At 72.3% G+C, this 57,671-nt stretch carries 46 protein-coding genes, 2 pseudogenes and 2 riboswitches (1 of these 50 cut by a window edge); of the genes and pseudogenes, 34 read left to right on the top strand and 14 right to left on the bottom strand.

Annotation, left to right across the window (positions count from 1 at the left end):
• The 4 genes from OHA30_RS07240 to OHA30_RS07225 all read left to right on the top strand — a co-directional run.
• Positions 1-2,792 carry the 3' portion of an amino acid adenylation domain-containing protein gene (locus tag OHA30_RS07240; protein WP_328912965.1) on the top strand. It extends 880 nt beyond the left edge of the window, so only the last 2,792 of its 3,672 coding nucleotides appear in the window; its start codon lies beyond the left edge, outside the window; the stop codon is at positions 2,790-2,792.
• Positions 2,789-3,772, top strand: a complete 984-nt coding sequence (locus OHA30_RS07235; RefSeq protein WP_328912964.1) for a hypothetical protein — start codon at positions 2,789-2,791, stop codon at positions 3,770-3,772. The genes OHA30_RS07240 and OHA30_RS07235 overlap by 4 nt, the downstream gene beginning before the upstream one ends.
• A 106-nt stretch (positions 3,773-3,878) precedes the next feature.
• Positions 3,879-5,807 carry an ABC transporter ATP-binding protein gene (locus tag OHA30_RS07230; protein ID WP_328912963.1) on the top strand — a complete coding sequence of 643 codons (1,929 nt, stop codon included), beginning with the start codon at positions 3,879-3,881 and terminating at the stop codon, positions 5,805-5,807.
• Positions 5,788-7,608: an ABC transporter ATP-binding protein gene (locus tag OHA30_RS07225; RefSeq protein ID WP_328912962.1), complete on the top strand. Its 1,821-nt coding sequence runs from the start codon at positions 5,788-5,790 to the stop codon at positions 7,606-7,608. Before OHA30_RS07230 ends, OHA30_RS07225 begins: the two co-directional genes overlap by 20 nt.
• A 48-nt stretch (positions 7,609-7,656) precedes the next feature.
• On the opposite strand, the gene OHA30_RS07220 is transcribed toward OHA30_RS07225, so the two are convergent.
• A complete protein-coding gene (locus OHA30_RS07220; RefSeq protein ID WP_328912961.1) occupies positions 7,657-9,039 on the bottom strand; it encodes a cysteine desulfurase/sulfurtransferase TusA family protein in 1,383 nt (460 codons plus the stop codon).
• Between the two features lie 237 nt (positions 9,040-9,276).
• On the opposite strand from OHA30_RS07220, the gene ctaC reads away from it, so the two are divergent.
• The 4 genes from ctaC (at position 9,277) to OHA30_RS07200 (ending at position 13,828) form a co-directional block, all read left to right on the top strand.
• Positions 9,277-10,236 (top strand): aa3-type cytochrome oxidase subunit II, encoded by a 960-nt coding sequence (ctaC, locus tag OHA30_RS07215; RefSeq protein WP_328912960.1) that lies wholly within the window; start codon positions 9,277-9,279, stop codon positions 10,234-10,236.
• Complete coding sequence (gene ctaD / locus OHA30_RS07210; RefSeq protein WP_328912959.1) at positions 10,233-11,972, top strand: aa3-type cytochrome oxidase subunit I; 1,740 nt, start codon at positions 10,233-10,235, stop codon at positions 11,970-11,972. The genes ctaC and ctaD overlap by 4 nt, the downstream gene beginning before the upstream one ends.
• The gene (locus tag OHA30_RS07205) at positions 11,969-12,367 is read left to right on the top strand and encodes a cytochrome c oxidase subunit 4 (protein ID WP_328912958.1); all 399 of its coding nucleotides are present in this window, start codon (positions 11,969-11,971) and stop codon (positions 12,365-12,367) included. Before ctaD ends, OHA30_RS07205 begins: the two co-directional genes overlap by 4 nt.
• Positions 12,368-12,541: 174 nt before the next feature.
• Positions 12,542-13,828: a L,D-transpeptidase gene (locus OHA30_RS07200; RefSeq protein WP_328912957.1), complete on the top strand. Its 1,287-nt coding sequence runs from the start codon at positions 12,542-12,544 to the stop codon at positions 13,826-13,828.
• 25 nt (positions 13,829-13,853) lie between these two features.
• On the opposite strand, the gene OHA30_RS07195 is transcribed toward OHA30_RS07200, so the two are convergent.
• On the bottom strand, positions 13,854-14,273 hold the full coding sequence (locus tag OHA30_RS07195) for a hypothetical protein (protein WP_328912956.1): 420 nt from the start codon (positions 14,271-14,273) through the stop codon (positions 13,854-13,856).
• Between the two features lie 234 nt (positions 14,274-14,507).
• On the opposite strand from OHA30_RS07195, the gene ctaE reads away from it, so the two are divergent.
• From ctaE to OHA30_RS07165, 6 genes are all read left to right on the top strand, one after another.
• A complete protein-coding gene (ctaE, locus tag OHA30_RS07190; RefSeq protein ID WP_328912955.1) occupies positions 14,508-15,128 on the top strand; it encodes an aa3-type cytochrome oxidase subunit III in 621 nt (206 codons plus the stop codon).
• Positions 15,129-15,208: 80 nt separating this feature from the next.
• Positions 15,209-16,015 (top strand): cytochrome bc1 complex diheme cytochrome c subunit, encoded by an 807-nt coding sequence (gene qcrC, locus OHA30_RS07185; RefSeq protein WP_328912954.1) that lies wholly within the window; start codon positions 15,209-15,211, stop codon positions 16,013-16,015.
• Positions 16,012-17,064: a cytochrome bc1 complex Rieske iron-sulfur subunit gene (gene qcrA / locus OHA30_RS07180; protein WP_328912953.1), complete on the top strand. Its 1,053-nt coding sequence runs from the start codon at positions 16,012-16,014 to the stop codon at positions 17,062-17,064. Before qcrC ends, qcrA begins: the two co-directional genes overlap by 4 nt.
• A complete protein-coding gene (gene qcrB / locus OHA30_RS07175; RefSeq protein ID WP_328912952.1) occupies positions 17,064-18,695 on the top strand; it encodes a cytochrome bc1 complex cytochrome b subunit in 1,632 nt (543 codons plus the stop codon). The genes qcrA and qcrB overlap by 1 nt, the downstream gene beginning before the upstream one ends.
• Before the next feature lie 280 nt (positions 18,696-18,975).
• On the top strand, positions 18,976-20,046 hold the full coding sequence (gene trpD, locus OHA30_RS07170; protein WP_328912951.1) for an anthranilate phosphoribosyltransferase: 1,071 nt from the start codon (positions 18,976-18,978) through the stop codon (positions 20,044-20,046).
• 94 nt (positions 20,047-20,140) lie between these two features.
• Positions 20,141-20,257: riboswitch (SAM riboswitch) on the top strand.
• A gap of 176 nt (positions 20,258-20,433) precedes the next feature.
• Positions 20,434-21,801, top strand: coding sequence for an aminotransferase class V-fold PLP-dependent enzyme (locus OHA30_RS07165; protein ID WP_328912950.1), 1,368 nt, complete (start codon positions 20,434-20,436; stop codon positions 21,799-21,801).
• A 107-nt stretch (positions 21,802-21,908) separates the two neighbouring features.
• On the opposite strand, the gene OHA30_RS07160 is transcribed toward OHA30_RS07165, so the two are convergent.
• Both OHA30_RS07160 and OHA30_RS07155 read right to left on the bottom strand, forming a co-directional pair.
• Positions 21,909-22,190, bottom strand: coding sequence for an Lrp/AsnC family transcriptional regulator (locus tag OHA30_RS07160; protein WP_328912949.1), 282 nt, complete (start codon positions 22,188-22,190; stop codon positions 21,909-21,911).
• On the bottom strand, positions 22,187-22,966 hold the full coding sequence (locus OHA30_RS07155; protein ID WP_328912948.1) for a rhomboid family intramembrane serine protease: 780 nt from the start codon (positions 22,964-22,966) through the stop codon (positions 22,187-22,189). Before OHA30_RS07155 ends, OHA30_RS07160 begins: the two co-directional genes overlap by 4 nt.
• 536 nt (positions 22,967-23,502) lie before the next feature.
• Here OHA30_RS07155 and OHA30_RS07150 point away from each other — a divergent pair.
• From OHA30_RS07150 to OHA30_RS07125, 6 genes are all read left to right on the top strand, one after another.
• The gene (locus OHA30_RS07150; RefSeq protein WP_328917771.1) at positions 23,503-24,843 is read left to right on the top strand and encodes an NYN domain-containing protein; all 1,341 of its coding nucleotides are present in this window, start codon (positions 23,503-23,505) and stop codon (positions 24,841-24,843) included.
• Between the two features lie 297 nt (positions 24,844-25,140).
• On the top strand, positions 25,141-26,169 hold the full coding sequence (locus OHA30_RS07145; protein WP_328912947.1) for a C40 family peptidase: 1,029 nt from the start codon (positions 25,141-25,143) through the stop codon (positions 26,167-26,169).
• A gap of 195 nt (positions 26,170-26,364) precedes the next feature.
• Entirely contained in the window at positions 26,365-27,432 is a 1,068-nt protein-coding gene (locus tag OHA30_RS07140) for a C40 family peptidase (protein WP_328912946.1), read from the top strand.
• Between the two features lie 170 nt (positions 27,433-27,602).
• Positions 27,603-28,865 carry a hypothetical protein gene (locus tag OHA30_RS07135; protein WP_328912945.1) on the top strand — a complete coding sequence of 421 codons (1,263 nt, stop codon included), beginning with the start codon at positions 27,603-27,605 and terminating at the stop codon, positions 28,863-28,865.
• On the top strand, positions 28,862-30,028 hold the full coding sequence (locus OHA30_RS07130; RefSeq protein ID WP_328912944.1) for a M48 family metalloprotease: 1,167 nt from the start codon (positions 28,862-28,864) through the stop codon (positions 30,026-30,028). The genes OHA30_RS07135 and OHA30_RS07130 overlap by 4 nt, the downstream gene beginning before the upstream one ends.
• 573 nt (positions 30,029-30,601) lie before the next feature.
• The gene (locus OHA30_RS07125; RefSeq protein WP_328912943.1) at positions 30,602-31,732 is read left to right on the top strand and encodes a glycosyltransferase family 4 protein; all 1,131 of its coding nucleotides are present in this window, start codon (positions 30,602-30,604) and stop codon (positions 31,730-31,732) included.
• 50 nt (positions 31,733-31,782) lie between these two features.
• On the opposite strand, the gene OHA30_RS07120 is transcribed toward OHA30_RS07125, so the two are convergent.
• Entirely contained in the window at positions 31,783-33,579 is a 1,797-nt protein-coding gene (locus OHA30_RS07120) for an AMP-dependent synthetase/ligase (RefSeq protein WP_328912942.1), read from the bottom strand.
• Positions 33,580-33,813: 234 nt separating this feature from the next.
• On the opposite strand from OHA30_RS07120, the gene OHA30_RS07115 reads away from it, so the two are divergent.
• The 6 genes from OHA30_RS07115 (at position 33,814) to OHA30_RS07090 (ending at position 38,701) form a co-directional block, all read left to right on the top strand.
• Positions 33,814-34,575 (top strand): metallophosphoesterase family protein, encoded by a 762-nt coding sequence (locus tag OHA30_RS07115; RefSeq protein ID WP_328912941.1) that lies wholly within the window; start codon positions 33,814-33,816, stop codon positions 34,573-34,575.
• A gap of 101 nt (positions 34,576-34,676) precedes the next feature.
• Positions 34,677-35,210, top strand: a complete 534-nt coding sequence (locus OHA30_RS07110) for an SRPBCC family protein (RefSeq protein ID WP_328912940.1) — start codon at positions 34,677-34,679, stop codon at positions 35,208-35,210.
• Complete coding sequence (locus OHA30_RS07105) at positions 35,211-36,389, top strand: ArsA family ATPase (RefSeq protein WP_328912939.1); 1,179 nt, start codon at positions 35,211-35,213, stop codon at positions 36,387-36,389.
• A gap of 120 nt (positions 36,390-36,509) precedes the next feature.
• A complete protein-coding gene (locus tag OHA30_RS07100; RefSeq protein ID WP_328912938.1) occupies positions 36,510-36,914 on the top strand; it encodes a DUF5304 family protein in 405 nt (134 codons plus the stop codon).
• 54 nt (positions 36,915-36,968) lie between these two features.
• Complete coding sequence (locus OHA30_RS07095; RefSeq protein ID WP_328912937.1) at positions 36,969-37,910, top strand: ROK family glucokinase; 942 nt, start codon at positions 36,969-36,971, stop codon at positions 37,908-37,910.
• A gap of 17 nt (positions 37,911-37,927) precedes the next feature.
• Positions 37,928-38,701: an endonuclease/exonuclease/phosphatase family protein gene (locus tag OHA30_RS07090; protein WP_328912936.1), complete on the top strand. Its 774-nt coding sequence runs from the start codon at positions 37,928-37,930 to the stop codon at positions 38,699-38,701.
• 177 nt (positions 38,702-38,878) lie between these two features.
• Here the strand turns inward: OHA30_RS07090 and OHA30_RS07085 are convergent, their stop codons facing one another.
• Both OHA30_RS07085 and OHA30_RS07080 read right to left on the bottom strand, forming a co-directional pair.
• Positions 38,879-39,430: a hypothetical protein gene (locus OHA30_RS07085; protein ID WP_328912935.1), complete on the bottom strand. Its 552-nt coding sequence runs from the start codon at positions 39,428-39,430 to the stop codon at positions 38,879-38,881.
• The gene (locus OHA30_RS07080) at positions 39,423-40,190 is read right to left on the bottom strand and encodes an alpha/beta hydrolase (protein WP_328912934.1); all 768 of its coding nucleotides are present in this window, start codon (positions 40,188-40,190) and stop codon (positions 39,423-39,425) included. The genes OHA30_RS07085 and OHA30_RS07080 overlap by 8 nt, the downstream gene beginning before the upstream one ends.
• Before the next feature lie 177 nt (positions 40,191-40,367).
• On the opposite strand from OHA30_RS07080, the gene OHA30_RS07075 reads away from it, so the two are divergent.
• From OHA30_RS07075 to OHA30_RS07055, 5 genes and pseudogenes are all read left to right on the top strand, one after another.
• The gene (locus OHA30_RS07075) at positions 40,368-41,150 is read left to right on the top strand and encodes a lysophospholipid acyltransferase family protein (RefSeq protein WP_328912933.1); all 783 of its coding nucleotides are present in this window, start codon (positions 40,368-40,370) and stop codon (positions 41,148-41,150) included.
• Positions 41,151-41,178: 28 nt separating this feature from the next.
• Positions 41,179-42,312 (top strand): annotated as a pseudogene (gene macS, locus OHA30_RS07070) (MacS family sensor histidine kinase); the annotation flags it as partial.
• A gap of 689 nt (positions 42,313-43,001) precedes the next feature.
• Positions 43,002-43,724: a response regulator transcription factor gene (locus OHA30_RS07065; protein WP_328912932.1), complete on the top strand. Its 723-nt coding sequence runs from the start codon at positions 43,002-43,004 to the stop codon at positions 43,722-43,724.
• 69 nt (positions 43,725-43,793) lie between these two features.
• A complete protein-coding gene (locus OHA30_RS07060; RefSeq protein WP_328912931.1) occupies positions 43,794-44,822 on the top strand; it encodes a 6-phosphofructokinase in 1,029 nt (342 codons plus the stop codon).
• Positions 44,823-45,204: 382 nt separating this feature from the next.
• Positions 45,205-45,846, top strand: coding sequence for a uridine kinase family protein (locus OHA30_RS07055; protein ID WP_328912930.1), 642 nt, complete (start codon positions 45,205-45,207; stop codon positions 45,844-45,846).
• Between the two features lie 310 nt (positions 45,847-46,156).
• Here OHA30_RS07055 and OHA30_RS07050 read toward each other — a convergent pair whose 3' ends face one another.
• Positions 46,157-48,076 (bottom strand): anthranilate synthase family protein, encoded by a 1,920-nt coding sequence (locus OHA30_RS07050; RefSeq protein WP_328912929.1) that lies wholly within the window; start codon positions 48,074-48,076, stop codon positions 46,157-46,159.
• A gap of 293 nt (positions 48,077-48,369) precedes the next feature.
• Between OHA30_RS07050 and OHA30_RS07045 the strand changes: the two genes are divergently transcribed.
• Both OHA30_RS07045 and OHA30_RS07040 read left to right on the top strand, forming a co-directional pair.
• Positions 48,370-49,719, top strand: coding sequence for a class II 3-deoxy-7-phosphoheptulonate synthase (locus tag OHA30_RS07045; RefSeq protein ID WP_328912928.1), 1,350 nt, complete (start codon positions 48,370-48,372; stop codon positions 49,717-49,719).
• Positions 49,720-49,912: 193 nt separating this feature from the next.
• Complete coding sequence (locus OHA30_RS07040) at positions 49,913-50,233, top strand: (2Fe-2S)-binding protein (RefSeq protein ID WP_328917770.1); 321 nt, start codon at positions 49,913-49,915, stop codon at positions 50,231-50,233.
• Between the two features lie 94 nt (positions 50,234-50,327).
• On the opposite strand, the gene bfr is transcribed toward OHA30_RS07040, so the two are convergent.
• Positions 50,328-50,807: a bacterioferritin gene (bfr, locus tag OHA30_RS07035; protein ID WP_328912927.1), complete on the bottom strand. Its 480-nt coding sequence runs from the start codon at positions 50,805-50,807 to the stop codon at positions 50,328-50,330.
• A 171-nt stretch (positions 50,808-50,978) separates the two neighbouring features.
• On the opposite strand from bfr, the gene OHA30_RS07030 reads away from it, so the two are divergent.
• Positions 50,979-51,596, top strand: a complete 618-nt coding sequence (locus OHA30_RS07030) for a sulfite oxidase-like oxidoreductase (RefSeq protein ID WP_328912926.1) — start codon at positions 50,979-50,981, stop codon at positions 51,594-51,596.
• Between the two features lie 78 nt (positions 51,597-51,674).
• Here OHA30_RS07030 and OHA30_RS07025 read toward each other — a convergent pair.
• The 5 genes and pseudogenes from OHA30_RS07025 to thiO all read right to left on the bottom strand — a co-directional run bounded on the left by OHA30_RS07025 (position 51,675) and on the right by thiO (position 57,379).
• Positions 51,675-52,585, bottom strand: a pseudogene (locus tag OHA30_RS07025) (deoxyribonuclease IV).
• A 21-nt stretch (positions 52,586-52,606) separates the two neighbouring features.
• Complete coding sequence (gene pknB, locus OHA30_RS07020) at positions 52,607-54,595, bottom strand: Stk1 family PASTA domain-containing Ser/Thr kinase (RefSeq protein WP_328912925.1); 1,989 nt, start codon at positions 54,593-54,595, stop codon at positions 52,607-52,609.
• 595 nt (positions 54,596-55,190) lie between these two features.
• Positions 55,191-56,000 carry a thiazole synthase gene (locus OHA30_RS07015; RefSeq protein WP_328912924.1) on the bottom strand — a complete coding sequence of 270 codons (810 nt, stop codon included), beginning with the start codon at positions 55,998-56,000 and terminating at the stop codon, positions 55,191-55,193.
• Positions 56,001-56,003: 3 nt separating this feature from the next.
• Positions 56,004-56,219 (bottom strand): sulfur carrier protein ThiS, encoded by a 216-nt coding sequence (thiS, locus tag OHA30_RS07010; protein WP_328912923.1) that lies wholly within the window; start codon positions 56,217-56,219, stop codon positions 56,004-56,006.
• The gene (thiO, locus tag OHA30_RS07005; protein WP_328912922.1) at positions 56,216-57,379 is read right to left on the bottom strand and encodes a glycine oxidase ThiO; all 1,164 of its coding nucleotides are present in this window, start codon (positions 57,377-57,379) and stop codon (positions 56,216-56,218) included. Before thiO ends, thiS begins: the two co-directional genes overlap by 4 nt.
• A riboswitch (TPP riboswitch) is annotated at positions 57,377-57,489 on the bottom strand. (Overlaps the previous gene by 3 nt.)
• Between the last annotated feature and the right edge of the window lie 182 nt (positions 57,490-57,671).

Below are 57,671 nucleotides of genomic sequence, written 5' to 3'. Positions count from 1 at the left end.
ACTACGTCCGCTGGTGCGCCGACGAGTTCGCCATCGCCCCCGGCGAACGGGCCCTGCTGCACGCCCCGCTGTACTTCGTCGGCTCGGTGATGACCCTCTTCACGGCGCTCGCCGTCGGCTGGGAGCTGGACGTCGCCCCGGAACCCGTGGCGTTCGACGACCTGGCCGACCTGGCCCGGGCCGGCTCCTGCGGCTTCCTCAAGCTGACCCCGTCGCACGTACGGGCGCTCACCGCGCTGGGCACGGTGAACGGACTCGCGAGCCGGGTCATGATCGGCAGCGAACCGCTCCATCTGACCCCCGCGTTCGCGGCCTGGATCGCCGGCAGCCCCGGCGCCAGGTTCGCCAACCACTACGGCATGAGCGAGACCTGCGGCTGCACCTGGCACTGGGTCGGCGGCGACGAGCCGGAGGGCGAGCGGCTGCCGGTCGGCCGGCCGATCCACAACGCCGAGGTGCACATCGTCGGCCCCGACGGCGAGCGGCTGCCGCACGGCGAGGTCGGCGAACTGTGCATCGCCGGCGCCGTCACCGGCCGCGGCTACCACGGCCGGCCCGTGCTGACCGCCGAGCGCTGGACCCCGCACCCCTGGGGCCGTCCTGGCGAGCGCCTGCTGCACACCGGCGACCTCGCGCGGATGACCGCCGACGGCACCGTCGAGGTGCTGGGACGCGGCGACCGGCAGGTCAAGATCCGCGGTCACCGCATCGAACTGCCCACCGTGGAGGACGCCCTGCTGCACTGCCCCGGCGTACTGGAGGCCGTGGTCTCCGCGACGCCCGACGAGGGAGGCTCCGCCCGGCTGACAGCCTACATCCGCCCGGCCGAGGGCGCCGGGCCCCAGGCCGGGGAGCTGCGCGAGCAGTTGCTCAAGGTGCTGCCTGAGCCTTCGGTGCCGTCGCGCTTCTTGCTGGTCCCCGGTTTCCCGCAGACGCCGAACGGCAAGATCGACTACGCCCGGCTGGCCGAGAGCCCCGTACTGCGGCCCGACTCGGCAGGCCCCTACCGGGCCCCGCGCACCCCGGCCGAGGAGTCCCTGTGCGCGGTGTTCGCCCGCGTGCTCCAACTGGACCGGGCCGGCGCGGACGACGACTTCTTCGAGCTGGGCGGCGACTCGCTCAACGTCGTGCAGATCGTCACCGCCGTCGAGGACCTGGGCATCGACCTGACCATCGGGGAGCTCTTCGACGCCCGCACCCCGGCCGCGCTCGCCGCGCTGATCGGCGGCCCGCGGACCGCGGCGCCTGTCGCGGGGGCGCCCGGGACCTCCGCGAGCGCGGACGTCCGTCTCGCCCGGCAGCCGGTGTCCGCCGCCGACGAGCCGCGGACGGCCCCCGACGGCGACAGCGCCACGCTGCCCGTGCCCTTCTCGGCCGAACCCGGCAACGGGCCCATGACGTGGGGCCAACTGCACATCTGGCGGCCCATGCAGTGGTTCGGCGCCGATTCGGCGGCCTTCAACATCAAGCGCGTGGTGCCGCTGCCCGAGCGGGGAGTGCCGCTGTCCGCGTGCCGTACGGCGCTGAGCCGGCTGATCGAGGCCCACCAGGCGCTGCGCACCCGGTTCACCGAACAGCCCGACGGCACACGGCAGATCGTCGCCGCGTCCAGCGCCCATCTCGTCGAGGTCCATCAACTGCCCGAGGGCGCCGACCCGCAGGAGGCGGCGGCGGAACAGGCGGGCAGGCTCGCCGCCATCCCCTTCCGGCTCAGCAGCGAGTGGCCGGTGCGCTTCAGCCTGGCCTGCCGGGACGGGCAGGTGCACGCCGTCGCCGTCGTGGCCTCGCACGTCGCCGTCGACGGCTGGGGCATCGAGCGGATCACCACCGACCTCGCCGCGATGCTGGTCCCCTCCACCGCCCCCCAGTCCGCGCCCGCCGGGTCCCCGGCCGCCAGCTGGCAGCCGCTGGAACAGGCGGCCTTCGAGCGCTCCGAGCGCGGCCGCCGCAAGGACGCCCGGGCGATGGAGTTCTGGCGCGAGCGGCTCGCCGAGGTGCCGGACACCGCGCCCGCCAGGGCCGCCGGCGCCCCCGCCGACCCGCCGGTGCAGCGCTGGGTCATGCGGTCGACGGCGCTGGCCGCCGCGTCCGCCGAACTGGGCCGGCGCACCCGTACCTCCAGCTCGACCGTCCTGCTCGCGCTGTCCGCCGTCGCCCTGTCGGCGCTGCGGGCCGAACCGGTCGTCGCCCTCCAGCTGATCGCGGGCAACCGCTACACCCCGCGGCAGCAGCAGCTGGTCTCGGCCGCCGCGCAGGACGCCCTGCTGGTCTTCCGGCAGGAGGACGCCTCGCTGGACGACACCGTCCGTACCGTCTACCGGCAGGCCACCGAGGGGTACTTCCACGGGCAGTACGACCCGCTGTCGCTGGCCGCGCTGCTCGACGAGGTCCGGCGCTCGCGCAGGCACCCCCTCGATCTGTCCGGCTACTTCAACGACGCCCGGCTCGGCCGCGAGTGGTACCTCCCGAGCGGCCCGGACGACCCCGATCCGCTCACCCTGCGGTCGGCGCAGGGGCCCGTCCTGGCGCAGGGCTTCCAGCGGCACGACATGACCTTCTGCCTGTCGCTCGCCCAGCGCGGCGCCGAGTGCGAGGTCTCGCTGCTCGCCGACACCGCCCACCTCCCGCAGGAGCGCGTCCCGGCCGTCCTCACCGGCCTGGAGTCCCTGCTGTGCGACGCGGTCGACCGCGAGGTGCCGCTGTCCGAGATCCCCGCCGCTCTGGGCCTGGCCGGCCTCGCCCGACCGGCGGCGCACCACGGCTCGCCCACGGAAGACAGGACCCACTCATGACCACCGCCCACACCGACCCGGCGGGCCTCGCCGGACTCCTCAGCACGCAGGCGCCGGAGCTGCCGGACACCGAGCTGCCCCCCGACGGCCGCTACCAGCTGACGACCACCACCGTCCGGGCCATGGACGAGGCCGTCAACGCCACGCTGCGGGCCGGCTTCCGGGGCCGCCCGGCGGAGGACTTCCCGACCCTGGTCGTCGGCTGGGGCCGCTGCCGGGTCGGCTCGACCGCCATCACCAACCTCTTCGGCATCGCGGGCGTCCCCGCCTACTACCAGCCGGTCAAGACGATCGCCCGGTACGAGCTGACCGGCGGCACCGGCTCGCCGTTCGTGCTGCCGGACGGCGAGACGGCGCTGTTCGCCAAGGAGATGGCCGGCCCGTATCTGGCCTACGAGTGCCTGTTCAACCCGATACGGAACCTGATCGAGTCCGGCTGGCCGGCCGACCGGCTGCGGCTGCTCGTACTGGACCGGGAACCGGTGGCGAGCATGGACTCCTGGATGGCCAAGTGGGAGGAGAGGATCGGCCGCTCCCGCGTCGTCGACAACTTCCTGCTGGCCACCGCCAACTACCCGGTGGTGCGCCGCTACGCCGAGAGCGCCGGCGTCCAGGTCACCCACTTCCCGTACGAGGCGAGCAGGCAGCCGGAGACGACCGTCGCCCGGCTCTTCGGCCGGCTGGGGCTCTCCGACCGCTACCGCCCGGACATCCTCACCGGCTGGGGCGCCGCGGGCGATCTGAACTCCGAGAACGCGCTGGTGCGTTACCCGGCGGAGCCGGAGGCGTATGTCGTGCCCGGCATCCACGGCAACGAGAAGGACTACCGGTTCCGGCAGCGGACGATCAGCCGGCTCACCGAGGAGGAGCAGGACATGGCGCGGGCCCCGGAGGTCCGCGACCGCTATCTGGAGTCGGTCGCGCGCTGTTGCGACGACCTCGGCATCGGTGAGCCGCTGCGCGCGGAACTCTTCGGCTGATCCACGGACCCGGGCCGCGGGCGTGCCGTTCGGCGCGCCCGCGGCCCGGGTCCGGCCGGAGTCCTCCCCTCACCCACTGCCGTCCGCCCACCTACAACGGAGAGACATGCCGGACACCGTGGCCGCTGCCGCCGCACGCAGCGGACTGCTGCAGGAGGCCGTGCAGCAACGTTGGAAGATCGCCGGGCTGATGCCCTCGGCCGGGAAGGGCCTGTCGTCCGCCGCGCTGGTGGTGAGCGTGCTGCGCGGCGCGCTGCCCGTCGCCTTCGCGGTCGCCATCAGCACCGCCGTCGGCCGTATCCCCGGCGCGGTCGCCCAGGGCTTCGGCTCGGCGGCCGGACACCGTCTGCTGTGGGGGCTGTCCGCCGCCGCCGTGGCGCTGCTGCTCCAGCAGGTGCTGGAGCCGGTGCAGACCGCGATCGGCGAAGTGCTGGCCCAGCGCGTCGACGGGGTGATGCACGACCGGCTGATCGCCGCGGCCCTGGGCAGCGTGGACCTGGCGCCACTGGAGGACCAGAAGGTACTCGACCTGCTGGAGGAGGCCACCCGCGAACTGGAGTCCGCCTTCCGCACCCCGGGCAGCGCCTTCGCCGGACTGGTCGCGCTGGTCGCCCGCTATGTGCAGCTGGCCGGCTTCTGCGTCGTGGCCGGGGCGCTCTTCTCCTGGCTCGCCGCCGTCGGTCTGGCCGCCGTCGCCGTCCTGTTCCGGATCGGGCAGCGCGGCGGACTGCGGCGCTACGCCCGGGTCATCCGCGCGGTCACCCCGACCCGCCGGGAGGCCGCGTATCTGCGCGACCTGGCCATGGGGGCGCCCGCCGCCAAGGAGATCCGGGTGTTCGGCCTGGTGGAGTGGCTGACCGCGCGCCACCGGCGGGTGCACCGCTCGGCGATGGAGCCGGTGTGGCGCGAGCGCCGCCGGATCTATCTGCTCCCCTTCCTCGGCTACCTCGCCGCGGGGCTGCTGATCGTCGGCGCGACCTTCGCGGGCCTGGGCAGATCCGCCGCCCACGGCCATCTCTCGCTCGCCGAGCTGGCGCTCACCGCGCAGGCGGCGCTGGCCGTCGTACGGCTCGGCGACTTCTACCCGGAGGCCGACACCCAGACCCAGTACGGGATGAACGCCGCCGACGCCATCGCCCGGTTCGAGCGGGCCATGCCGGCGGCCGACGCCGTGCGCGTACCCGCGCGCCCGGAGGCCCCCGTGGTCGCGGCCGACTCCGACCGGCCGCCCGGCCTGGAGTTCCGCAAGGTCGTCTTCCGCTACCCCGAACGCGAACAGCCCGTCCTCGACGGCCTGGACCTGCGGATCGAACCGGGCGTGTGCACCGCACTGGTCGGCGTCAACGGAGCCGGCAAGACCACCATCGTCAAGCTGCTCGCTCGGCTGTACCGGCCGACCGCGGGAAGCGTCCTGGTGGACGGCACGGACATCGGCGCCCTGCCCGTCGACCAGTGGCGCCGCCGGCTGGCCGTCATCTTCCAGGACTTCACCCGGTACGAGGTCTCCGCGGCCGACAACATCGGCTTCGGCGCCGTCGAGGCCCTCGACGACCGGGCCGCGATCCGCGCCGCCGCCGAACGCGCGGGCATGCTGCCGGTGCTCGACGCGCTGCCGCACGGGCTGGACACCGTGCTCTCCCGCCAGTACCCGGGCGGCACCGATCTGTCCGGCGGCCAGTGGCAGCGGGTCGCGCTGGCCCGCGCGCTGCTCGCGCTGAGCCGGGGCGCGTCCGTACTCGTCCTCGACGAACCCACCGCCGCGCTCGACATCCGGGCCGAGGCGGAGTTCTTCGCCCGGTTCAGGGAGCTGACCCGCGGCAGGACCTCACTGCTCATCTCGCACCGGTTCTCCAGCGTCCGGCACGCCGACCGCATCCTCGTCCTCGAACACGGCCAGGTCGTCGAATCCGGCAGCCACGACGAACTGGTCGCGGCCAAGGGCCTGTACGCCAGGCTCTTCGCACTCCAGGCGGACCGTTTCACCGACGTCGTCCGTACCGACGAAGGGAGCGCGGATGTTCCGCGGAACCGCTGAACTGCTGCGCATGTCCTGGCGGCAGGACGCGCGCAAACTGTCCGTCGCGCTCGCGCTCATGGCCGTCAACGCCGTGGCCGCGCCCCTGGCCGCGCTCTGGCTCAAGAAGCTCACCGACGACGTGGTGGCAGGACACGCGGCCGGGGCCGGCGCGGACGGCGTCGTCGTCGCCCTGTGGATACTCGGGGCGCTCACCTCCGCCCACTTCGCGCACATCGCCTACTTCGAGATCTCCGAACTCAATGTGCTGACCATGGACGGCCGGCTGATCGCCCTGACCAACGGCGCCGGCGGCCTGGAGCACATCGAGAACCCCGAGTTCGCCGACGAACTGGTCCAGCTGCGGCAGGAGATGCAGCGCATCGGCGAAGGACTCCAGGCGATACTCGCCGGGTCCTCGCTGGCCGTGTCCATGATCGTGACCGGTGTCCTGCTGGCCTCGGTCGAACCCCTGCTGCTGGTCCTGCCGGTGCTCGCCCTGCCCTCCCTCTACGCGGCCCGGCGGGTCGCGGCGATCCTGGACGAGGCCCGCGAACGCAACGCCTCGGACACGCGCTCGACCCTGCACATGCTGCGGCTGGCCACCACCGCCGCCACCGCGAAGGAACTGCGCACCCTGCGGCTCGCCGAGCAGATCCGCGGCCGCCGCCGTACCGCCTGGGAACGGTCCAGCCGCCGGCTGGCCCGCGCCCAGCTGCGGGCGGCCCTGTGGCAGATCGGCGGCCAGACGGTCTTCGCCTGCGGCTACGCGGGCGGCCTGCTGCTCGTCGTGCGGACCGTGATCAACGGGCACGGCACCGTCGGCGACGTCGTCCTCTCCATCGTCCTCGCCGCCCAGGTCAACCAGCAGGTCGGCGCGGCCGTGCCGCTGCTCCAGCAGCTCCAGCGCTCCGGCCGGGCGCTGCGGCGGCTCGCCCGGGTGACCGCGACGGTCACCGGAACGCCGGTCACCGCGGGCCCGACGCTCCCCGCCCCCCGCGCCGGAGAGGCGCTTCCCCAGGTGCTCCGCGCCGGCATCGAGCTGCGCGGCCTCGGTCTGCGCTACCCCGGCGCGGACCGCGCGGTCGTCTCGGGGGTCGACCTGACGCTCCCGGCGGGCACCACCGTGGCGATCGTCGGCGAGAACGGGGCCGGCAAGACCACCCTGGTCAAACTGCTGTGCGGACTGCTGGCCCCGACCGAGGGCCGCATCCTGGTGGACGGTGTCGACCTGGCCGCCGCCGAGCCCGCCGCCTGGCGGGAGCGGACGGCCGTGGGCTTCCAGGACTTCGTACGCTTCGAGTTCGACGCCCGCGAGACGGTCGGCGTCGGCGACCTGCCGAGGGCGGCCGACGACGAGGCCGTCACCGGCGCGCTGCGCCGGGCCAGCACCGAGGGCATCCTGCGCCGGCTGCCCGACGGCCTGTCCACCGCCCTGGGCAAGAGCCGCCCCGGCGGGCTCGAACTGTCCGGCGGCCAGTGGCAGCAGCTGGCGCTCGGCCGGGCCATGATGCGCGAGCGGCCGCTGCTGCTGGTCCTGGACGAGCCGACCGCCGCGCTCGACCCGGAGGCCGAGCACCGTCTGTTCGAGCAGTACGCCCGCAACGCCTCCAGGGTGAGCGGAACGACCGGCGCGATCACCGTCCTGGTCTCGCACCGCTTCTCGACGGTACGGATGGCCGACCTGATCGTCGTGGTGGCCGACGGCGGCATCCAGGACGCCGGCACCCACGACGAACTGACCGCCCGCGGCGGGCTGTACGCCGAGCTGTACGCCGTCCAGTCCGCCGCCTACCGGGACGCCGGCGCCCTCGGCGGCTGACCGCCCCGCCAACTGGCCGGGAAGGGGCCGGGAAGGGGCCGACCGGGCTCAGCCGCGGCGCCGCACCACGTACGCGGCGCCGCGCTCGGCCGGCCGCTCCCCGACGTACTCGTGCTCCCGCATCGCACACCACGCGGGAATGTCCAGCCGCGCGGCCTCGTCGTCGGACAGTACGGTCACCAGGCCGCCGACCGGCACCTCGTCGATCACCTTGGCCAGCTCGATGACCGGGATCGGGCAGCGCTTGCCCAGCGAGTCCACGATCAGGACCGTCGGGTCGCCGCCCTCGGGCACGGACGCCCGCGCGGGCTCGGCCCGGGGCGCCCCCAGCCGGGACCTGACCTCGGCCACCACGCCCGGCAGCACCGTGAGGAAGCGCTCGACGTCGTCCTCGCCCGTCCCGGCCGGCAGCGAGACCCGCACATTGCCCTCGGACAGCACGCCCATCGCCTTGAGCACATGACTCGGCGTCAGCGTGCTCGACGTGCACGACGACCCGGACGACACCGAGAACCCGGCCCGGTCCAGACCGGTCAGCAGCACCTCGCCGTCCACGTACAGACACGAGAAGGTCACCAGGTGCGGCAGCCGCAGCGTGGCGTGCCCGACCACCTCCGTGTCCGGGACCAGCTCGGGCACCCGCGCCCTGATCCGGTCCACCAGCGCCGACAGCCGCGCCGACTCGCGCGCGGCCTCGTCCCGTACCGCGCGCAGCGACGCGGCGGCCGCGACGATCGCCGGCAGGTTCTCGAAACCGGGCGCCCGTCCCGACTCCCGCTCGTCCGCCGGCCCCTGGTACGCGAACCGGGTGCCCTTGCGCACCGCCAGCAGGCCCACCCCGGGCGGCCCGCCCCACTTGTGGGCGCTGCCCGCCAGCAGCGACCACGGGCCCTCCACCGGGCCCCACGCCAGCGACTGCGCCGCGTCCACCAGCAGCGGCACCCCCGCCGCGCGGCACGCGGCCGCCACCTCGGCGACCGGCTGGACCGTACCCACCTCGTGGTTCGCTGACTGCAGAGCGGCCAGCGCGGTGTCCGGGCGCAGCGCCGCCGCGAAGTCCTCCACCGCGACCCGCCCGGCGCGGTCCACCCCGACCGCCGTGGTGTCGTACGCCTCGGCCGCGTGCAGCACCGCCGAGTGCTCGACCGCGGAGAGCACCAGATGGCGGCCGGTCCTGCGCCGACCGGCGGCGGCGCCCGCCACCGCGGTGTGCAGCGCCCGTGTCCCCGAAGGAGTGAAGACGAGTTCGTCGGGGCGGCAGCCGACCGCCTCCGCCGCCGCCTCCCGCGCCGCGTCGAGCAGCAGCCGGGCCCGCCGCCCCTCGCGGTGCAGCCGGGCCGGATCCGCCCAGCCCTCGTCGAGCGCGGCGATCAGGGCCTGACGGGCCACCGGGTGCAGCGGAGCGGCCGAAGCCATATCGAAATAGGACACGTCAGCACGCTACAACCACCGTCGACCGCAAGGTCAGATGGCCGCGGAGTGCCGATCCGCGCACTTCGGAGTGAGGCCCCGGCGCGTTGGACCCCCTCCCCGCGCGACCCCAAATAGCGTCCAGTAGGGTTTGGTCCGCATAAACATCCACACCTATTGCCCCGCGCCATGGGACGACCGATCAGCAGACGGCCGGAACACTCGGACGCGCGGGCGAGACTCTCGGGAAGGCGCTACGTGAGTCCCAACGGCTCCGACCGCTCGTCGCGGCGCCCGATGCGGCGGATCCTGCCGCAGGCGCTGGCCGCGGGCCTGGTCCTTGCGACCGCCACAGGCTGCTCGTACAAGGACTATCCCCGCCTCGGTATGCCCAGCCCGGCCACGGAGCAGGCACCGCGGATCCTCGCCTTGTGGCAGGGTTCCTGGGCCGCCGCACTGGCGACCGGTGCGCTCGTCTGGGGCCTGATCCTGTGGAGTGTGATCTTCCACCGGCGCAGCCGGACCAAGGTCGAGGTCCCTCCGCAGACGCGTTACAACATGCCCATCGAGGCGCTCTACACGATCGTCCCGATCATCGTCATCGCGGTGCTGTTCTACTTCACGGCCCGGGACGAATCGAAGCTCCTGGAGACCTCCAAGAAGCCGCAGCACGTGATCAACGTGGTCGGCTTCCAGTGGAGCTGGGGCTTCAACTACGTCGAGAACGTGGACGGAAACCCGGCCACCCCGGCAAAGGTGCCGTCGGAGCTGTCCGAGATCCCGGCGAACAAGCTGCTGCTGCCGGCGGGTGCCGAGGGCGTCTACGACACGGGCACCCCGGCCAGCCGGAACCCGGAGAACGGTCTGCCCGGCCCGACGCTCTGGCTTCCCAAGGGTGAGACGGTGCGCTTCGTGCTCACCTCGCGTGATGTCATCCACTCCTTCTGGATCGTGCCGTTCCTGATGAAGATGGACGTCATCCCCGGGCACACCAACGTCTTCGAAGTGACGCCCAGCAAGATCGGCCTCTTCAAGGGCAAGTGCGCGGAGCTGTGCGGTGTGGACCACTCGCGGATGCTCTTCAACGTGAAGGTCGTCACTCCCGCCGAGTACCGGCAGCACCTCAAGGACCTGGCGGCCGAGGGCCAGACCGGTTACATCCCGGCCGGCATCGCCACCACGGGCAACGCGAAGAACTCGGAGCCCAAGACCACATGAGCATTCTCAACGAACCGCAGGGCGCGGCCCCGGCCGATGACTCCTACGAGGACGAAATCCCGCTCCGCACCAAGAGCCCCGGCTCCGTGGTGATCAAGTGGCTGACCACGACCGACCACAAGACCATCGGTACGCTCTACCTGGTCACGTCGTTCGCGTTCTTCCTCATCGGCGGCGTGATGGCGCTGCTGATGCGCGCCGAGCTGGCCCGCCCGGGCAACCAGTTCCTGTCGAACGAGCAGTTCAACCAGGCGTTCACGATGCACGGCACCGTGATGCTGCTGATGTTCGCGACACCGCTGTTCGCGGGCTTCACCAACTGGATCATGCCGCTGCAGATCGGCGCGCCCGACGTGGCGTTCCCGCGGCTGAACATGTTCGCCTACTGGCTCTACCTGTTCGGCTCGCTGATCGCGGTCGGCGGCTTCCTCACCCCGCAGGGCGCGGCCGACTTCGGCTGGTTCGCGTACTCGCCGCTGTCCAGCGCGGTCAACTCGCCCGGTGTGGGCGCCGACATGTGGATCATGGGTCTGGCGCTGTCCGGCTTCGGCACGATCCTCGGCGCGGTCAACTTCATCACCACGATCATCTGCATGCGCGCTCCCGGCATGACGATGTTCCGCATGCCGATCTTCGTGTGGAACGTGCTGCTCACCGCGGTGCTCGTGCTGCTCGCCTTCCCGGTCCTGGCCGCCGCTCTGCTCTGCCTGGAGGCCGACCGGAAATTCGGGGCGCATGTCTTCGACGCGGCCAACGGCGGAGCGCTGCTCTGGCAACACCTCTTCTGGTTCTTCGGCCATCCAGAGGTGTACATCATCGCGCTGCCGTTCTTCGGGATCATCTCCGAGGTCATCCCGGTGTTCAGCCGCAAGCCGATGTTCGGCTACATCGGTCTGGTCGCCGCGACGATCTCCATCGCCGGCCTGTCCGTGACGGTGTGGGCGCACCACATGTACGTCACCGGCGGAGTCCTGCTGCCGTTCTTCTCGTTCATGACGTTCCTCATCGCGGTCCCGACCGGTGTGAAGTTCTTCAACTGGATCGGCACGATGTGGAAGGGGTCACTGAGCTTCGAGACCCCGATGCTCTGGGCGATCGGCTTCCTGATCACCTTCGCCTTCGGCGGTCTGACCGGTGTGATCCTCGCGGCCCCGCCGCTGGACTTCCACGTCTCGGACTCGTACTTCGTCGTCGCGCACTTCCACTACGTGGTCTTCGGCACCGTGGTGTTCGCGATGTTCGCGGGCTTCCACTTCTGGTGGCCGAAGATGACCGGCAAGATGCTGGACGAGCGGCTGGGCAAGATCACCTTCTGGACGCTGTTCTTCGGCTTCCACGGCACCTTCCTGGTCCAGCACTGGCTGGGCGCCGAGGGCATGCCCCGCCGGTACGCGGACTACCTGGCCGCCGACAACTTCACCACCCTGAACACGATCTCGACCATCGCCTCCTTCCTGCTCGGGCTGTCGATCCTGCCGTTCCTCTACAACGTCTGGAAGACCGCCAAGTACGGCAAGAAGGTCGAGGTCGACGACCCCTGGGGTTACGGCCGTTCGCTGGAGTGGGCGACTTCCTGCCCGCCGCCGCGGCACAACTTCCTCACCCTGCCGCGTATTCGCTCCGAGTCCCCGGCGTTCGACCTGCACCACCCCGAGATCGCGGCGGCCGACGCGCTCGCCCACCGCGAAGGTGACAAGGCGCTCTCCGGCAGCGCGGGCAAGGAGGCCGGGCAGTGAAGATCCAAGGCAAGATGTTCCTCGGGCTGGCCACCTTCATGCTGGCGTCGGCCATCGTCTACGGCTTCTGGTCCAAGGAGGCCGTCGGCACCACCGCGCTCTTCCTGTCCTTCTCGCTCTGCACGATGATCGGCTTCTACCTGGCGTTCACCGCCCGGCGGGCCGACACCGGCGCGATGGACCGGGACGACGCGGACGTCGCCGACGAGGCGGGCGAGCTGGGCTTCTTCAGCCCGCACAGCTGGCAGCCGCTCGCCCTGGCGACCGGCGGCTCGCTGGCCTTCCTGGGCATCGTCTTCGGCTGGTGGCTGCTGTTCTTCTCCCTGCCGGTGATCGCGATCGGCATCTTCGGCTGGGTCTTCGAGTACTACCGCGGCGAGGCTCGCACGCAGTAGTACCGGCTGACCCGTACAGCCGGTACGACACAGCACGACGGGCGGGCCCGGCACCTCACAGGTGCCGGGCCCGTTCCCGTTCCCCCGTGCTCCTCGGGCGGCACGCCCGGCCGCACTCACCGCTTTGCACGCTCTCACCGCGCGGAATCCGGTGGCCGTTCCTACGTTGGGCGCATGAGCCACCTACGCAGCAGTCACCGCCCCCGACGCCGGATACCCCTGCGCCACGCGCTCCTCGTGGCGCCGCTCGCGCTCGGGGTCGCCGCCTGTGCGGGCCACGGCAACCCGCTGGCCGACGCCCCCTACAAGTCCGCCGCCAAGGTCTCCTACGGCGAGGCGGCGGGCGGTAAGGCCAACCCCGCCAAGCCGCTCGAGGTCTCCGTCCCCAATGACGGCAGCCGGATCACCGATGTCACCGCCACGGACGCCGCAGGACGGTACGTACGCGGCGAACTCAGCGCCGACGGACGTCAGTGGCACTCCACCACCGCACTGGCCTCAGGAGCCCACTACACCGTCCGGGTGAGCACCGAGGACTCCGGCGGTCACCCCGGCCGCAAGACCCTCACCTTCGACACCACCCCCGCCGACGCCGGCCTGCACGTCACCTTCGGCCCGGACGCCGGGACGTACGGGGTCGGGCAGCCCCTCACCGCGGCGCTCAGCGTCCCGGTCAAGGACCAGGCGGGCCGCGCGGCGGTCGAGTCCCACCTCCAGGTCACCTCGATACCCCAGGCCGCGCCCGGCTCCTGGTACTGGGTCGACGACCGCACCCTGCACTACCGGCCGCAGACGTACTGGCCCGCCCACGACGAGATCACGGTCCGCAGCACCCTGCGGGGCGTCCAGGTCGGGAAGGGCCTCTACGGCGGCGACGACAAGCCGCTCACCCTGCACACCGGCGACCGGATCGAGGCGCTGACCGACGCCTCCACGCACGAGATGACCTTCAAGGACGACGGCAAGGTCGTCCGCACCATCCCGGTCACCACCGGAAAGCCCGGCTTCGCCACCCGCAACGGCATCAAGGTCGTGCTGGAGAAGACGCAGTTCGTGCGGATGCAGAGCCAGAGCATCGGCATCGCGGCCGGCAGCTCCGACTCGTACGACCTGCCCGTCTACTGGGCCACCCGCGTCACCTGGAGCGGGGAGTACGTGCACGCGGCGCCCTGGTCGGAGGGGTCGCAGGGCTCCGCCAACACCAGCCACGGCTGCACCGGTATGAGCACCGCCAACGCCGAGTGGTTCTTCGACCACGTGCGGATCGGCGACGTCGTCCAGGTCCTCCACAGCGAGGGCGCCGAGATGACCGCCTTCGACAACGGCTACGGCGACTGGAACCTCAGCTGGGCCCAGTGGCAGAAGGGCAGCGCGCTGAGCAGCAGCGGCGACCAGGGACGGACCAGCGAGGTCAACGCCCCCGCCTCCGTCCCCGCCCGCCTCCGCCCCGAACCGGCCTGACGGCCGGTGTCCACTGCCGGTGTGACTATCGGGTCGCGACGGCCGTGCCGGACGCCGCGACCCGGCGGCGCAGCAGCGTCGCCAGCGTCTCGCTGAGCGCCACCGGGTCCACCGGGTGGGTGACCGCGGCGTCCGCGCGGCTCCAGGTGGCCAGCCACGAGTCCTGCGGGCGTCCGATGAGCACCAGCACCGGCGGGCACTGGAAGATCTCGTCCTTCACCTGCCGGCACACCCCCAGGCCGCCGGCCGGCGCGGCCTCGCCGTCCAGCACACAGACGTCGATCCCGCCCTTCTCCAGCTCGCTGAGGACAGTGGGCATCGTCGCGCACTCCACGTACTGCACCGGCGGCAGGTCTGCGGCGGGCCTGCGGCCGACGGCGAGCCGGACCTGCTCCCGGGTGTTCGCGTCGTCGCTGTAGACCAGCACCGTGGCGGTCGCCTGCATCGTGGCTCCTCCTCGTGAAGGATTTCTCAAGTGGGTCGGATCGTACTCCCGCCGAGCCCTCCGCGAGGAGGGCCCCGGCCCTTCGAAGATCCGGCGGACTGACCGTCATCCCTTGTCGGACGCCTCCCGTCGCTCGTTCGAGGGAGGGGCGAACTAGGCCGGGCGGGTCGCTGGGAGCCCTTGACACACCGAAGGGGGACCCCCGGAGTGAGCGCCGGATAAGCGACCGACATAATGTCGGACGTGGCGACAGCAACAGCAGTAGAAACCGGGCACGCGCACCCGTCGGTCAACCGGCCGAACCTCACCAGCGTCGGAACCATCATCTGGCTGAGTTCCGAGCTGATGTTCTTCGCGGCCCTCTTCGCGATGTACTTCACCATCCGGTCGGTCACGGGTGCCGACTTCTGGGCGGAACACGCCGAGGCGCTGAACGTCCCGTTCGCGGCGACGAACACGACGATCCTCGTGCTCTCCTCCCTCACCTGCCAGATGGGCGTCTTCGCCGCCGAGCGCGGCGATGTGAAGAAGCTGCGCTCCTGGTTCATCGTGACCTTCGTGATGGGCGCGGTGTTCATCGGCGGCCAGATCTTCGAGTACACGAATCTGGTCAAGCAGGACGGGATCTCGCTGAGTTCCGACCCGTACGGCTCGGTGTTCTATCTGACGACCGGGTTCCACGGACTCCACGTGACGGGTGGTCTGATCGCGTTCCTGCTGGTCCTCGGCCGGACGTACGCGGCCAAGCGGTTCACCCACCAGCAGGCCACCGCAGCCATCGTCGTGTCCTACTACTGGCACTTCGTCGATGTCGTCTGGATCGGCCTCTTCGCCACGATCTACCTGATCAAGTAGTCGGTCACGCACCGCACCACGGTTCCAGACAGACCCAGCCAGAAGCATCGACACAAGAGATCCTGACACCGGGGTAATCCGTGAAAAAGCTCTCCGCACGACGACGCCACCCGTTGGCGGCGATCGTCGTTCTACTCTTCGCGCTCGCGGCCACCGGGGGGCTGTACGCCGCGTTCGCGCCGGCGACCGATGCGCAGGCCGACGCGTCGCAGTCCCTCAAGATCGAGCAGGGCAAGAAGCTGTACTCGGTCGGCTGCGCCAGCTGCCACGGCATGTCCGGCCAGGGCAGCTCCGACGGCCCGAGCCTGATCGGGGTCGGCGCGGCCGCCGTCGACTTCCAGGTCGGCACCGGCCGGATGCCGGCGCAGCAGCCCGGCGCGCAGATCCCGAAGAAGAAGGTCATCTACACGCAGGACGAGATCAACCAGCTGGCCGCGTACGTCGCCTCCCTGGGTCCCGGCCCGGCTGTGCCCGGCAAGGACCAGTACAGCCCGACCGGCGCGGACGCGGCCAAGGGCGGCGAACTCTTCCGCACCAACTGCGCCCAGTGCCACAACTTCGTGGGCAAGGGCGGTGCGCTGACGGACGGCAAGTTCGCGCCGAGCCTCAAGGGCGTCGACCCCAAGCACGCCTACGAGGCGATGCTGACCGGCCCGCAGAACATGCCGTCCTTCCCGGACAGCACTTTGCCCTCGGACACGAAGGCGGACATCATCGCCTACCTGAAGGCAGTGAACAGCGCCGACAGCCCCAACCCGGGCGGCTTCACGCTCGGGAGCATCGGGCCGGTGTCGGAAGGTCTGTTCGCGTGGGTCTTCGGACTCGGTGCGCTGATCGGGATCTCCACCTGGGTCGCCGCCCGCACGACTAAGGCCAAGAAGTCATGAGCGAGACTGGACCTGACAACGACGTGCCAGAGAACCTGCCGGAACACGGCGCCAACGAAGGCGAAGTGGCCAAGCCCGATCCGTTCGCGAATCCCGGGCTGCCCCCCCACGAGCACCGCCGCCAGGACATCGACGAGAAGGCCGCGAAGCACTCCGAGCGAGTGGTGGCGGGGCTGTTCACCCTGTCGATGCTCGGCACCCTCGGGTTCATCGCGTCCTTTGTGATCTTCCCGGTCGACAAGATCGTCTACATCTTCCCGTTCGGTCACGTCAGCGCGCTGAACTTCTCGCTCGGTCTGACGCTGGCCGTGGCGCTGTTCGGCATCGGCGCGGGCGCGGTCCACTGGGCCCGCACGCTGATGTCCGACGAGGAGATCGCGGACGAGCGCCACCGGATCGACGCGGACGACGCGCTGCGCGAGAACGTACGGCAGCAGTGGATCACCGGTGCCAAGGAGAGCGGCTTCGGCCGCCGCAAGCTGATCCGCAACACCATGTTCGGCGCCCTGACGCTGGTGCCGCTGGCCGGTGTGGTGATCCTGCGCGACCTCGGTCCGCTGCCCGAGGACAAGCTCCGGCACACCGCGTGGGCCAAGGGCAAGGCGCTGATCAACACCAACACCAACAAGCCGCTGCGTCCCGAGGACGTCGTCGTCGGCTCGCTGACCTTCGCCCAGCCCGAGGGGCTGGAGGAGTCCGACGAGGACTTCCAGGAGCAGATCGCCAAGGCGGCCCTGATGATCGTCCGGCTCAAGCCGGAGGACATCAAGGACAAGCAGGAACTCGACTGGTCCCACGAGGGCATCGTGGCGTTCTCCAAGATGTGCACCCACGTCGGCTGCCCGATCAGCCTGTACGAGCAGCAGACCCACCATGTGCTGTGCCCGTGCCACCAGTCGACCTTCGACCTGACGGACGGCGCCCGGGTGATCTTCGGTCCCGCGGGCCACCCGCTGCCGCAGCTGCGGATCAGCGTCAATGGTGAGGGCAACCTCGTCGCCCTCGGCGACTTCGAGGTGCCCGTCGGTCCGGCCTTCTGGGAGCGCTGATGAGTACGACCACCGAAAACCCGACCCGGCGCGGGCCCACCAACCCCGGTGAGCGCGTCGCGGAGTGGACCGACAAACGGCTCGGCATCTACACGATGGCCAAGGCCAACCTCCGCAAGATCTTCCCCGACCACTGGTCGTTCATGCTGGGCGAGGTCTGCCTCTACAGCTTTGTGATCCTCATCCTCACGGGTGTGTATCTGACGCTGTTCTTCCACCCCAGCATGAACGAGGTCATCTACCACGGCTCCTACGCGCCCCTCCAGGGCGTGCCGATGTCCGAGGCGTACTCCTCGACGCTGAACATCAGCTTCAACGTCCGCGGCGGTCTGCTGGTCCGGCAGATCCACCACTGGGCGGCGCTGATCTTCATCGCGGCGATGGTCGTGCACATGATGCGCGTCTTCTTCACCGGCGCGTTCCGCCGGCCGCGCGAGATCAACTGGGTGTTCGGCTGGCTGCTGCTCTTCCTGGGCATGTTCACCGGCTTCACCGGCTACTCGCTCCCCGACGACCTGCTCTCCGGCACCGGTGTGCGGTTCATGGAAGGCGCGGTCCTCTCCACGCCGATCGTCGGCACCTACCTGTCGATGTTCCTGTTCGGCGGCGAGTTCCCGGGGCACGACTTCGTGGCGCGCTTCTACTCGGTGCACATCCTGCTGCTGCCGGGTCTGATGGCCGGTCTGCTGGTCGCGCACCTGATCCTGGTCTTCGTCCACAAGCACACCCAGTTCCCGGGCGCGGGCAAGACCGAGAAGAACGTCGTCGGCACCCCGCTGCTGCCGATCTACACGGCCAAGGCGGGCGGCTTCTTCTTCCTGGTCTTCGGTGTCATCGCGGCGGTCGCGGCGGTCGCCACGATCAACCCGATCTGGTCCATCGGCCCCTACCGGCCGGACCAGGTCTCCACGGGAGCCCAGCCCGACTGGTACATGGGCTTCTCCGAGGGCCTGATCCGGATCATGCCCGGCTGGGAGATCAGGGGCTGGGGTCACACCCTGGTCCTCGGCGTCTTCATTCCGCTGATGATCTTCCCGCTGGTGATGATGGCCATCGCGGTCTACCCGTTCATCGAGTCCTGGGTGACCGGCGACAAGCGGGAGCACCACCTGCTGGACCGGCCGCGCAACCGTCCGGTGCGCACCGGCTTCGGTGTGGCCTGGCTGACGCTGTACTTCGTGCTGCTGATCGGTGGCGGCAACGACATCTTCGCCACGCACTTCCACTTGTCGATCAACGCGATCACCTGGTTCGTACGCGTCAGCTTCTTCGTGGCGCCGGTGCTGGCCTTCATCGTGACCAAGCGGATCTGCCTGGGGTTGCAGCGGCGGGACCGGGACACGGTGCTGCACGGCCGGGAGTCCGGCATCATCAAGCGGCTGCCGCACGGTGAGTTCATCGAGGTGCACGAGCCGCTCTCGCAGCAGCAGCTGCACGTGCTCACCGCGCACGCCCAGCCCAGGCCGATCCACCTCGGGCCCGAGGTCGACGAGAACGGTGTCGAGCGCAAGGCCGGCCGGATCGCCAAGGCGCAGGCGAAGCTCTCGCAGGGCTTCTACGGCGAGCACAGCCAGATTCCGAAGCCGACGGTGGAGGAGTACGAGGAGATCACGAGCGGACACGGTCACTAGGCCGCTCGCGCTGAGCGTCGCCACGACGCGGCTCCGCCGTAGGGCGTTCGGTTGTCGCCCGACCCTCCGCCGGTGACCGGTCACCCGCGCAGTTCCTCGCCCGGGGGTGCCCCCAGCGCCCCTGGGGTGGCGGGGTTCGTGAGCACAGTCGCGGTCCGTCGTGGTCGCCCGCGCAGTTCCCCGCGCCCCTTCAGAGGCGCGGGGAACTGCGCGTTTGGGTCAAGGTCGGAGCCGGTAGGCTGCACCCGCTGAGATCGTGGACCTTTTCAGGAGCGTGACCATGAGCGTTGTGAACCCCGCCGGAGGCACCCGCACGGCTTCGCGCTCCTGGCCCGACGTCCTCAGCGCCCTGATCGCGGGCCAGGACCTGAGCGGGGACGACACCGCCTGGGCGATGGACTCGATCATGAGCGGCCAGGCCACCGACGTGCAGATCGCCGGGTTCGCCATCGCGCTGCGGGTCAAGGGCGAGACCGTCGCGGAGGTCTCCGGCATGGTCCGGGCGATGTACGAGCACGCCACCACCATCCAGGTCCCCGGCCGTACCGTGGACATCGTCGGCACCGGCGGCGACCGGGCCAAGACGGTCAACATCTCCACGATGTCCTCGATAGTGGTGGCCGGCACCGGCGCGAAGGTCGTCAAGCACGGCAACCGGGCCGCCTCCTCCGCCAGCGGCGCCTCCGACGTCCTGGAGAAGCTCGGCGTCAACCTCGAACTGTCCCCGCAGCGGGTCGCCGAGGTCGCCGAGGAGGCCGGGATCACCTTCTGCTTCGCCGTGCGGTTCCACCCGTCGCTGCGCCATGTGGCCACCGCCCGCGCCGAGTTGGGGGTGGCCACCACCTTCAACTTCCTCGGGCCGCTGGCCAACCCGGCCCGCGTGCGCAGCCAGGCCACCGGTGTCGCCGACCCCCGGATGGCACCGATCCTCGCCGGGGTGCTGGCCGAACGCGGCTCCTCCGCCCTGGTGTTCCGCGGCGACGACGGCCTGGACGAGCTGACCACCACCGCCACCTCCCAGGTGTGGGAGGTGCGGGACGGCAAGGTGACACAGTCCGCCTTCGACCCCCGGGACGTCGGCCTCGACCTGGTCCCGGTCGAGGCGCTGCGCGGCGCCGACGCGTCCTACAACGCCGATGTCGCCCGGCGGCTGCTGGCCGGCGAGCGCGGGGCCGTACGGGACGCGGTGCTGCTCAATTCGGCGGCCGCGCTGACCGCGCTCGCGCCCGAGGCCGGCTCCGGGACGCTGGAGGAGCGGATCGCCGAGGGCCTGGTAACGGCCGCCGAGTCCATCGACTCCGGGGCCGCGGCCGCGGTGCTGGAGCGCTGGGTCGCGGCGAGCAACGCGTAGGCCGTACCGCCGAGTTGGCGGATCGGAACAGGGCGCCGTCCATTTCGCGGACGGCGCCTTGCGCGTACGGCCGACTGTGGCACAATCCTTTCCAGGTCACGAGTGACAGCGTCAAGGCCCCGGCTCGCTGTCCGGCAACCCTCCGTCCGAGGCGGGGTGCCCCGGGTGATGACCAGGCGGTGAGCAGCAAGGCTCACGGCAAGCCGGACTTGGGGAGTTCTTTCATGAGCAAGCGAATGCGATAGGGCCTGTCGGCCCCGGTACTGCTTTTTCGCCGTTTCCGTCGTTTCTGCAATTCCGCCCGATGCTGTTTCCGCGCCGCCCGCGCACGCTTCGCGCTGTGCCGGGCGGGTGGTGATTTCGCCTGCCTTCCTCCGGGAGTTCGCCATGACTGTGTCCATCGCTGCCACCGACCGTGAGATTTGTACCCCGCTGGGCGTTCTGGGACACGACGTCCTGGTCCCGCTCGTGACCGGCGGCGAGGTGACGTACGCGGCCCTCGACTACGCCGCCAGCGCCCCCGCCCTCCAGCGGGTGTGGGACGACGTGGCCGCGTACGCGCCCTACTACGGCAGCGTGCACCGCGGTGCCGGATACCTCTCGCAGCTGTCGACCGACCTGTTCGAGCAGAGCAGGGCCACGGTCGCGGAGTTCCTCGGGTGCCGCGAGGAGGACCAGGTCATCTTCACCCGGTCCACCACGGACTCCCTCAACCTGCTGGCCGCCGCCATCCCGGCCGGCACCCACGTCTTCGTCTTCGAGACCGAGCACCACGCGGCGCTGCTGCCCTGGCAGCGGGCGGAGGGCGCCCAGGTGACCTACCTGGACGCCCCGCGCACCCCCGAGCAGGCCGTCGCCGCCCTGGACGTGGCGCTGCACGGCGCCCCCAAGGGCCCCAAGCTGGTCTGCGTCACCGGCGCCTCCAATGTGACCGGCGAGCTGTGGCCGGTCCGCGAACTGGCCGCCGCCGCGCACCGGCACGGCGCCCGGATCGTCCTCGACGCCGCCCAGCTCGCCCCGCACCACCCGGTGGACATCGCGGCGCTCGACGTGGACTGGGTGGCCTTCTCCGGCCACAAGCTCTACGCGCCCTTCGGCTCCGGAGTGCTGGCCGGACGCGCGGACTGGCTGCGTGACGCCGATCCGTATCTCGCGGGCGGCGGCGCCACCCGCAAGGTGCAGCGCAGCGGTGACGGGGTGGACGTCGAGTGGCACACGGGCGTCGCGCGGCACGAGGCCGGATCGCCGAACGTCATCGGCGCGTACGCCATCGCGTCCGCCTGCAAGGCGCTGACCGAGGCCGGTTTCGAGCAGCTGGTCGCCCGTGAGCAGTCGCTGCTGGCCCTGCTGCGGGCCGGGCTCGCCGAGATCCCCGAGGTGCGGGTGCTCTCCCTGTTCGGGGACGAGTCCGCGCGCGTCGGTGTGCTCTCCTTCGTCGTCCAGGGCTGGAACAGCTCGCACTTCGCCGCGGCGCTCTCGGCGGAGTACGGGATCGGCGTGCGCGACGGTCTGTTCTGCGCGCACCCGCTGGTGCGGACGCTGCTGGACAGCGAGCCCGACGAGCCGGGGGAGTGCGGGGCGCCCGACGCGGCGCCGGGCGAGCGCTCGCTCAACGCGATCCGGGTCAGCTTCGGGGCGGGGACGCCCGAGGAGCACGTCACGCGCTTCGTCGCGGCGGTTCGTACGCTCGTCCGTGACGGCGCCGCTTGGCGCTACCGCACCGAGGGCGGCCGCTGCGTCCCGGCCCGCGACTGACACGTAAGACTGCCCTCGAACGCCAGGCAACCCCAGCCCGCCCGGCGTTTGAGGGCAGAATTCAGCCCGGCCGGCGTTTGAGGCCAAGCCTGCCCGGCGATTGAGGGCTACGCGTCCAGGCCGATCGCGAACGCTGCCTCAAGGTCGTGCTGCGAGTACGTGCGGAACGCGACGTGCGTATCGGTCACCTGCACTCCGGGAATCTTGCTGATCCGCCCCGGAATGATGTCCGCCAGATCGTCGTGCCGCGCCACCCGCACGAGCGCGACCAGATCGTAGTTCCCCGTCACCGAGTACACCTCACTGACGTTGTCCAGCGCCGCGATCGACTCCGCGATCTCGGGAATCCGGTCGACGGACGTCTTGATGAGCACGATCGCGGTGATCACGGCTGGATGTCTCCCTGAGTCGGCCTGATGACGAGGCTCACCTTACGCCGTGGCCGGTAGCAGACCCAGGCGCACAGGAACCCGAAGGCGAAGCCGACGACGTGCGCCAGATAGGCCACCCCGGGGCCGCCCTTCGCGGTCTGCGCGGCCAGCCACTGGAGCACGAACCAGAACCCCAGCACCATCCACGCGGGAAACCGCAGCGGGATGAAGAACAGGAACGGGAAGAGGCTGGTCACCCGGGCCTTGGGGAAGAGATACAGATACGCGCCGAGCGCCCCCGAGATCGCCCCGGACGCCCCCACCAGACTCTGTGTGTCGTCGGTGTTCGCGAAGGCGAAGCCGTAGGTGGCCAGACACCCCGCGGCCAGGTAGAACAGCGCGAATCCGACCCGGCCCATCCGGTTCTCGACGTTGTCGCCGAAGACGTAGAGGAACAGCATGTTCCCGACCAGGTGCAGCCAGCCGCCGTGCAGGAACATCGCGGTGAACACGGACAGGAACGGCACCTTGGTGTAGTCGTGCGGCGTCCCGCAGCCGGCCGGCAGATCGAGCCGCGCGACCGGCAGTCTGCCGTGGAAGAGTTCGCTGGGGATCACCCCCCAGTGCCCGAAGTACACCGCCTGCTCGCACAGCAGCGCGTGCCCGGTGCCGTACACCGTGGTGAAGCCCGACAGCGGCCCGAGCAGGAAGACCGCGGTGCACAGGCCGATCAGCGTGTAGGTCACGACCGGAGTGCGGCGGACCGGGTTCTTGTCGTACACCGGGATGACCATGGACCGATGATGACGGAACGGGTGTAACGGACATGGGTCGCCTCGCCGCAGCGCGTCGTACCTCCGAGGCCGTAGGGTGACCGGGACACACGCCCGCACGTTCCGCAACCGCGCGTGGAGGAGACGGCTGTGCCGAGTGGGACCGAAGAGCCCGTACGGGGGCGCCGACCCGGCGCGCGGGGCCGGATCGTACCGGTGGGCCGCGCGGGCGCGGGCGTGGAGTGCGGCTCCGTACGGAATTGACCCCGCTTGCGGGGACAATGGAAACAGCAGGCGGCGGCCGGAGGGATCGAAGGGGGCCGGGAGGGCGCCGAGGAACCGGACGGGAGTGACTGGTGGACGGTATCGGCGGCGTTCCGCGGCCCGAGGAGAGCGGACCGGGTGCCGGTGTGCCGGAAGGCGACGCGCCACCCGCCGGGGAGACGGCGGGCGTCGAAAACATTTCGCATTCTCCGGGGGCACCGCTGCCCGGGGACGGGCCGGACGCTCTCGCACGGCCCGACGGCCCCGAGGACCCCGACGCGCTCGACGACCCCCTGGCGACGGCGGACCCCGCCGAGCCCGCGCTCGACCGGCCGCTGCCCGAGGGCGTACGCCACCGTGTCGTGGCCATCGCGGCCGACGCCTTCGGCGGCTTCACCTACCAGGAACTCCCGGTCTCGCTGCGCCCCTACGCCCGCTTCACCCCCTCCCGCCGGGTGAAGTACGCGGCGACCGCGCTCGCGGCCGCCCTGGAGTCGGACGCGGCCTTCCGGCAGAAGGTCGCCTCCCGGCTGCGCGAGGCCCAGCCCGAGCTGACCGGGGCCCTGGACGCGGGCACCCCGCCGCCCGCCGCCGACCCGCTGGACGTCGCCGCGGCCGCGTATCTGCTGCGGCCGGCCGGCTGGGCGAAGCTCGTCGCCACCGCAGGCGAGGAGGCCCAGCGCGCCGACGCCGAGCGCGCCGACGAGGAGACCCTGCGCGAGGTCGCCCGGCTGCGCGCCGAGGTGGAGGCCCTGCACGCCCAGGCGCGTACCGAGGCCGCCCGCGCACGCGCCGAACTCGACACCGTCCGCAAGGAGAGCGACGCGCTGCACCGCAAGCTGCGCGCCGCCCACAGCGACGTCAAGCGCGCCGAGGCCGCGCAGCGCAAGATCCAGGCCGAGCTGGACGAGGCCCGCGCCGCCGCCGCCCATGAACGCGCCGCCGCCGAGAGCGAGGCCCGCCGGCTGCGGACCCGGCTCGGCGAGGCCGAGGCGGTGGTCGAGGCGGGCCGCCGCGCGGTCCGCGAGGGCCGCAGCGTGGAGGACGTACGGCTGCGGCTGCTGCTGGACACCGTGCTGGACGCGGCCTCCGGGCTGCGCCGCGAACTGGCCCTGCCGCCGCGCGACACGATGAGCCTGCGGCCGGCCGACACCGTGGACGCGGTGGCGCCCGCGCACTTCAGCGCCCACGACATCGCCACCCGCGCGCTGTCCGCGACCGACCCCGCGCTGCTCGACCAGCTGCTCGCGCTGCCGCAGGCCCATCTGGTCGTGGACGGCTACAACGTCACCAAGACCGGCTATCCCGCGCTGCCGCTGGAGAAACAGCGGCTGCGGCTGCTGGGCGGTCTGGCCGCGCTGGCCGCGCAGAGCGGCGCCGAGGTGACCTGTGTCTTCGACGGCGCCGATCTGGACATGCCGGTGCTGCTCGCGCCGCCGCGCGGGGTGCGGGTGCTGTTCAGCAAGGCCGGGCAGACCGCCGACGAGCTGATCCGGCAGCTGGTGCGGGCCGAACCGCCCGGTCGGCAGATCGTGGTGGTCTCGGCGGACCGTGAGGTCGCCGACGGTGTCGCCAAGGCGGGCGCGCGACCGGTGGCTTCGGTGCTGCTGCTGAAACGGCTGGCCCGGGTGTGACCCTACGGGGCTTGAACGCCTCTGCGGGGCAAGGGTGTTGAGCGCGGGACCGGCGGACGTTCACGAACGCATTAGCGTCAACTCAGCGTTGAACATTCCTCACTATCTGTATGAAGGTCGTAAAGAATGTGCGAAGCGGTCGAGATTTTGCCTACAAGGATTTGAACCGATCACAGATGGGTCACTAAGGTCGGGCGTCGAACCTCCGCGCAGTCGATCATCCAACCCGGGTGGCGCGTCGGAGGCCGCCCGCCAGATCGACCGGCAGGCGGCTGAAGGAAGAAGGAGATCGCCTTCGTGGCGTCCCACCGTCGTCCCAAGCCGACAAGCCGCACGCGTGTGACCGTGCTGACCGCGACCGCTGCGGCGGCCGTCGCCCTCTCCGCGCAGGCCGCGCACGCCGCCCCGGCGAAGCCGACCATCAAGGACGCGAAGGCCCGGGTCGACGCGCTGTACGAGCAGGCGGAGCAGGCCACCGAGAAGTACGACGCGGCGAACGAGAAGCTGCATACCCTCCAGAAGGACGCCTCAAGCCTCCAGGACCAGGTGGCCAGGCAGCAGCAGCACCTCAACCAGCTCAGGGACGGGCTCGGCGCCATCGCCGCCTCCCAGTACCGCAGCGGCGGCATCGACCCGGCGCTCCAGCTCTTCCTCTCCTCCAACCCGGACGAGTACCTGGACCAGGCCACGTCCCTGGACCAGATCAGCTCGCTCCAGGCCAGCGCCCTGGAGCAACTCCAGGACGCCAAGCAGACCCTGGACCAGGAGCGCGCCGAGGCATCCGCCAAGCTCGCCGAACTCGAGTCCACCCGGACCGAGTTGTCCAAGCGCAAGGGCGAGACCCGGCAGAAGCTCGCCGCGGCGCAGCAGATACTCAGCGGCCTCACGGCCCAGCAGCGGGCCCAGATGGCACTGGACGACGCCATCGCCGCCAGCCGCGCCAGCAGCCGGGTCGACCTCGGCAGTTCCACCGCCGCCACCCAGCGCGCCGCCGCCGCCTTCGCCGCCGCGCAGCAGCAGATAGGCAAGCCGTACGTCTACGGCGCCACCGGCCCCGGCTCGTTCGACTGCTCCGGCCTCACCTCGTACGCCTACAAGCAGGCCGGGGTCACCATTCCGCGCACCTCGCAGGAGCAGGCCAACGCCGGCACCCGCCTCAGCGCCTCCCAGCTCGCCGTCGGCGACCTGGTGATCTTCTACGGCGACTACCACCACGTCGGCCTCTACGCGGGCAACGGCATGGTGCTGCACGCCCCGAAGCCGGGCGCGTCCGTGCGCTACGAGTCCATGGGCAACATGCCGTTCCAGTTCGGCGTCCGGATCTGAGTTCGGGCCGGGCCGCCTCTCCCGGCAGGCCCGGCGCGCCCGGCGGACCGGAACCCCGGTACGGCGTACGGGTGATGAACACCCAGCCGAACCCTCCCGGGCCGGGCGCGTGACCTGCGGTTGCGACGCGACGCCCGATAGTCGGACGGCCACGTCTTTGAACTCTCCGCCATCACATGGCTACTGTCGGTTGCCGTGGCAACACATCGACGTTCTTCCCAGCCGGGCCTGACCGCCCGCACCACCCGGGTCACCGTGCTCTCCGCGGTCGCCGCGGCCGCGGCCGTGCTGTCCGCGGGCACCGCGCAGGTCGCCGCCGCGGACCCGGCGGGCGGCGCACCGGACGCCGCCACCCGCCTGGACGGGCTCTACCGGCAGGCCGAACAGGCCACGCAGAAGTACGACGCCGCCCAGGAGCGGACCGAGCGGCTGCGCGCCGACCTCAGCACCCTCCAGGACCGGGCCGCCCGGGCCCAGCAGCGGGTCAACTCCGTTCGCGACGAACTCGGCACGCTCGCCGCCTCCCAGTACCGAGGCGGCGGCATCGACCCGTCCTTCGCGCTGCTGTTCTCCGACAACCCCGACGCGTACCTGGAACAGGCCACCGCGCTGGACCGGATCGGCGACCAGCAGGCCGGGCGGCTGCGCCGACTCCAGGGCGACGAACGGGTCCTGCTCCAGCAGCGGGCCCAGGCCGCCGACAAGCTCGACGAGCTGCGGCAGGCCGGGACCGTGCTCCGGCAACGCGAGCAGGACGTACGGGAATCGCTGGCACGGGCCCAGCGGCTCCTCAACGCCATGCCGGCGGCCCAACGGGCCGGATACACCCCCGGCGGCCCGGAGCGGGCCTCCCGTGACCGTCCAGGGCCCGCCCTGGACCTCGGGGACCTGCCGCTCGGCGACCTGCCCGCCGCCTCCCCGCGCGCCGCGCTGGCCCTCGCCGCGGCCCGGCAGATGCTCGGCGCGCCCTACGTCTGGGGCGCCACCGGCCCCAACGCCTTCGACTGCTCCGGGCTGATGCAGTACGCCTACCGGCGCGCGGGGGTGGCGCTGCCCCGGACCTCGCAGGAGCAGATGAACGCGGGCCGCCATGTCCCGCTGTCCGAGGCCCGCCCCGGCGACCTGGTCATCTACCGCGGCGACGCGAGCCACGTGGCGATGTACGTCGGCGGGGGCCGCGTCATCCACGCCCCCTACCCCGGCGCCCGGGTCCGCTACGACCCGGTCGCCATGATGCCCGTCAACACCGTCACCCGCCCCTGACCCGCCCACGGGGCCGCGCGTCCGGTCGCGGAGCGCGCCCGCGTCCGCCCGCGCGCCCCGGTATGCCCGTCAACACCGTCACCCGTCCCTGACCCGCCCGCGGGGCCGGCCGTCCGGCCGTAGCGCGCGCCCGCGTCCGCCCGCGCGTCCCGGGGCCGTACGATCGGGGCGTGTTCGCGGCGGCGGGTCGGTACTCCGGGGTCGCCGTCCGCGTACGGGTGGCGGGGCTCGCGCTGCTGCTCGCGCTCGTGGGCGGGTGCTCGTCCGCCGCGCGGCCGCGGCCGACCGCGACGGAGGACCTGGCCGGGGCCCGCGCGCTGCTCGCCCGGCAGGCGTCGGCCGTGCTCCACCACGACCGTACGGCCTTCCTCGCCGGGGTCGATCCCCGGTCCACCCGCTTCCTCGCCCGGCAGCGGCAGGTCTTCGCCGACCTGGCCGACGTACCGCTGGCCGCCTGGTCGTACACGCTGGTGCGCGTCGGCGCCTTCCCGCTGCCGCCGGCGGCCGACGCCGGCGGCAGGCGCACCGCCGCGCAGGTCGAACTCCGTTACCGGCTGCGCGGATACGACACCGAGCCGGTCGTCTCGACCGCGTACCTCACGCTCGCCGAGCGCGACGGCCGCTGGTACGTGGCCGGGGACGACGACGGCGCGCCGAGCGGCCGGCGCACGGCCGTACAGCTGTGGGACCAGGGCCCGGTCCGGGTGGTGCGCGGGGCGCACAGCCTCGTGCTCGGGACCGCCTCGGCGGCCGACCTGCGCGGGTACGCCGACGACGCGGACCGGGCCGTTCCGGCGGTCACCCGCGCGTGGGGGAGCGGCTGGCCGGGCAAGGTCGTCGTCGAAGTGCCGTCCTCGCTCGACCGGATGGCCGCGCTGCTCGACGCGAAGGCCGACGACTACCGGGGCATCGCGGCTGTCACCACCGGCGAGCTGGGGCGCAACGCGCAGGCGCCTGCGGACCGGGTGATCGTCAACCCGGAGGCGTTCGGGGAGCTTTCCGCCTTCGGCCGGCAGGTCGTCCTCACCCACGAGACCACCCACGTGGCGACGCGGCTGGCCACCGACGCGCACACCCCGCTGTGGCTCTCCGAGGGTATCGCCGACTGGGTCGCCTACCGCGGCTCGGGGCGTACCGCCCGGCAGATCGCCCCCGAACTCGCCGCCGACGTGGCCGCGGGCCGCGTGCCCGAGTCGCTGCCGACCGACGCGGACTTCCGGTCCACCTCGGGCGGTCTCGCGCAGGCGTACGAGGGCGGGTGGCTGGCCTGCCGGATGATCGCCGACGAGTGGTCGCCGCAGGCGCTGACCGGCTTCTACCGCGCGGTCGCCAAGGGCGGCACGCTCGACGCGCGGCTGCGGGCGTCGCTCGGGGTCGGGACGGCCGCGTTCACCGCGCGCTGGCGCGCCTATGTGCAGGGGGAGTTGGGATGAGCGGCCCGGATCTTGGTACGGAGCCCGGTGACGAGCCCGACTTCACACCCGAGCAGGTCGCCCGGGGGCGGGCGCTGCGGCGGGCCGTCGTACCGCTCGCGCTCGGCTCCTCGGCGGCGTCGCTCGCGCTGCTGCTCGCCCTCGGGCTGACCTCCGGGGGAGCCAGGCTGGTCGGCGCCTTCGGCGACGCCTGGGCGCCGCGGGTGGTGGGCGCGGCGGTCACGCTGGTCGTCCTGCCGCAGCTGCTCGGGCTGCCCTTCGCGGCGCGGGGGCGGGTCGTACGGTCCCGGTTCGGCCTGGTCACCCAGGGGTGGGGCGGCTGGGCGGTGGATCAGCTGCGCGGCCTGCTGATCTCCCTGCCGCTGACGCTCGGCGCGCTCTTCGCGGTGTACGGGCTCGCCGGGGTCACCCGCTGGTGGTGGGCCTGGGCTGCCGGGGGAGCGGCGGTGGTGACGGTGCTGCTCTCCTTCGTCGCGCCCCTGGTCTTCGAGCCGCTCTTCAACCGCTTCACGCCGATGGAGGCGGGGCCGCTGCGGGACGCGCTGCTCGCGCTGGCCGCGCGGGACGGGGTGACCGTGCGGGACGTGCTGGTCGCCGACGCGTCCCGGCGGACGACGGCGCTCAACGCGTATGTGTCCGGGTTCGGGCGCACGCGCAGGATCGTCGCCTACGACACGCTCGTCGCGACGGCCGAGCCGCGGGAGGTGGAGCTGGTGGTCGCGCACGAACTCGGGCACGTGGTGCACGGGGACGTGCCGCGCGGGACCGCGCTCGGCGCGCTGGGCGCGGCGGTGGGGGTGTGCGGGCTCGCGGCCGTCGTCACGTGGGGGCCGCTGCTGGATCTGGCGGGGGTGGGAGGCTTCGCCGATCCGAGGTCGGCGTGGCTGCTGGCCGCGGCGGCGGCCGTCTTCGGGGCGGTCGCGGGACCGTTCGGGCGGGCGCTCAGCCGGCGGGTGGAGCGGCGGGCGGACCGGCACGCGCTGGAACTGACGGGGGACGCGGAGGCGTTCATCGCGATGCAGCGGCGGCTCACGGTGGCGAACGTGGCGGATCCGGCTCCGCCGCGGCTCCTCCACGTCCTGCTCTCCACCCATCCCACGCCGGCCTCCCGCATCGCCACGGCCCGCGCGTCCCGCCGGCGGGACGCGGGGCCCACCCCCTGACACGTCCCGCCGACACGGACGCCCGCCCCCTTCCCCCCGCGACGGCGGGAAGCGGATCGCCGCTACCCGGCGGTGCCGTTCCGGGCTCGGCTCGTCGGCCACCGCCGCGGCGGTCTCAAGGCGGTCCGCCTTGGGCTTCTGGGGCGTTGTGTGGCGTTGACGTCCACCCCTTTTCCGCCGCGACGGCGGGAAGCGGATCGCCGCTGCCCGGCGGTACGGTTCCGGGCTCGGCCCGTCGGCCACCGCCGGTGCGGTTCGTTTCGCGTCCCGCCGTTGCGGCGGGTTCAAGGCGGCCGCCTTGGGCTTCTGGGGCGTTGTGTGGCGTTGACGTCCACCCCTTTTCCGCCGCGACGGCGGGAAGCGGATCGCCGCTGTCCGGCGGTGCCGTTGCGGGCTCGGCCCGTTGGGCACCGCCGGTGCGGTTCGTCCCCGCGTCTCGCCGTTGCGGCGGAGTAGGGGGTGCGCTCGGTCCGCCGGTGCGGCGGGAAAGGGGGCTGGGGCTCGGCGCGAGGGGGAGCGGTGGGTGCCGCGTCGTGCGCTCGGGGCGGGATGCGGCCGGTAGGGTCGGGGGCGATGGAGAAGACACTGATCGTCACCAATGACTTCCCGCCGCGCCCCGGCGGGATCCAGTCGTTCGTGCACAGCATGGCGCTCCGGCTCGACCCGGGCCGGGTCGTCGTCTACGCCTCCACCTGGAAGGACGGCACCGAAGTCGCCCACTTCGACGCCGACCAGCCCTTCCCCGTCATCCGCGACCGCACCAAGATGCTCGTGCCCACCCGCAGGGCCACCCGCAGGGCCGTCTCGCTGCTGCGCGAACACGGCTGCTCCTCCGTGTGGTTCGGCGCGGCCGCGCCGCTCGGCCTGATGGCCCCCGCCCTCCGCAAAGCCGGCGCGACCCGCCTCGTCGCGACCACGCACGGTCACGAAGCCGGGTGGGCCCAGCTCCCGGCGAGCCGTCAACTCCTGCGCCGCATCGGCGAAGGCACCGACACCCTCACCTATCTGGGCGAGTACACCCGCTCCCGTATCGCCCCCGCGCTGACCCCCCAGGCCGCCGCCCGGATGGTGCAACTCCCGCCCGGCGTCGACGAGAAGACCTTCCACCCGGACTCGGGCGGCCCCGTCGTACGGGCCCGGCTCGGCCTCGCCGACCGGCCCGTCGTCGTGTGCGTGTCCCGGCTCGTACCGCGCAAGGGCCAGGACACGCTGATCCTCGCGATGCCCCGCGTCCTGCGCGAGTTCCCGGACGCCGTGCTGCTGATCGTCGGCGACGGCCCCTACCGCCCCGACCTGGAACGCCTCGTCGAGCGTACGGGCGTGGCCTCGGCCGTCCGCTTCACCGGGCCGGTCCCGTGGAAGGACCTGCCCGCGCACTACGGCGCCGGCGATGTCTTCGCGATGCCGTGCAGGACCCGCCGCGGCGGCCTGGACGTCGAAGGGCTGGGCATCGTCTACCTGGAGGCGTCCGCGACGGGGCTCCCGGTGATCGCTGGCGACTCCGGCGGCGCCCCGGACGCCGTACTCGACGGGGAGACCGGCTGGGTGGTGGCCGGCGGCTCCCCCGAGCAGTCCGCCGAACGCGTGCTCACCCTGCTGCGCGACCCGGAACTGCGCGCCAGGATGGGCGACCGGGGCCGCCAGTGGGTCGAGCAGTCCTGGCGCTGGGACCTGCTGGCCGAGCGGTTGAAGTCCCTGCTCTGAGCGGTACGGGCGCCCGCCCACGTGGCCCCCGTACGCCCGCCCGCCACCGCCTACCGCTCGTACAACCCCTCGATCTCCGCCGCGAAATCCCTCGCCACCACACTCCGCTTGAGCTTGAGCGACGGCGTCACATGCCCCGACTCCTCGGTGAACTGCCCCGGCAGGACGACGAACTTGCGCACCGACTCCGCCGTGGAGACCGCCGCGTTCCCCACGTCCACCGCCCGCCGCACGGCGGCCAGCAGATCCGGGTCGTCGGCCAGTTCCGCCGCCGTACGCGCCGACTTGCCGTGCTGCTCGGCCCACCGCGGCAGGAACTCCTCGTCCAGCGTGATCAGCGCGGCCACGAACGGCCGCCCCTCGCCGACGACCATGCACTCGGCGATCAGCGCGTCCGCCCGGATCCGGTCCTCGATCACCGCGGGCGCGACGTTCTTGCCCCCGGCCGTCACGATGATCTCCTTCTTGCGGCCGGTGATCGCCAGATACCCGTCCTTGTCGAGCGTGCCCAGGTCCCCGGTGTGGAACCACCCGTCGGAGACGGCCTCCGCGGTCGCCGCGTCGTTGTTCCAGTACCCGGTGAACAGGTGCTCGCCGTAGAGCAGCACCTCGCCGTCGTCGGCGATCCGGACCGTGGAGCCGGGCAGCGGCTGGCCGACCGTACCGATCTTCGTACGGTCCCACGGGTTGAACGCGGTCGCCGCGCACGACTCGGTCAGGCCGTAGCCCTCAAGGACCGTGAAGCCGATGCCCCGGTAGAAGTGGCCCAGCCGCTCGCCCAGCGGGGCCCCGCCGGAGATCGCGTGGGTGGCCCGGCCGCCCAGCGCGGCGCGCAGCTTGGCGTAGACCAGCCGGTCGAACAGCTTGTGCGTGAACCGCAGCCGCAGCGAGGGGCCCGCGGGTGTGTCCAGCGCCTTGCTGTAGGCGATCGCGGTGGCCGCCGCCCGGTCGAAGATCCGGCCCTTGCCGCCCGCCTGGGCGGTCGCCCGCGCCGAGTTGTAGACCTTCTCGAAGACCCGCGGCACGCCCAGCACCATCGTCGGCCGGAAGGACCGCAGATCGTCGGTGAGGTTCTTGACGTCGGGCACGTGCCCGAGCCGGATCGGCGCCATCACGGCCGCCACCTCCACCAGTCGGCCGAAGACATGGGCCAGCGGCAGGAAGAGCAGCACCGAGGAGTGCCCGGTGCGGAAGAGCGGCCCCAGCCGCTCCACCACGTTGCCGCACTCGGCGAAGAAGCTGCGGTGGCTGAGCACGCACCCCTTGGGACGGCCCGTCGTGCCCGAGGTGTAGACGATCGTGGCGGGGGAGTCCGCGCCCGCGGCCGCCGACCGCTCGTCGACCACCGCCGCGGAGACATCCGTACCCGCCCCGACCAGCGCGTCCACCGCGCCCGCGTCGATCCGCCAGATGTGCTTGAGCCGCGGCAGCCGCTCCCGTACGGACTCCACCGTGTCCTCGTGCGCCCCGGACTCCACCACGACCGCGACCGCGCCGGAGTCGCCGAGGATCCACTCGACCTGCGAGGCCGAGGACGTCTCGTAGACGGGTACGGTCACCGCGCCCGCGCTCCAGACCGCGAAGTCCAGCAGCGTCCACTCGTAACGCGTCCTGGACATCAGCGCGACCCGGTCGCCGGGCTGGACGCCCGAGGCGATCAGGCCCCTGGCCGCCGCCCGTACCTCCGCCAGGAAGCGCGCCGCGGTGACGTCCTCCCAGTGACCCGCCGCGTCCTTGCGGGCGATGACCGCGGTGTCCGGATGCTGTGCGGCGTTGCGCCGGATCAGATCCGTCAGATTGCCGTCCGCGGGGACCTCGTACAGAGCCGGAAGGCTGAACTCACGCAAGGCAGTTGCTCCTCATCGGTGCCACGGCGCACCCGGAGGGAAGGTGACGGACGGGCTGGACGTTACCCATCGGTAAAGCTCCGGCGATAGAGGCGCACTACAGATGTTTTAAGCATCACACACCGGCCTGGGGGCCGGGCCCGCTGCCGGAACAGTAGACCAGCGTCCGGCCCGTGTGCGGGCGCTCCGCGCTCGGACACCCGTTCGCCGTACGCCCGCTTATAAGGTGACCCCATGCGGGTGCACGTGGTGAGCGACGTCCATGGCGCGACCGAGGCCCTGGCCCGTGCCGGGGACGGCGCCGACGCCCTGATCTGCCTGGGCGACCTCATCCTCTTCCTGGACTACGCCGACCACGCGCGCGGCATCTTCCCCGACCTGTTCGGCGTCGAGAACGCCGACCGCATGGTCGAACTGCGCACCGCCCGCCGCTTCGACGAGGCCCGCACCCTGGACCGGCGGCTGTGGGCGGGTCTCGACCGCCGGGCCGTCATCGAGGCCGCCGTCCGCAGGCAGTACGCGGAGCTCTTCGCCGCCTTCCCGACCCCCACCTACGCCACCTACGGCAATGTCGACGTCCCCACCCTGTGGCCGGAGTACGCCCGGCCGGGCACCACCGTGCTCGACGGCGCCTCCGCGGAGATCGGCGGCCGGGTCTTCGGCTTCGTCGGCGGCGGTCTGCGCACCCCGATGAGCACCCCGTACGAGATCGAGGACGAGCAGTACGCCGCCAAGGTCGCAGCGCTCGGCCCGGTCGACGTGCTCTGCTCCCACATCCCGCCCGCGATCCCCGAACTCTGCTACGACACGACCGCCCGGCGGTTCGAGCGCGGCAGCGAGGCGCTGCTGGCCGCGATCCGCGAGACGCAGCCGAAATACGCCCTGTTCGGCCATGTCCACCAGCCACTGGTCCGCCGCACCCGGATCGGCCGTACCGAATGTGTGAACGTCGGCCACTTCAACCACACCCGCACCCCGTGGGCACTGGAGTGGTGACGGCCGTCCCACCTGGGCGCGGTAGCCTTCGCACAAAGCCGGCAGCACGGCAGCAGCAGCAACCTTCACCAGCTTCAGCAGTAGTCCGGAGGGCCACGGCGATGGCGGAACACACGACGTCGAGCATCACGATCGAGGCGGCGCCCGCGGCCGTCATGGGCGTCATCGCCGACTTCGGCAGCTACCCGGACTGGACCGGCGAGGTCAAGGAGGCCGAAGTGCTCGCCTCCGACGAGGCGGGCCGCGCGCAGAAGGTACGGCTGCTGCTCGACGCGGGCGCGATCAAGGACGACCACACGCTCGCCTACGACTGGATCGGCGACAACGAGGTCCGCTGGTCGCTGGTGAAGTCCCAGATGCTGCGCACGCTGGACGGCTCCTACGCCCTCGCGCCGCTGGACGGCGGCGCCCGCACGGAGGTCACCTACCAGCTCACGGTCGACGTGAAGATCCCGATGCTCGGCATGATCAAGCGCAAGGCCGAGAAGGTCATCATCGACCGGGCGCTCGCGGGCCTGAAGAAGCGGGTCGAGACGGTCCCGGCCGCCTCCGCCGAGACCCCGGCCGAGCCCGATGCCGAGGCCGGCACCGAGGCCGCCGCAGACCCCTCCGCAGAGCCCAAGAAGCCGGTCTGAGTGGCCGCCCCGGCACGCACCCCGGTCCGTACCCTGCTGGTCACCGGCACGGGCGGGGCCGGTGTCACCACGGTCGCCGCGTCCACCGCCGCCACGGCCGCCCGCGCCGGGGCCCGTACGGTGCTGCTGACCGCCGACCGGACCGCCGCGGCCGACCCCGTACCGGGTCTGCGGGTCGTCCGGGTCGACGCGGCCGAGTCCTTCCGGGCCGGGGCGCAGGAGCTCCAGGGCCGGATCGGCAGCCTGCTCTCGCTGCTCGGCGCGCCCCCGCTGGACCCCGAGGAACTGACCGAACTGCCCGGCGCGGGCGCCTTCGCGCTGCTGCGGGCCCTGCGGCAGGCGAACGTCACGAGCGAAGGCACCGCCTACCCGGCGCCCTGGGACCTCGTGGTGGTCGATCTGCCGCCCGTACGCGAGGCCGTCGCCCTGCTCGCGCTGCCCGAGCAACTGCGGCGCTACCTGGGCCGGTTGCTGCCCGCCGACCGCCAGGCCGCGCGCGCCCTGCGGCCGGTGCTGGCCCAGCTCGCCGGGGTGCCGATGCCCACCGAGTGGGCCTACGAGGCCGCCGCCCGCGCCGACCGTGAACTCGCCTCCGTCCAGGCGGTGATCGAGGACCCCGGGACGGCAGTGACTGTCGTCCTGGAGCCGGGGCTCTCCGCCGGGCAGGCGCTGCGCACCGCGCGGACCGGGCTCGCCCTGTACGGCAACCGGCTCGCCGAGGTCGTCGCCAACCGGCTGCTGCCGACCGGCTCGGCCGATCCGTTTCTGTCCGCGCTCTCCGGCCATCAGCAGGCCCACCTCAAGGCGCTCGCCGACCAGTGCGCCGCCGACTCCGTACCCCTGCGCGAACTGCCGCACCTGGGCGGGGCCCCGCTCGCCGCCGACGAGCCGCCGGTGGCCGTGCCCGCCGCCGCCCGCCGCGCGCCGGAGCCGTGGAGCGTCGAGGACCGGCTCGCCGACGACGGCTGGTTCCTCTGGTCGCTGCCGCTGCCCGGCGCCACCCGCGACGGGCTCGACCTGGTCCGCAGGGGCGATGAACTCGTGGTCGACGCGGGCGGCTTCCGGCGGATCGTGCCGCTGCCCTCCGCGCTGCGCCGCTGCACGGTCGCGGGCGCGGCGCTGCGCGAGGAGACGCTGCGGGTGCGGTTCGCGCCCGACCCGGACCTCTGGCCGCGCTGACGCCTGCCCGCGCTGCCTGGACCCGGGTCCCGGCCGTCCGCCCGTCCCTTCGGGTAACGTCGAAAGGGAGCCGAGGCACAATCCGGCGCCACGACCGCAGCGTCCCGTTTGGAGCCGATCATGAGCGAAGCCACGGACCGTCCCGACGCCGACGCGTGGGCCAAGGCCAGCGCCGAGGACATCGCCGCCGAGCACGCCCGCCGGCGGCAGCAGTCCGGCCAGGGCCCGGGCAGCGCGGCCGAGGAGTTGCGCCGCTTCGCGGAGGCGGTCGGCGAAGCTGTCACGGACCGACTGGCCACGCTGCGCAACCCCGCGGTGCAGATGGCCGCCCAGGGCGTCATCTCCCAGGTTCGTTCTGTTGTCGAACCCATCAAGGAACGCCACCCGGACGTCGTGGACCACCTGACGGCCGCAGGGGCCGAACTCCTGGCGGCATACCGCTCCGCGGTGGCCGAAGCGGAAGCCCGCTGGACCTCCGGCGGAGGCTCCTCGCGTTCAACCGCTGAACACATAGACCTCGACTGACCCCCTCTCCGGTACGGTTCTCATAGCGGGGATCGACCGAATACTGAGGGACACATGGGACTCACCATCGGCGTCGACATCGGCGGCACCAAAATCGCGGCCGGAGTGGTCGACGAGGAAGGCTCGATTCTCGAAACGGTCAAGGTGCCGACGCCGTCGACTCCCGAAGGCGTCGTCGACGCGATCGTGGACGCGATTCGCCAGGTCAGCACCGGTCACCAGATCGAGGCCGTCGGCATCGGTGCCGCCGGATACGTCGACGACAAGCGCGCCACCGTTCTCTTCGCCCCCAACATCAACTGGCGGCACGAGGCGCTCAAGGACAAGGTCGAACAGCGGGTCGGCCTGCCCGTCGTGGTGGAGAACGACGCCAACGCGGCAGCCTGGGGCGAGTACAGATTCGGTGCCGGACAGGGCCATTCCGATGTGATCTGCATCACTCTCGGTACGGGCCTGGGCGGCGGAATCATCATCGGCAACAAGCTCCGCCGCGGCCGGTTCGGGGTCGCGGCCGAGTTCGGCCACATCCGGGTGGTGCCCGACGGTCTGCTGTGCGGGTGCGGCAGCCAGGGCTGCTGGGAGCAGTACGCTTCCGGCCGCGCACTGGTCCGCTACGCCAAGCAGCGGGCCAACGCCACTCCGGAGAACGCGGCCGCGCTGCTCGCCCTGGGCGACGGCACCGCGGAGGGCATCGAGGGACGGCACATCAGCGCCGCCGCCCGGCAGGGCGACAAGGTCGCCATCGACTCCTTCCGGGAGCTGGCCCGCTGGGCCGGTGCGGGTCTGGCCGATCTGGCCTCGCTCTTCGACCCGTCCGCCTTCATCGTCGGCGGCGGCGTGTCGGACGAGGGCGAACTGGTCCTCGACCCGATCCGCAAGTCGTTCCGGCGCTGGCTGATCGGCGGGGAGTGGCGGCCGCACGCCCAGGTGCTCGCCGCGCAACTCGGCGGCAAGGCCGGACTCGTCGGGGCGGCCGACCTGGCACGACAGGGCTGATGGGCGGGTAACTGGGAATGAGCGCGGGGGATCTGCCGAGCTCCGCCACCGAGCCCGGAGGCTCGGCGGTCGTCCGCGTACTCAGTTACAACGTCCGTTCCCTGCGGGACGACACGGCGGCGCTGGCCCGGGTGATCCGTGCCTGCGCCCCCGATCTCGTCCTGATCCAAGAGGCACCGCGGTTCTTCCGATGGCGTAAGGCCGCGGCCGGCCTCGCTCGCGCGAGCGGTCTGGTGTACGTGACGGGCGGTGCGCCCGCCGCCGGACCGATGATCCTCTCGTCCCTGCGCGCTCATGTCGAGCGCGCGGAGGACGTGCTTCTGCCGCGCACGCCGGGGCTGCACCAACGGGGGTTCGCCACCGCCGTGGTACGGATCGGCGGGGCGCGGTTCTCCGTGCTCAGCGCGCATCTCAGTCTGTCCGCGGCCGAACGCCACGTGCAGGCCGGGCTGTTGCTCGACCGGGTCGAGGCGCTCGGGGAGCCGTACGCCGTGGTCGGCGCGGACCTCAACGACCGGCCCGGCGGGCGGGCGTTCTCCCGCGTGGCCGCGGTTCTCCAGGACGGGTGGGCCACGGAGCCCTGGGGCGGGGAGTTCACGTCCGTGCCGGGGGACGCGAGGGAGCGGATCGACGCGGTGTTCGCTTCCGCGGGGGTCGAGGTGTTGGGGTGCGGGGTGCCGGGCGGGGTGCCCGGCGTCACCGAGGCGGATCTCCGGGCCGCGACGGATCACTTGCCCGTGCTGGCCGCGTTGCGCGTCCCCGCGAGCGGCCTCAATCGCCGGCCGGGCTGATCCTGCCCTCAATCGCCGGCCGGGCTTCCTCTGCCCTCAAACGCCGGGCGGGCTTGGATTTGGTCGACCTTCTCGGCCTTGTCACGCCACTGCTTTCAATCGCCGGGCGGGCTGAGTTTTGCTCGCGTTGCCCCAGACCAGCCCGCCCGGCGATTGAGGGCAGAGGGGGAGCGGGGGTCAGACCACCGCGCCGCCGCCGGGGAGGTCGTCGTCGTCCTCCCCGGTCCGCATCCGGGCAACCAGCGTCGTGAACCCGCCGAGGAACCCGCCGATGCCGAGCGTAATCGTCCACCACTGCAATTCGAACTGCAGCATCATGAAGGCGATCAGCAGCAACGGCCCCCCGAGCACCGCGACCCACGCGAACTTCGTCGTGACGTCGGCCTCCGGCAGCGGCGGCGGCTCCGGCGGCACGAAGTGCTCGTCCTCGTCGTTGTCGGCGAGTTCGTAGTCCCGCGGCCCCTGGATGACCGGGTGGATGACGATGCTGCGGTTCGCCGTCAGCGCCGTGGCGACCGCGCCCGGCCCGTCACCCTCCTCCCCGTCCTCCTCCGCGTCGCGCTTGTCGGCCGGCCGTACGTTCTCCGCGTCCGGCCAGGACGGCTCCGCGCCCGGCTCCGGGTCCTTGTCGAACCCGGCGACCAGCGCGGCCCACGCCGCGTCCTCGTCCAGCGGCGGACGGGCAGGCTCCTCCTGCGGGGTGGCGTCCTCGTCCTCGCGGTCAGCCACCGGCCGTACCCTCCTTGGCGGAAAGGCGCTCGATAAAGTCGTACGACTCGCTGAAAATACGGTCGGCGTCATGGTCGAGCGTGGCCACGTGGTAGCTGCGTTCCAGCACCCGCTCGGTGACATCCGTGGACGACACCTTGCCCAGCACCACCGCGGAGTTGGAGGGGTGCACGACATGGTCGACCCGGCTGTGCAGAAGCAGCAGCGGCTGGGTGACCTGCGGCAGACCGGCCCGGACGATCCGCCAGAACCGGCTCAGCGAGTGCACCGCGTGCAGCGGCGTGCGCGCGTACCCGACCTCACTGCCGCCCTCGCGCGCGATGTCACTGGCGATGCCCGCCACCGACGGCACCAGGTGCCGGATCACCGGAACCGCCTTGAGCTGCAGACTGTCCGCCTTCACCGAGGGGTTGACCAGCACGATCCCGCTGATCGCCGTCCCGTGCTTCTCGGCCAGCCGCAGCGCCAGCGCCCCGCCCATCGACATCCCGCAGACGAACACCCGCGCACAGCGCCCGGTCAGCGACCGCAACTCGCGGTCCACCTCCGCGTACCAGTCCTGCCACCCGGTCATCTGCATCTCCTGCCAGCGGGTGCCGTGCCCGGGCAGCAGCGGTACGGAGACGGTCAGTCCGCGTTCCGCCAGGTAGGCGCCCCAGGGACGCATGGACTGCGGGGTGCCGGTGAAACCGTGGCAGAGCAGGACGCCGGTCTCGCCGCCGTCATGGCGGTACGGTTCGGCTCCGGGCATGAGCGGCACCGTGGGTCTCCTGTTCAAGGACGCTTACGCGGGTACACGGAGGTCGGAGGTATCAGCGTACGCGGCCGCGATACCAAGCGGTAAGCCCTCCCCGGAGCCGGACGGGCACGGGCGCCGCCTGGGCGGGAGCGGTGTGCGGGGGCGTTAAGGTCTTGGCGTCGGAAACAGGAGGCTGGGTTGTTCTACGGCGCGATGAAGATCGTGATTGGCTCGCCGCTCAAGGCGGCGTTCCGCCCATGGGTGGAGGGGATGGAGAACATCCCCCGGGAGGGCCCGGCGATCCTCGCCAGCAACCATCTGTCGTTCTCCGACTCCTTCTTCCTGCCCGCGATGCTCGACCGCAAGGTCACCTTCATCGCGAAGGCGGAGTACTTCACCTCGCCCGGGGTCAAGGGCAAGTTGACGGCCGCTTTCTTCAAGGGCGTCGGGCAGCTGCCGGTCGACCGCTCGGGGGCGCGCGGCGCCGGTGAGGCCGCGGTCAAGAGCGGTCTCGCGGTGCTGGAGCGCGGCGAACTGTTCGGCATCTACCCCGAGGGCACCCGCTCGCCCGACGGCCGGCTCTACCGCGGCAAGCCCGGCGGTCTGGCCCGGGTCGCGCTGGCCAGCGGCGCCCCGGTGATCCCGGTCGCGATGATCGACACCGAGAAGGTCCAGCCGGTCGGCCAGGTGATGCCCAAGCTCTCCATCCGGCCGGGCATCCGGATCGGCCGGCCGCTCGACTTCAGCCGCTATCGCGGCATGGAGGGCGACCGCTTCATCCTGCGCTCGGTCACCGACGAGGTGATGTACGAGATCATGAAGCTCTCCGGCCAGGAGTACGTGGACATCTACGCCACCGCCGCCAAGCGCCGGATCGCCGAGGCCGCCAAGAGCGCCGCCGGGGACGGCCCGGCCGCCGACGGGTCGGCCGCCGACGGGCCGGAGCAGCCCGGGCCGCCGGAGCGGCCGTCCGGCTCCTGACCACGCCGAAGGGGAGGACCGCGTGGCCATGCGGATGTCCGTCGAACAGCCGCTGTGGCGGGCCCTGCTCGCCTACCGCGTCCTCACCTGCGGCTACGCGATCGCGCTGTACGTCCTGGCGTACGGCGAGCTGCGCCATCCGCTGCCGGCCGGCGCGTTCATGGCGCTGCTCGCCGTATGGACCGTGGCCACCCTCGGCCGGGTCAGGAACGCCGAGCGCTGCACCAAGCGCTTTCTGGCCGCCGACCTGACGATCGCGCTGACCGGGGTACTGCTCACGGCCTTCGTGGACACCCCGGAACGGATCGCGCAGGGCGCCTTCACGCTGCCGTCGATATGGACCGCGGGCTCGGTGCTGGCCTTCGCGATCAAGGGCGGCTGGCGGTGGGCCGCGCTCGCCTCCACCCTTGTCGCGGTCGCCGACATCGCCGAACGCGGCGGCACCCCCAGCCGCGACACCCTGCACAACCTGGTGCTGGTCTGGGTCGCGAGCATCGCCATCGGCTATGTGGTCGAGGTCGCCAGGGCCAGTGAACGCACCCTCGCCCAGGCCCTCCAGATCGAGGCCGCCACCCGCGAGCGCGAACGGCTCGCCCGCGACATCCACGACGGGGTGCTCCAGGTGCTCGCCATGGTCCAGCGCCGCGGCGACCGGGCCGGGGGAGAGGCCGCCGAACTCGGCAGGCTGGCCGGGGAACAGGAGGTCGCCCTGCGCTATCTGATCTCCGGCACGCCACCGCCGCGCCGGGCCGCCGGGGACGGCGACGTCCGTCCGCCGGGTCCGGAAGATCTGCGTACGCTGCTCGCGCCCTACGCCTCCGCCCTGGTCACCCTGTCCGCGCCCGGCACGCCCGTCCTGCTTCCGCCCGAGGCCGCCGCCGAACTGGCCGCCGCGGTCGGCGCCGCGCTGGACAACGTGCGCAGGCACGCCGGGGAGCGGGCCCAGGCGTGGATCCTGGTCGAGGACGAACCGGACACGGTCCTGGTCACCGTGCGGGACGACGGCCCCGGCATCGCCGCGGGCCGGCTCGCCGCCGCCGAGGACGAGGGGCGGCTCGGCGTCGCCCAGTCCATCCGCGGCCGGCTGCGCGACCTGGGCGGCTCGGCCGAGCTGCTGTCGGTCCCCGGCCAGGGCACGGAGGTCGAACTGCGCCTACCGAGACCATCGGGGGACGCGGCGCCCGTACCGCCGCAGAGCCCGAAGCGCGAATCCGTACCCGCGCCGATGGCCGCGCCGCCGGCAGATGCCGTCCCGCCGGATGGAACCGGGTCCGGACCGGGGCCCGTGTCTCCACCTGGGGCCGTGCCCCCGTCCGGGCCGAGGCCGGTGTCTTCACCGGGCGAGATGCCCCTGTCCGGGCCGGTGGCAGATGCCGTCCCGCCGGGTGGAACCGGGTCCGGGCCGGGGCCCGTGTCTCCACCTGGGGCCGTGCCCCTGTCCGGGCCGGGGCCCGTGTCTTCATCGGGGGCCGTGCCCCCGCCCGGGCCGGAGGCCGCGCCGCCGGCAGATGCCGTCCCGCCGGATGGAACCGGGTCCGGGCCGGGGCCGGTGTCTTCACCGGGCGAGATGCCCCTGTCCGGGCCGGTGGCAGATGCCGTCCCGCCGGGTGGAACCGGGTCCGGGCCGGGGCCCGTGTCCCCACCTGGGCCCGTGCCCCCGTCCGGGCCGGGGCCCGTGTCTCCACCTGGGCCCGTGCCCCCGCCCGGGCCGGAGGCCGCGCCGGCGGCAGGTGCCGTCCCGCCGGGTGGAACCGGGTCCGGGCCTGGGCCCGTGCCCCCGTCCGGGCCGGGGCTCGTACTTCCGCTCGGGCCGGAGGCCGAACTTACTGATGCGAACAGGGGACAGACACCATGACGGTCGGCAGCGCCGGACACACCGGGCCCGAGGTGCCCGTGACCGTGATGGTCGTCGACGACCATCCGATGTGGCGGGACGCGGTCGCCCGCGATCTGACCGAGGCCGGGTTCCATGTGGTGGCCACCGCGGGCGACGGGCCCGAGGCCGTCCGCCGGGCCCGCGCCGCCCGCCCGCAGGTGCTCGTCCTCGACCTCAACCTGCCCGGCGCGTCCGGTGTGCAGGTCTGCAAGGACGTCGTGGCGCACGATCCCGCCGTCCGGGTCCTGGTGCTCTCCGCGAGCGGCGAGCACACCGACGTACTGGAAGCGGTCAAATCCGGCGCGACCGGCTATCTGCTCAAGTCGGCGGGCCGCGACGAGCTGGTCGAGGCCGTGCGCAGCACCGCCGTGGGCGACCCGGTCTTCACTCCGGGCCTGGCCGGGCTGGTGCTCGGCGAGTACCGCCGGCTCGCGACCGTACCCCCGCGGGCCTCCGCCGACGCGCCGGCGGCGCCCCGGCTGACCGACCGCGAGACCGAGGTGCTGCGACTGGTCGCGAAGGGTCTGAGTTACAAACAGATCGCCCAACGCCTGGTCATTTCGCACCGAACCGTGCAGAACCATGTGCAGAACACCCTCGGCAAGCTCCAGTTGCACAACCGGGTCGAGCTTGTCCGATACGCGATCGAGCGCGGTCTTGACAACGACGAGGACGACGGCAGGAGCGGCGCCATGTGACGAAAGTCACGCTAGCGTGGCGGAGGTTGCACATCCGGCACAGCTGGCTTGCGACGAAGGGAAGAGTCCATGCGGGTCGGAGTCCTGACCGGCGGCGGAGACTGCCCCGGCCTCAACGCGGTCATCCGCGGCATCGTCCGTAAAGGCGTCCAGGAGTACGGGTTCGACTTCACCGGCTTCCACGACGGCTGGCGTGGTCCCCTCGAAGGGGACACCGTACGTCTCGACATCCCGGCCGTCCGCGGCATACTCCCGCGCGGCGGCACCATACTCGGCTCCTCACGCACCAACCCGCTCAAGATCGAGGGCGGCGCCCGCCGGGTCAAGGAGCACCTGGCGGAGGAGGGCGTCGACGCGCTGATCGTCATCGGCGGCGAGGACACCCTCGGAGTGGCCGCCGAACTGTGGGAAGAGCACGGTGTGCCCTGCGTCGGGGTCCCCAAGACCATCGACAACGACCTGTCCGCCACCGACTACACCTTCGGCTTCGACACGGCGGTCAATATCGCCACCGAGGCCATCGACCGGCTGCACACCACCGCCGAGTCCCATATGCGGGTGCTGGTGGTGGAGGTGATGGGACGTCACGCGGGCTGGATAGCCCTGCACTCCGGCCTGGCCGGCGGCGCCAATGTCATCCTCATCCCCGAACAGCGCTTCGACCTCGACCAGGTGTGCGCCTGGGTGGAGAGCCGCTTCAAGATCCGTTACGCGCCGATCGTGGTGGTCGCCGAGGGGGCGATGCCGCGCGACGGCGACATGGTGCTCAAGGACGGCACGCTGGACTCCTTCGGCCATGTCCGGCTCTCCGGGATCGGCGAGTGGCTGGCCGGCCAGATCGAGAAACGTACCGGCAAGGAGGCCAGGACCACCGTCCTCGGCCATGTCCAGCGCGGTGGCACCCCGAGTGCCTTCGACCGCTGGCTGGCCACCCGCTTCGGGCTGCACGCCGTCGAGGCCGTCCGCGACGGCGACTTCGGGAAGATGGTCGCGCTGCGCGGCACGGAGATCGTCCGGGTGCCGATCGGTGACGCCACCGCCCGGATCAAGACCGTCGATCCGGCGCTCTACGAGGAGGCCGGCATCTTCTTCGGCTAGCCCCCCGGCCGCCGCTTCGGCCGCTGCCTTCTGTGTGTTCGGCCGCTCGTTCCGCTTGTCCGGCCGGTCCTCCGGCCCCTTTCCGCCCACCGCCGCCGCGGCCCGCGCCCGGGCCTGGTCGACGCCGCTTGCCCGAGACGATCGCGGGGACCTATCCTCCCTGCACCCGGTAGCGCCGTGGCCGGAAAGGTTTGCCTGGTTCGCGGCGTCCGGTGCGGTGCATCGCAAGGCGGAGAATCGCCCTTGTACTGGGCGTACTCGGGCGACTTCGACAACGCCGCGAGGTGCCGTGCCGGGCGTCGCGAACCGGTGAACCTTTCCGGCCACGGCGCTGGTCCGGCCGCTTCGTTTTCCCCTTTGAGCACGATGAGGAGCGCCCGGTATGACGGGTGTGGCGAGCGGGCTTTTCACGCCCGTACTGGCGGTCGCAGGCGGCACCGCATCCGGCAAGTCCACGCTTGCCGAGGCGATGGCGCGGCACCACCCCGAGACCATCGGTCTCATCCATCTCGACGACTTCTACGTCCCCGCGCACGATCCGGTGCGCGGGGTGCGGACGCTGAGCGCCACCGGCGCGGAGACCCTGGACTGGAACCATCCCGGGTCGATAGACGAGGACGCGGTGGCCGCGGCGATCGACACGGTGGCCTTCGGCGGACGGCACCGGCTGGTCGTGGTCGAGGGGCTGTTCGCGCTGACCCTCGCGGTGGTGGCCGCGCGGGCCACCTGGCGCGTGTACGTCGACACCCCGGACGACATCCGGCTGGCCCGGAAGATCCTCCGCAAGATCGAGGTGCAGTGCCAGGACCCGGTCGTCTCGCTGCGGAACTATCTCCAGACCGGGAGGGAGCGCCATGCCTCGCATGTCGCCCCCTCGCGGTCGCTGGCCGATCTCGTGGTCGACGGCACGGCCGAGGAGTACGAGATGATCACCGAGGTGATGCGGCTGATCGGCCCGGTGCTGGCCGCGCCGGTCGGCGCGGAGGCGGCCATGAACGCGACGGACTTCGGCGAAACCGCGTAACGCCTCCGGCGCGGCTCCCCCCCGCGTCCGCCCGCCCCCCACGTGCCCGGAACCCGGTCGATCCCTGCCCTGCCGGCGGGCCCGCATGTGCCCTGGGCGGGCCCGCCGACACCCCGGCCGACGCGCGGCTGGAGCCGCCGACCGTGTTCGGCCCTGTCCGGCCGACGTCCGGTACTCCCCGGGCGCGGGCCGGGGCCCGCATGTGCCCTGGGCGGGCCCGCCGACACCGCGGCCGACGCGCGGCTGGAGCCGCCGACCGTGTTCGGCCACCGTCCGGCATTGGCGCGCGCCCCCGGGGACGTGCCGGGCCTCAGGGGACGGTGATCGTGGCGAGGGTTTCGGCGACGATCGACGTGCCGTTCAGGGTCAGGACCGACTCCGGGTGGAACTGGACGCCGGAGAAGCCCGGGCCGCGCAGCGCGTGGACATCGCCGGTCACCGGGTCGCGGCTCAGCGCGACCTGGTGCATGGCCAGTTCCTCCGCCGTCGCCGCGTCGCAGCGGGCCGTGAACGAGTTGTAGAAGCCGACCGTCTCCGGCCGCCCGAAGAAGTCGATCCGCTCCTGCGCCCCCTGCGCCGGATCGTCCTTGCGCACGAGGTCGAGACCGAGTTCGGCGGCCAGCAGCTCATGGCCGAGGCACACCCCGAGCAGCCCGTGCCGGTGCCCGGCGACCAGTTCGGCCGCCAGCCCCCGCAGCAACCGCATCTTGGGGTCGGCCTTGTCCACCGGGTCGCCGGGCCCGGGCCCGAGCACCACGGGCCCGGTGTGCCCGAGCGCGGCCTCCCGCAGCCCCGGCTCGTCGTAGCGCCGGACCGTCACCGTCAGCCCGCACGAGCGCAGCACGTGCGCGAGCATCGCGGTGAAGGTGTCCTCCGCGTCCACCACCAGCGCGTGCCCGGACAGCGGCCCCTCCGCGTGCCCGGTCTGCATCCGCAGCCAGAAGGGCGCGAGGTTCGCCCGCCGGGCGTCCAGCGCGGCCCGTACCCGGAAGTCGTCCGCGAGCCTCGGCCTGGGCGCCCCCGGCGCACGTACCGGCGCCGGGCGCACACCCAGCGCGGTCAGCACCCCGGCCGCCTTGGCGTGCGTCTCGGCCACCTCCGCGTACGGGTCGGAGCGTCTGACCAGGGTCGCGCCGACCGGCACCTTGAGCTCGCCCTCGGGCGAGATGTCCGCGGTACGGATCAGGATCGGCGAGTCCAGGGTCTGCGCGCCCCCCGCGTCCCGGCCGATCAGCGCCAGCGCCCCCGCGTAGTAGCCGCGGCCGCCGGGCTCGTACCGCTCGATGACCCGGCAGGCGTTCTGCACCGGGGAGCCGGTGACCGTCGCGGCGAACATCGTCTCGCGCAGCACGTCCCGTACGTCCATCGTGGAGCGCCCGCGCAACTCGTACTCGGTGTGCGCGAGATGGGCCATCTCCTTGAGCCGCGGGCCGACCACGACGCCGCCGAGGTCGCCGACGCTCGACATCATCTTCAGCTCCTCGTCCACCACCATCGTCAGCTCCTCCACCTCCTTCGGGTCGTGCAGGAAGGCCAGCAGCCCCTCGGCGGACGGCCCCTGCTCGGGGTAGCGGTAGGTGCCGCTGATCGGATTCATCACGACCGTGCCGCCGGTCATCCGCACGTGCGCCTCGGGGCTGGCCCCCACCAGCGTCCGCTCGGGCGTGTGCACCACATACGTCCAGTACGCCCCGCGCTCGCCGCGCAGCAGCCGCGCGAACAGCGCCAGCGCCGCGTCAGGACCGTACTGCGGCACCGAGCCGCGGAAGGTGCGCCGGATCACGAAGTTCGCGCCCTCGCCGCGGCCGATCTCGTCCTCGATGACCCGCTCGACGATCTCCGCGTACGCGTCGTCGGCCACGTCGAACTCCCCGCCCTCGACCCTGACCTCCCGGTCCGGCAGCGCGGCCAGCAGCTCGCCGAGCGGGAATCCGTACGACTCCTCGGGCCGCAGCACGGCCAGCGGGGTGCCGTCGTCGCGCACGTCGAAGCCGCGCTCGCGGATCTGCCGGAAGGGGACGAGCGCGAGCGCGTCGAGCGCGGGGGCGCCGGCCGCGGGGGCGCCCGTGGGCAGCGGGATGTCGGTGAGCCGGCCGACGTGCTCCACCGGCCCGAGCAGCACCTCCACCACGTCCTCGGGGTGCCCGGGGGTACGGCGGTGCAGCAGTGCGAACGGCGGGCAGCCGGGGGCCAGCAGGCGCGCCACGAGCTGCGGGGAGGTCAGGTGCACGGCGGGTTTCCTTCCAAGTGGGCGGAAGGGGCGGCCGGGCCGGGAAACACCGAAGACCGCCCCCTGGGGCGGCCTTCGCGGAGAATGTCGTACGCGCGAGTCAGCGGGCCGCCGGAGAAGCGGTCCACCACCAGCTCTGGTGCGTTGTGCGGTTCGTCGGCGCGTACATGCGGCAGACCCTACCGCACCCGTCCACACCGCGTCACCGGCACGTACGCCCGCGTGAGCGGGGGTATGTCTCACCCACTGGGCGGACCGAAAACCCGTGGACGCGACCCCGTAAAGTTGGGCCCGTGACCGTGAACGCAGACACCCTTGCCGGTGACAACACCTGGCACTCTCTTCCCGCGGCGCAGCAGCCCGAGTGGCCCGACTCCGAGGCTCTGCGCGATGTGATCGCCGACCTCGCCTCGTATCCGCCGCTCGTGTTCGCCGGGGAGTGCGACCAGTTGCGCAGCCGCCTGGCGGCGGTGGCCAGGGGTGAGGCGTTCCTGCTCCAGGGCGGTGACTGCGCCGAGGCGTTCGACGGAGTCGGCGCCGACCAGATCCGCAACAAGCTCAAGACGCTGTTGCAGATGGGCGCCGTGCTCACCTACGCCGCGTCCGTGCCGGTGGTCAAGGTCGGCCGGATCGCCGGTCAGTACAGCAAGCCGCGTTCCTCGCCGACCGAGACCCGCGACGGGGTGACGCTGCCGACCTACCGCGGCGACTCGGTCAACGGCTTCGAGTTCACCCCCGAGGCCCGTATCCCCGACCCCGAGCGGCTCAAGCGGATGTACCACGCCTCCGCCTCGACCCTGAACCTGGTGCGCGCCTTCACCACCGGCGGCTACGCCGACCTGCGGCAGGTGCACGCCTGGAACCAGGACTTCGTGAAGTCCTCCCCGTCCGGCCAGCGCTACGAGGCCCTGGCCCGCGAGATCGACAACGCGCTGAACTTCATGGACGCCTGCGGCATCGACCCGGCCGAGTTCCGCACGGTCGAGTTCTACGCCTCCCACGAGGCGCTGCTGCTGGACTACGAGACGGCGCTGACCCGTACCGACTCGCGCACCGGGCAGCTGTACGACGTGTCCGGGCACATGGTGTGGATCGGTGAGCGCACCCGCCAACTGGACGGCGCCCACATCGAGTTCGCCTCCAGGATCCGCAACCCGATCGGCGTCAAGCTGGGCCCGGGCACCACCCCGGAGGAGGCCCTGACCTACATCGACCGCCTCGACCCGGACCGCGAGCCCGGCCGGCTCACCTTCGTCGTGCGGATGGGCGCGGACAAGGTGCGCGACAAGCTGCCGACGCTGGTGGAGAAGGTCACCGCCTCGGGCGCGCAGGTCGCCTGGGTCAGCGACCCGATGCACGGCAACACCTTCGAGGCGGCCTCGGGCCACAAGACCCGCCGCTTCGACGACGTGCTGGACGAGGTCAAGGGCTTCTTCGAGGTCCACCACAGCCTGGGCACCCACCCCGGCGGCATCCATGTCGAGCTGACCGGAGACGACGTCACCGAGTGCGTCGGCGGCGGCGACGAGATCTTCGTCGACGATCTGCACCAGCGTTACGAGACGGCCTGCGACCCGCGGCTCAACCGCAGCCAGTCGCTCGACCTGGCCTTCCTGGTCGCGGAGATGTACCGGGGGCAGTAGGGCGTTGGGGCCGGGCGGGCCTCGACGGCGCTCAGGCGCGTACGGCCCGGCTCGGGGGCGCTCCGGCGCTCATGGAACGGCGGAGGGGCGCGGATCACATCGATCCGCGCCCCTCGCTGCTTTTCACCGTCCGGGCCGCCAGGTAAGGTAAGGGTTACCTCAGCTCCCCGAGCCCGGATCGGCGGTGACCCGCGTGTACGTCTGCTCCTGCTTCGGCATCACGGAACAGCAGGTGAAGCAGCACGCGGAGGACGGCCGCTGCACCCCGCGCGAGATCGCGTCCGCCTGCAAGGCGGGCACCGACTGCGGGTCGTGCGTCAAGCGCATCCAGAGCCTGCTGGGCCGCGGCGCGGGATCCGCCCCGCGCACGAGGCGGGTCGCCGCCGAGACCGTACCGGCCGGACCCGCCCTGACCACCGCCGGAGCGTCCGCGTCCCTGGCCGCCGTACTGGCCGAGGCGCCGGCACCGACTCCGGCCCGGCTGCCGGCCGAGGCGCCCGCCCGCGCGGCCTGAGCCGTACGTACGCGCGTACCGCCGCCGGACTTCTCGCCGTACCCGTACCGCCGCCGGAACCCCTGCCGTACCTGCCGTACCGTTTCGCCGCCGCTCAGGAGTCGGGCTGCTCGATGAGCTGCGCGATGTACAGCGGCTCGCCCAGGGTGGCGACGAGCGCGAGCTGCGTGTCGAGGTAGTCGATGTGGTGCTCCTCGTCCTTGAGGATCGACTCGAAGATCTTCGCCGACGTGATGTCGCCCTTGGCACGCATCACCTCGATACCGCGCCGCAGCCGGTCGATCGCCTCGACCTCGATGAGCCGGTCGGCCTTGAACATCTCCGTCACGGTCTGCCCGATCCGGACATGGAAGAGCCGCTGGTAGTTCGGCAGCCCGTCCAGGAAGAGAATCCGGTCGGTGAGCAGCTCCGCGTGCCTCATCTCGTCGAACGACTCCGACCGCGTGTACTTCGCGAGCTTCACCCAGCCGAAGTTCTCCTGCATCTTCGCGTGCAGGAAGTACTGGTTGATCGCCGTCAGCTCAGCGGTCAGCTGCTCGTTGAGGAACTCGATGACCTCGGGGTCGCCCTGCATGGCAACGCCGTCCTTCCCGTTCGGACTCGGTTGGTTGGCCGCATCCTCGCATCGCCGGGCGGTTCGATCCAGTAAGTGAAGGCTTACATAACGTAGTCCGCTGTGCCTGAAATACTACGGAATGAGTGGGGAGGGTCATCGGCATCACTTTCGGTCTGTCACCATGGAGAGATGGTTGGTCGGTCCGAGCGTCACGAGGGGCAGCTCCCCCCGGGGCAGCGGATACAGCGGGGCTGGCCGGTCACGCACTACGGTCCCGTACCGCGTTTCCGGCCCGACCGCTGGGAGTTCCGCGTGTTCGGCGCCACCGCCGACGGCGACAAGACCTGCTGGAACCACGAGGAGTTCTCCGCGCTGCCGTACGCCACGGTGGTCGCCGACTTCCACTGTGTGACGAAGTTCTCCATGCTCAATGTCGAGTGGGGCGGTGTCTCCGCCGCGACCGTGGCGAAGCTCGCGCCGCCCGCCGCCGATGTGACCCATGTGATGATCTGGGCCGAGTACGGCTACAGCGCCAATCTGCGGATCGACGACTTCCTCGACGACATGTCGATATTCGCCACCCACAGGGGCGGCGAACCGCTCACCGTCGAACACGGCTTCCCGGTCCGCATGATCGTGCCCGGGCTCTACGCCTGGAAGGGCCCGAAATGGGTCCGCGGGGTGGAGTACATGACCGCCGACCGCCGCGGCTTCTGGGAGGAGCGCGGCTATCACAACGTCGGCGACCCCTGGGGTGAACAGCGCTACTCGTACCAGGAGGGCCCCGGCGACGGCCCCGAGCTGTGAGCTCAGGGCTGTGAGCTGAGGGCTGTGGGCTCAGGGTTGTGGGCTCAGGGCCGTGAGCCCGGCCGGCGGGCGACGGGCTCAGCCGTCGCGCAGCGCCTTGAGCAGCATCACGTCCGCCGCGTGCCCCTCGGGCCCGCCCGGCGTCTCGATCACCAGCGGTACGTCCCGCGTCGCCGGGTGCCGCAGCAGCGCGCGGAACGGCTGCTCGCCGATGTGACCCGCGCCGATGTTGGCGTGCCGGTCCAGGTGGGAGCCGCAGGCAGCTTTGGAAGTCTCCCCCTACCTTCGGCGGGGGTACCCCCAGCGTGAATGAGCTTCAGCCGCCCGGGCCCGGCGACCGCCACCAGCTCGTCCAGCAGCCGGTCCACCCCGCCCGGCGCCGCCAGGTCGTGGCCGGCCCCGAAGACATGGCAGGTGTCCAGACACAGCCCGAGCCGCGGATGGCGGTCCAGGGCGTCCAGATACGGCCCCAGGTCCTCGGCCAGCGAGCACAGCGAGAAGCCCTGCCCGGCGGTCGACTCCAGCAGCAGCCATGGGTCGTCGTCGTGCGTCAGCTCGTCGAGCAGCGGCCGTACCCGCTCGCGCACCTGGGCGAGCGCCACCTCTCGGGTCCGGCCGCCGGTCGCCGAACCGGTGTGCACCACCGCGCCCCGCGCGCCGATCTCCCGGGCCCGCCGCAGCGAGTGCCGCAGCGAGGTCACCGACAGGTCGGCGGTCGCCGGGGTGTGCGAGCCGAAGTTGATCAGATAGGGCGCGTGGACGTACGACGGCATGCCCAGCTCGGTGCACCGGGTACGGAACTCCTCGTCCTGGCGCGGGTTCCCGGGCGTGGTCGCCCAGCCGCGCGGGTTCGCCACGAAGACCTGGACGGTCTCCGCGCCGATCCGCGCCGCGTACTCCAGGCCCTTGGCGGCCAGCCCGCCGGCCACCGGGACATGGCTGCCGACGGGATTGCGTACGGGCCCGCTCCCGGGTGCCGCGGTGCCCATGGGTGCGTTCACCGGCATCGGTCAGCGCACCCAGAGGGTGATCGTGGTGCCCTTGGGCGCCTGGCCGCCGCCGTCCGGGGACTGGCTGAACACGGTGTCGCCGAAGAACACGCTGATCACGCGCACGTCGAAGCCCGCGTCCTGGAGGATCTGCTTGGCGTCGTTCTTGCTCTTGCCCGTCACGTCGGGCACGTCGAACTGCTGCTGGCCCTTGGAGACGGTGATCGTCACGGTGTCGCCCGTACCGGCCCGGTCGCCCGCGCCCGGGGACTCCACCGCCACGGTGTCCTTGTCGGCCTCGTCCGAGTAGACCTTGCCGGGGGCGAGGACCACCTTGAGCCCGGCGTCCTCCAGGGCCTGCTGGGCGTCGGCCACCGAGGAGCCGATCACGTCCGGCACGTCGACGGGGGCGCCGCGCGAGACGGTGATCGTGACCGGCGTGCCGGGAGCGCGGTCGGTGCCGCCCGCCGGGTCGGTCGAGATCACCTGGCCGCGCGGTACGCCGTCGCTGAACGCCTGTGTCACCGTGCCCGGGGTCAGGCCCGCGGCCTTGATCTCCTCGCGCGCGGTCGCCAGGTCCCGGCCGTCGACCCGCGGCACGCGTACCTGCTGCGGACCCTTGGAGACGGTCAGTGTGACCGTGCCGTTGCCGCGGACGCGCTTGCCCGGGGCCGGGTCGGTGGAGATCACCCGGCCGCGCGGCACGGTCAGCGAGAAGTCCTGCTTCACCCGGGTGTCGAGACCGGCCTTGTCGAGCTTTTTCTGCGCGTCGGCCTGGCTCAGCGACAGCACACCGGGCACATGGGTGAACTGCCCGTCGCTGATGTACCAGACGCCCACGCCGACGCCGAGGACGACGAGCAGCGCGAGGAGTACGGCGAGCGGGCCCCGGCGGGAGCGGGGCCGCCCGCGCGGGGCGGTTGCCGGGAGACCGGCCGGTGGTTCGTCCGGCGGCGCGGGCGGCAGGAGCAGCCGGCTCGTACGGTTCAGCACGGCCTCGTCGCCGGGGGCGGCGACCGGCAGCGGTACGACGCTGGTCGGTTCCTCGTCGGAGGGGTCGGCGGGCGGCGGCGTTACGGGAGCGTCGGCCGTGAGGACGCCGGCCGGGGCCTTCGCCGCCAGGGCGTGGGCGGTGAGGGACGGCTGCGCGTCCAGCTCCGCCGGGGTCAGGGCGGCGCGTACCGCCCGTACGTCGGCCAGCAGGTCCACCGCGTCGGCGGGCCGGCCCGCGGGGTCCCGGGAGGCGGCCCTCGCCACCAGGACGTCCAGCTGCGGGGCGACGCCGGGCTCGGCGGCGGAGGGCGGGGGCACGTCCTCGTTCAGCGCCTGGAAGATGACCTGCATCGGGGTGTCGCCGGTGCGCGGCTTGCGGCCGGTCAGCATCTCGTAGAGCATCACGCCGCACGCGTACACGTCCGTGCGCTGGTCGACCTTGCCGTGCTCGATCTGCTCGGGCGCGAGGTAGGAGACGGTGCCGAGGACCGTGCCGGTGTGCGCGGAGGTCTGTGTGTCCACGGCTCTGACCAGGCCGAAGTCGGCGACCTTGACCCGGCCGTCATCGCCTATCAGCACGTTCTCGGGCTTTATGTCGCGGTGGATCAGCCCGGCCCGGTGCGCGGCGCCGAGCGCGGCGAGCACGGGTTCCAGGATGTCGAGGGCCGCGCGGGGCTGGAGCGCGCCGCGCTCGCGCAGCACGTCGCGCAGGGTGCAGCCCGCGACGTACTCCATCGCGAGGTACACATACGTGCCGTCCGTGCCCTGGTCGAACACTCCGACGACGTTGGGGTGCGCGAGGCGCGCGACGGCCTTCGCCTCGCGGATGAAGCGCTCCACGAAGCCGGTGTCCGCGGCGAGGCCCGGGTGCATCACCTTGAGCGCGAGCACCCGGTCGAGCCGGGTGTCCACGGCGCGGTAGACCGTGGCCATGCCGCCGACCGCGATACGGCTCTCGACGCGGTAGCGCTTGTCGAGCGTCCGCCCGACGAGCGGGTCCTGCACGGTGGTGTCCACGACGGACGATTCTACGAGGTGGGGGTGGGCCATCCGGCGGTACGCGCCCGCACTGTGTCCTGGCCGTGGCATTCCGGAACACTTCCGTAACCCCCCGCCTCCGGCGCGCGCCCCCCACCCCGCGCGCGCCCACCCCCCGACGCCCGGCCCCTGACAGCCCGTTCCGCACCCGGCCGGTGCGCGCCTGCGGCGGGCTTTTCCCCACCCACCCGCCCTTTGCCCTGCGGCGGGCTTTCGCGCGGCGCCGTGCGGCCGACCCCTGCTGGCGCCTTGCCCACCTCCGTTGGAGGGTGGGGTCGTTCCCGGTCCGCGGGCCGGTGTTCGCGCCTGCGGCGCGTTTCCCCCACCCGCCCGCCCTTTTCGCGCCTGCGGCGCGTTTGCCGCGCGCGCTTGCCGTTCTTGCGCCTGCGGCGCTTCGCCTCGCTTGCGGCGGCTTCGCGCGGCGCCGTGCGGCCGACCCCTGCTGGCGCCCTGCCCGCCTCCGGCGGAGGCCGGGCTGGCCCCGGCCCGCCGTCCGGGGTCCGCGCTGACGCGCCGGGGCGCGGGAAAGGGCGGGTGGGTGGGGGGAAAAGCCCGCCGCAGGCGTGGGGGAGGGTCAGAACGCCGGGCGTTCGGGGTCGAGGGTGGCCGTGCCGTCCGCCGGGGAGGACGGCACGGCATAGTGGCGCCGCGGAATCCGCCCCGCGCGCCAAGCGAGCCGCCCCGCCTCCACCCCACCCCGCATCGCCTCAGCCATCAGCACCGGCCGCTGCGCCCTCGTCACCGCGGACGCGAGCATCACCGCCGCACACCCCAACTCCATCGCCAGCGCCGCGTCCGACGCCGTACCCGCCCCCGCGTCCAGCACCACCGGCACCCCCGCCCGCTCGGTGATGAGCTGGAAGTTGTGCGGGTTCCGGATACCGAGCCCGGAGCCGATCGGCGACCCCAGCGGCATGATCGCCGCGCACCCCACGTCCTCCAACTTGCGTGCCAGCACCGGATCGTCATTGGTGTACGGCAGCACCGTGAACCCGTCGTCGACCAATGTCTCGGCCGCGTCGAGGAGTTCGACCGGATCGGGCAGCAACGTACGCTCGTCGGCGATCACTTCGAGCTTCACCCAGTCCGTGCCCAGCGCCTCCCGCGCCAGCCGCGCGGTCAGTACGGCCTCGCCCGCGGTGAAGCACCCCGCCGTGTTCGGCAGCACCCGGATGCCGAGCCGGTCGAGCACCGACAGCACGGAACCCTTCGTACGCGGGTCGATCCGCCGCATCGCGACGGTGGTCAGCTCCGTGCCCGAGGCGACCAGCGCCTGTTCGAGCACCTCAAGGCTCGGCGCCCCGCCGGTGCCCATGATGAGCCGGGACGAGAAGACGGCGTCCCCGATCCGCAGCGGATCGGCGTGCGCGGTGACCGTGGTCATGGCTCAGCCTCCCTGGACGGCGGTGAGGATCTCGACCCGGTCGCCGTCGGCGAGGGCCGTGGCCGCCCAGCGACCGCGCGGGACGACGGTCTCGTTGAGCGCGGCCGCCACCCCGGAGGGCGCGGCCGTGAACGTCGCCACCAGCGCGTCGAGCGCGACCGGCTGCTCCAGCGCCCGCCGCTCCCCGTTGACCAGCACCGTGATCGCGTCGGCCCTCATACCGGCTGCTCCTGCCGTACGGGGGCGAACCGACTCACGGCGAACGCCCTTGCGTAGTCCGGGAGTTCGCCGCTCGCCAGCACCTCGGACATGACGTCACCCGTGATCGGGGTGAGCAGTACGCCGTTGCGGTGGTGCCCGGTGGCCAGCAACAGCCCGTCCAGCGCGGTCGAGCCGAGCAGCGGCGCGTTGTCGGGGGAGGCCGGGCGCAGGCCCGCGAGCATTTCGGTGAGCGGCAGTTCGGTGATGCCGGGCAGCAACTCGTGTGCGTCCCGCAGCAGTTCGTACACGCCACCGGCGGTGACCGTGGTGTCCCAGCCGAACTCCTCGCTGGTCGCGCCCAGTACCAGTTCGCCGTTCTCCCGCGGCACCAGGTACACATGGCTGCCGCGCACCACCGCCCGTACCGTACGGGACAGGAAGGGCGCGTGGCCCGGCGGAATCCGCAGCCGCAGGATCTGGCCCTTCACCGGGCGCACCGGGGGCAGTACGTCGTCGGACAGGCCCGCGATCCGGCCGCTCTCACTGCCGGCGGCCAGTACGGTCCGGCCGGCGGCGACCGTCGTACCGTCCGCGAGCCGCGCCCCCGTCACCCGGTCGCCCACGCGCTCGATCCGGGCGACGGCCGTACGCAGGAAGGTCACCCCGGCGAGTTCGGCGGCCCGCAGCAGGGCGGCGGCGAGTCTGCGGGGGTCGACCTGGTGGTCGCCGTCCACCCGCAGGCCGCCGCGTACGCCGGGCGCGAGCATCGGTTCGAGACGGCGGCAGTCCCGGCCGCTGAGCCACTGCGACTCCAGGCCGAGCGAGGTCTGGAACGTGTGCAGGTCGCGCAGGTGCGCGCGGTCGTCGGCGTCCAGCGCGACGGCCAGGGTGCCGCACGGGCGGTAACCGGTGCCGAGGCCGGTGGCGTCGGTGAGTTCGGCGGTGAAGTCGGGCCAGCGCGCGGCCGAGGCGAGGTTGAGGTCGAGCAACGTCTGCTCGCCGTACTGCAGTTCGGTGACGGCGGCCAGCATCCCGGCCGCGACGCGGGCGGCTCCGCCGCCGGGGGAGGGGTCGGCGACGGTGGTGGTCAGGCCGCGTTGGGCCGCCCGCCAGGCGGTGACCAGGCCGATGATCCCGCCGCCCACGACGAGCAGGTCCGCGGTGAGGTCAGTACACATGAGGTTTCGGCTTCTCCCTTCGCCGGCATGACCCGGATCAGGTTCGTACGGTCGGCGACCGCCCAGCCGCCCTCTCAGCCCGGTACGCCCGGACTCCCGCGTGACCCCAGCACCCTATCCCCACCGGGAAGCCCCGACCACGGACCCGCACCCGTCGACGGCGCCGGGGCGCCCGCCTGTGCGGACAGGACGACTTCTGCACGTCTCCCGCCCGCCACGCACCAGCAGCCGCCGACGGCGCCGCGGCGCCCGCCCGTGCGGACAAGGCGACCTCTGCGGGCACCTCGCACGG

It is taken from the genome of Streptomyces sp. NBC_00223 (genome assembly GCF_036199905.1).
Classification (GTDB): Bacteria; Actinomycetota; Actinomycetes; order Streptomycetales; family Streptomycetaceae; genus Actinacidiphila.
This window is presented reverse-complemented; position numbering and strand designations above follow the sequence as displayed.

Coding starts and splice junctions, on each gene's coding strand:
- OHA30_RS07235 (WP_328912964.1), top strand. CDS start 2,789: ATGACCACCGCCCACACCGACCCGGCGGGCCTCGCCGGACTCCTCAGC.
- OHA30_RS07230 (WP_328912963.1), top strand. CDS start 3,879: ATGCCGGACACCGTGGCCGCTGCCGCCGCACGCAGCGGACTGCTGCAG.
- OHA30_RS07225 (WP_328912962.1), top strand. CDS start 5,788: ATGTTCCGCGGAACCGCTGAACTGCTGCGCATGTCCTGGCGGCAGGAC.
- ctaD (WP_328912959.1), top strand. CDS start 10,233: ATGAGCATTCTCAACGAACCGCAGGGCGCGGCCCCGGCCGATGACTCC.
- OHA30_RS07200 (WP_328912957.1), top strand. CDS start 12,542: ATGAGCCACCTACGCAGCAGTCACCGCCCCCGACGCCGGATACCCCTG.
- OHA30_RS07195 (WP_328912956.1), bottom strand. CDS start 14,273: ATGCAGGCGACCGCCACGGTGCTGGTCTACAGCGACGACGCGAACACC.
- ctaE (WP_328912955.1), top strand. CDS start 14,508: ATGTCGGACGTGGCGACAGCAACAGCAGTAGAAACCGGGCACGCGCAC.
- qcrA (WP_328912953.1), top strand. CDS start 16,012: ATGAGCGAGACTGGACCTGACAACGACGTGCCAGAGAACCTGCCGGAA.
- qcrB (WP_328912952.1), top strand. CDS start 17,064: ATGAGTACGACCACCGAAAACCCGACCCGGCGCGGGCCCACCAACCCC.
- trpD (WP_328912951.1), top strand. CDS start 18,976: ATGAGCGTTGTGAACCCCGCCGGAGGCACCCGCACGGCTTCGCGCTCC.
- OHA30_RS07165 (WP_328912950.1), top strand. CDS start 20,434: ATGACTGTGTCCATCGCTGCCACCGACCGTGAGATTTGTACCCCGCTG.
- OHA30_RS07155 (WP_328912948.1), bottom strand. CDS start 22,966: ATGGTCATCCCGGTGTACGACAAGAACCCGGTCCGCCGCACTCCGGTC.
- OHA30_RS07130 (WP_328912944.1), top strand. CDS start 28,862: ATGAGCGGCCCGGATCTTGGTACGGAGCCCGGTGACGAGCCCGACTTC.
- OHA30_RS07125 (WP_328912943.1), top strand. CDS start 30,602: ATGGAGAAGACACTGATCGTCACCAATGACTTCCCGCCGCGCCCCGGC.
- OHA30_RS07115 (WP_328912941.1), top strand. CDS start 33,814: ATGCGGGTGCACGTGGTGAGCGACGTCCATGGCGCGACCGAGGCCCTG.
- OHA30_RS07110 (WP_328912940.1), top strand. CDS start 34,677: ATGGCGGAACACACGACGTCGAGCATCACGATCGAGGCGGCGCCCGCG.
- OHA30_RS07100 (WP_328912938.1), top strand. CDS start 36,510: ATGAGCGAAGCCACGGACCGTCCCGACGCCGACGCGTGGGCCAAGGCC.
- OHA30_RS07095 (WP_328912937.1), top strand. CDS start 36,969: ATGGGACTCACCATCGGCGTCGACATCGGCGGCACCAAAATCGCGGCC.
- OHA30_RS07090 (WP_328912936.1), top strand. CDS start 37,928: ATGAGCGCGGGGGATCTGCCGAGCTCCGCCACCGAGCCCGGAGGCTCG.
- OHA30_RS07065 (WP_328912932.1), top strand. CDS start 43,002: ATGACGGTCGGCAGCGCCGGACACACCGGGCCCGAGGTGCCCGTGACC.
- OHA30_RS07060 (WP_328912931.1), top strand. CDS start 43,794: ATGCGGGTCGGAGTCCTGACCGGCGGCGGAGACTGCCCCGGCCTCAAC.
- OHA30_RS07055 (WP_328912930.1), top strand. CDS start 45,205: ATGACGGGTGTGGCGAGCGGGCTTTTCACGCCCGTACTGGCGGTCGCA.
- bfr (WP_328912927.1), bottom strand. CDS start 50,807: ATGCAGGGCGACCCCGAGGTCATCGAGTTCCTCAACGAGCAGCTGACC.
- OHA30_RS07030 (WP_328912926.1), top strand. CDS start 50,979: ATGGTTGGTCGGTCCGAGCGTCACGAGGGGCAGCTCCCCCCGGGGCAG.
- OHA30_RS07015 (WP_328912924.1), bottom strand. CDS start 56,000: ATGACCACGGTCACCGCGCACGCCGATCCGCTGCGGATCGGGGACGCC.
- thiS (WP_328912923.1), bottom strand. CDS start 56,219: ATGAGGGCCGACGCGATCACGGTGCTGGTCAACGGGGAGCGGCGGGCG.
- thiO (WP_328912922.1), bottom strand. CDS start 57,379: ATGTGTACTGACCTCACCGCGGACCTGCTCGTCGTGGGCGGCGGGATC.